This is a genomic window from Lactobacillus kimbladii, assembly GCF_000970755.1.
Classification (GTDB): Bacteria; Bacillota; Bacilli; order Lactobacillales; family Lactobacillaceae; genus Lactobacillus; species Lactobacillus kimbladii.
This window is the reverse complement of record NZ_KQ034007.1, coordinates 192,840-250,510: the sequence shown is the minus strand read 5'-3', so window position 1 is coordinate 250,510 and position 57,671 is coordinate 192,840. Positions and strand designations below refer to the sequence as shown.

Annotated in this window: 62 protein-coding genes, 2 pseudogenes and 1 riboswitch (1 of these 65 only partly in view); of the genes and pseudogenes, 8 read left to right on the top strand and 56 right to left on the bottom strand. The window is 36.1% G+C overall.

The features are described 5' to 3' along the window. Window positions 1-245, top strand: partial view of an ABC transporter ATP-binding protein gene (locus tag JF75_RS01675; protein WP_046331589.1) — the final stretch only. Its footprint begins 559 nt before the window's first position; 245 of the gene's 804 nt are visible here — the last part of the coding sequence; the start codon falls outside the window, past its left edge; its stop codon occupies window positions 243-245. Between the two features lie 21 nt (window positions 246-266). Here JF75_RS01675 and JF75_RS01670 read toward each other — a convergent pair whose 3' ends face one another. The 3 genes and pseudogenes from JF75_RS01670 to JF75_RS01660 all read right to left on the bottom strand — a co-directional run. Continuing rightward, complete coding sequence (locus JF75_RS01670) at window positions 267-764, bottom strand: TetR/AcrR family transcriptional regulator (protein ID WP_046331588.1); 498 nt, start codon at window positions 762-764, stop codon at window positions 267-269. 32 nt (window positions 765-796) lie between these two features. Further along, window positions 797-2,155 (bottom strand): DHA2 family efflux MFS transporter permease subunit, encoded by a 1,359-nt coding sequence (locus JF75_RS01665; RefSeq protein ID WP_046331587.1) that lies wholly within the window; start codon window positions 2,153-2,155, stop codon window positions 797-799. Window positions 2,156-2,412: 257 nt separating this feature from the next. Then, a pseudogene (locus JF75_RS01660) lies at window positions 2,413-2,823 on the bottom strand (DeoR/GlpR family DNA-binding transcription regulator); the annotation flags it as partial. Between the two features lie 17 nt (window positions 2,824-2,840). Here JF75_RS01660 and JF75_RS01655 point away from each other — a divergent pair. After that, window positions 2,841-3,335: pseudogene (locus JF75_RS01655) on the top strand (PTS system mannose/fructose/sorbose family transporter subunit IID); the annotation flags it as partial. A gap of 11 nt (window positions 3,336-3,346) precedes the next feature. Here the strand turns inward: JF75_RS01655 and JF75_RS10725 are convergent. Genes JF75_RS10725 through JF75_RS01645 form a run of 3 tightly spaced genes read right to left on the bottom strand, consistent with a single transcriptional unit; the run spans window position 3,347 to window position 4,675 of the window. Continuing rightward, entirely contained in the window at window positions 3,347-3,478 is a 132-nt protein-coding gene (locus JF75_RS10725; RefSeq protein ID WP_280682934.1) for a hypothetical protein, read from the bottom strand. Window positions 3,479-3,485: 7 nt separating this feature from the next. Then, window positions 3,486-4,001 (bottom strand): ribose 5-phosphate isomerase B, encoded by a 516-nt coding sequence (gene rpiB / locus JF75_RS01650; RefSeq protein WP_046332899.1) that lies wholly within the window; start codon window positions 3,999-4,001, stop codon window positions 3,486-3,488. Between the two features lie 17 nt (window positions 4,002-4,018). Next, window positions 4,019-4,675: a ribulose-phosphate 3-epimerase gene (locus JF75_RS01645; RefSeq protein WP_141639305.1), complete on the bottom strand. Its 657-nt coding sequence runs from the start codon at window positions 4,673-4,675 to the stop codon at window positions 4,019-4,021. A gap of 181 nt (window positions 4,676-4,856) precedes the next feature. On the opposite strand from JF75_RS01645, the gene JF75_RS01640 reads away from it, so the two are divergent. After that, the gene (locus JF75_RS01640) at window positions 4,857-5,843 is read left to right on the top strand and encodes a LacI family DNA-binding transcriptional regulator (protein ID WP_046331584.1); all 987 of its coding nucleotides are present in this window, start codon (window positions 4,857-4,859) and stop codon (window positions 5,841-5,843) included. A gap of 25 nt (window positions 5,844-5,868) precedes the next feature. Here JF75_RS01640 and JF75_RS01635 read toward each other — a convergent pair whose 3' ends face one another. From JF75_RS01635 to JF75_RS01590, 10 genes are all read right to left on the bottom strand, one after another. Then, on the bottom strand, window positions 5,869-7,317 hold the full coding sequence (locus tag JF75_RS01635) for an FGGY-family carbohydrate kinase (protein ID WP_046331583.1): 1,449 nt from the start codon (window positions 7,315-7,317) through the stop codon (window positions 5,869-5,871). Next, the gene (locus JF75_RS01630; RefSeq protein ID WP_046331582.1) at window positions 7,307-8,668 is read right to left on the bottom strand and encodes a PTS galactitol transporter subunit IIC; all 1,362 of its coding nucleotides are present in this window, start codon (window positions 8,666-8,668) and stop codon (window positions 7,307-7,309) included. The genes JF75_RS01635 and JF75_RS01630 overlap by 11 nt, the downstream gene beginning before the upstream one ends. Before the next feature lie 10 nt (window positions 8,669-8,678). Beyond that, window positions 8,679-8,972 carry a PTS sugar transporter subunit IIB gene (locus JF75_RS01625; RefSeq protein WP_046331581.1) on the bottom strand — a complete coding sequence of 98 codons (294 nt, stop codon included), beginning with the start codon at window positions 8,970-8,972 and terminating at the stop codon, window positions 8,679-8,681. Then, window positions 8,972-9,451: a PTS sugar transporter subunit IIA gene (locus tag JF75_RS01620; protein ID WP_046331580.1), complete on the bottom strand. Its 480-nt coding sequence runs from the start codon at window positions 9,449-9,451 to the stop codon at window positions 8,972-8,974. The genes JF75_RS01625 and JF75_RS01620 overlap by 1 nt, the downstream gene beginning before the upstream one ends. A gap of 12 nt (window positions 9,452-9,463) precedes the next feature. Then, window positions 9,464-10,318, bottom strand: a complete 855-nt coding sequence (locus tag JF75_RS01615; protein WP_046331579.1) for a class II aldolase — start codon at window positions 10,316-10,318, stop codon at window positions 9,464-9,466. Between the two features lie 65 nt (window positions 10,319-10,383). Then, window positions 10,384-10,758 carry a PTS sugar transporter subunit IIA gene (locus JF75_RS01610; RefSeq protein WP_046331578.1) on the bottom strand — a complete coding sequence of 125 codons (375 nt, stop codon included), beginning with the start codon at window positions 10,756-10,758 and terminating at the stop codon, window positions 10,384-10,386. Then, window positions 10,748-12,220, bottom strand: a complete 1,473-nt coding sequence (locus tag JF75_RS01605; protein ID WP_052726850.1) for a BglG family transcription antiterminator — start codon at window positions 12,218-12,220, stop codon at window positions 10,748-10,750. Before JF75_RS01605 ends, JF75_RS01610 begins: the two co-directional genes overlap by 11 nt. 301 nt (window positions 12,221-12,521) lie before the next feature. Continuing rightward, window positions 12,522-13,511, bottom strand: coding sequence for a D-2-hydroxyacid dehydrogenase (locus JF75_RS01600; RefSeq protein ID WP_046331576.1), 990 nt, complete (start codon window positions 13,509-13,511; stop codon window positions 12,522-12,524). Window positions 13,512-13,545: 34 nt separating this feature from the next. After that, on the bottom strand, window positions 13,546-14,895 hold the full coding sequence (locus JF75_RS01595; RefSeq protein WP_046331575.1) for a HEPN domain-containing protein: 1,350 nt from the start codon (window positions 14,893-14,895) through the stop codon (window positions 13,546-13,548). Between the two features lie 42 nt (window positions 14,896-14,937). Further along, the gene (locus JF75_RS01590) at window positions 14,938-15,576 is read right to left on the bottom strand and encodes a coenzyme F420-0:L-glutamate ligase (RefSeq protein WP_280682948.1); all 639 of its coding nucleotides are present in this window, start codon (window positions 15,574-15,576) and stop codon (window positions 14,938-14,940) included. 260 nt (window positions 15,577-15,836) lie between these two features. Between JF75_RS01590 and JF75_RS01585 the strand changes: the two genes are divergently transcribed. Continuing rightward, window positions 15,837-17,102, top strand: a complete 1,266-nt coding sequence (locus tag JF75_RS01585) for an MFS transporter (RefSeq protein WP_046331574.1) — start codon at window positions 15,837-15,839, stop codon at window positions 17,100-17,102. A 77-nt stretch (window positions 17,103-17,179) separates the two neighbouring features. Here JF75_RS01585 and JF75_RS01580 read toward each other — a convergent pair whose 3' ends face one another. The 21 genes from JF75_RS01580 to rsmG form a co-directional block, all read right to left on the bottom strand. After that, window positions 17,180-18,808: a MucBP domain-containing protein gene (locus JF75_RS01580; RefSeq protein ID WP_046331573.1), complete on the bottom strand. Its 1,629-nt coding sequence runs from the start codon at window positions 18,806-18,808 to the stop codon at window positions 17,180-17,182. A 290-nt stretch (window positions 18,809-19,098) separates the two neighbouring features. Continuing rightward, on the bottom strand, window positions 19,099-19,572 hold the full coding sequence (gene ribH / locus JF75_RS01575) for a 6,7-dimethyl-8-ribityllumazine synthase (RefSeq protein ID WP_046331572.1): 474 nt from the start codon (window positions 19,570-19,572) through the stop codon (window positions 19,099-19,101). A gap of 1 nt (window position 19,573) precedes the next feature. Continuing rightward, window positions 19,574-20,800 (bottom strand): bifunctional 3,4-dihydroxy-2-butanone-4-phosphate synthase/GTP cyclohydrolase II, encoded by a 1,227-nt coding sequence (locus JF75_RS01570; RefSeq protein WP_046331571.1) that lies wholly within the window; start codon window positions 20,798-20,800, stop codon window positions 19,574-19,576. 11 nt (window positions 20,801-20,811) lie between these two features. Continuing rightward, a complete protein-coding gene (locus JF75_RS01565) occupies window positions 20,812-21,417 on the bottom strand; it encodes a riboflavin synthase (RefSeq protein ID WP_046331570.1) in 606 nt (201 codons plus the stop codon). Beyond that, window positions 21,402-22,463: a bifunctional diaminohydroxyphosphoribosylaminopyrimidine deaminase/5-amino-6-(5-phosphoribosylamino)uracil reductase RibD gene (gene ribD, locus JF75_RS01560; protein WP_245190700.1), complete on the bottom strand. Its 1,062-nt coding sequence runs from the start codon at window positions 22,461-22,463 to the stop codon at window positions 21,402-21,404. Before ribD ends, JF75_RS01565 begins: the two co-directional genes overlap by 16 nt. Window positions 22,464-22,582: 119 nt before the next feature. Continuing rightward, window positions 22,583-22,716, bottom strand: a riboswitch (FMN riboswitch). A gap of 108 nt (window positions 22,717-22,824) precedes the next feature. Continuing rightward, complete coding sequence (locus JF75_RS01555) at window positions 22,825-23,019, bottom strand: hypothetical protein (RefSeq protein ID WP_046331569.1); 195 nt, start codon at window positions 23,017-23,019, stop codon at window positions 22,825-22,827. A 145-nt stretch (window positions 23,020-23,164) separates the two neighbouring features. Further along, window positions 23,165-23,911 carry an aspartate/glutamate racemase family protein gene (locus tag JF75_RS01550; RefSeq protein ID WP_046331568.1) on the bottom strand — a complete coding sequence of 249 codons (747 nt, stop codon included), beginning with the start codon at window positions 23,909-23,911 and terminating at the stop codon, window positions 23,165-23,167. Between the two features lie 14 nt (window positions 23,912-23,925). After that, on the bottom strand, window positions 23,926-25,497 hold the full coding sequence (locus JF75_RS01545; RefSeq protein WP_046331567.1) for a UDP-N-acetylmuramoyl-L-alanyl-D-glutamate--2,6-diaminopimelate ligase: 1,572 nt from the start codon (window positions 25,495-25,497) through the stop codon (window positions 23,926-23,928). Window positions 25,498-25,541: 44 nt separating this feature from the next. Next, complete coding sequence (locus tag JF75_RS01540; RefSeq protein WP_046331566.1) at window positions 25,542-26,696, bottom strand: sensor histidine kinase; 1,155 nt, start codon at window positions 26,694-26,696, stop codon at window positions 25,542-25,544. 4 nt (window positions 26,697-26,700) lie between these two features. Next, the gene (gene croR, locus JF75_RS01535) at window positions 26,701-27,387 is read right to left on the bottom strand and encodes a response regulator transcription factor CroR (protein ID WP_034978891.1); all 687 of its coding nucleotides are present in this window, start codon (window positions 27,385-27,387) and stop codon (window positions 26,701-26,703) included. Between the two features lie 177 nt (window positions 27,388-27,564). Then, window positions 27,565-28,533: an ABC transporter ATP-binding protein gene (locus JF75_RS01530; protein ID WP_046331565.1), complete on the bottom strand. Its 969-nt coding sequence runs from the start codon at window positions 28,531-28,533 to the stop codon at window positions 27,565-27,567. Window position 28,534: 1 nt separating this feature from the next. Further along, window positions 28,535-30,061, bottom strand: coding sequence for an ABC transporter permease/substrate-binding protein (locus JF75_RS01525; RefSeq protein WP_046331564.1), 1,527 nt, complete (start codon window positions 30,059-30,061; stop codon window positions 28,535-28,537). Between the two features lie 200 nt (window positions 30,062-30,261). Continuing rightward, window positions 30,262-32,133, bottom strand: a complete 1,872-nt coding sequence (locus tag JF75_RS01520; RefSeq protein WP_141639304.1) for an ABC transporter ATP-binding protein — start codon at window positions 32,131-32,133, stop codon at window positions 30,262-30,264. Further along, window positions 32,134-33,858, bottom strand: coding sequence for an ABC transporter ATP-binding protein (locus JF75_RS01515; protein WP_046331563.1), 1,725 nt, complete (start codon window positions 33,856-33,858; stop codon window positions 32,134-32,136). It lies immediately after the preceding gene. Between the two features lie 143 nt (window positions 33,859-34,001). Further along, the gene (locus tag JF75_RS01510; RefSeq protein WP_046331562.1) at window positions 34,002-34,784 is read right to left on the bottom strand and encodes a DUF1129 family protein; all 783 of its coding nucleotides are present in this window, start codon (window positions 34,782-34,784) and stop codon (window positions 34,002-34,004) included. 9 nt (window positions 34,785-34,793) lie between these two features. Continuing rightward, entirely contained in the window at window positions 34,794-35,894 is a 1,101-nt protein-coding gene (gene ychF, locus JF75_RS01505; protein WP_046331561.1) for a redox-regulated ATPase YchF, read from the bottom strand. 24 nt (window positions 35,895-35,918) lie between these two features. Next, the gene (locus JF75_RS01500; RefSeq protein WP_046331560.1) at window positions 35,919-36,194 is read right to left on the bottom strand and encodes a DUF951 domain-containing protein; all 276 of its coding nucleotides are present in this window, start codon (window positions 36,192-36,194) and stop codon (window positions 35,919-35,921) included. After that, a complete protein-coding gene (locus JF75_RS01495; protein ID WP_046331559.1) occupies window positions 36,187-37,077 on the bottom strand; it encodes a ParB/RepB/Spo0J family partition protein in 891 nt (296 codons plus the stop codon). Before JF75_RS01495 ends, JF75_RS01500 begins: the two co-directional genes overlap by 8 nt. Beyond that, on the bottom strand, window positions 37,055-37,834 hold the full coding sequence (locus tag JF75_RS01490; RefSeq protein ID WP_046331558.1) for a ParA family protein: 780 nt from the start codon (window positions 37,832-37,834) through the stop codon (window positions 37,055-37,057). The genes JF75_RS01495 and JF75_RS01490 overlap by 23 nt, the downstream gene beginning before the upstream one ends. 15 nt (window positions 37,835-37,849) lie before the next feature. Next, window positions 37,850-38,698, bottom strand: a complete 849-nt coding sequence (noc, locus tag JF75_RS01485) for a nucleoid occlusion protein (protein WP_046331557.1) — start codon at window positions 38,696-38,698, stop codon at window positions 37,850-37,852. Window positions 38,699-38,713: 15 nt separating this feature from the next. Next, on the bottom strand, window positions 38,714-39,436 hold the full coding sequence (gene rsmG / locus JF75_RS01480) for a 16S rRNA (guanine(527)-N(7))-methyltransferase RsmG (protein ID WP_046331556.1): 723 nt from the start codon (window positions 39,434-39,436) through the stop codon (window positions 38,714-38,716). 157 nt (window positions 39,437-39,593) lie between these two features. Between rsmG and JF75_RS01475 the strand changes: the two genes are divergently transcribed. Next, a complete protein-coding gene (locus JF75_RS01475) occupies window positions 39,594-40,130 on the top strand; it encodes a CvpA family protein (protein WP_046331555.1) in 537 nt (178 codons plus the stop codon). 227 nt (window positions 40,131-40,357) lie between these two features. Then, complete coding sequence (locus tag JF75_RS01470) at window positions 40,358-41,428, top strand: C39 family peptidase (protein WP_052726849.1); 1,071 nt, start codon at window positions 40,358-40,360, stop codon at window positions 41,426-41,428. Between the two features lie 63 nt (window positions 41,429-41,491). On the opposite strand, the gene JF75_RS01465 is transcribed toward JF75_RS01470, so the two are convergent. The 11 genes from JF75_RS01465 to yaaA all read right to left on the bottom strand — a co-directional run bounded on the left by JF75_RS01465 (window position 41,492) and on the right by yaaA (window position 49,812). Then, window positions 41,492-42,421 carry an FAD:protein FMN transferase gene (locus JF75_RS01465; protein ID WP_046331554.1) on the bottom strand — a complete coding sequence of 310 codons (930 nt, stop codon included), beginning with the start codon at window positions 42,419-42,421 and terminating at the stop codon, window positions 41,492-41,494. 11 nt (window positions 42,422-42,432) lie between these two features. Then, on the bottom strand, window positions 42,433-43,224 hold the full coding sequence (locus JF75_RS01460) for a tyrosine-protein phosphatase (RefSeq protein ID WP_046331553.1): 792 nt from the start codon (window positions 43,222-43,224) through the stop codon (window positions 42,433-42,435). Window positions 43,225-43,309: 85 nt separating this feature from the next. Continuing rightward, window positions 43,310-43,858: an NADPH-dependent FMN reductase gene (locus tag JF75_RS01455; RefSeq protein ID WP_046331552.1), complete on the bottom strand. Its 549-nt coding sequence runs from the start codon at window positions 43,856-43,858 to the stop codon at window positions 43,310-43,312. Between the two features lie 11 nt (window positions 43,859-43,869). Further along, entirely contained in the window at window positions 43,870-44,409 is a 540-nt protein-coding gene (locus tag JF75_RS01450) for an NADPH-dependent FMN reductase (RefSeq protein WP_046331551.1), read from the bottom strand. Between the two features lie 143 nt (window positions 44,410-44,552). Beyond that, a complete protein-coding gene (locus JF75_RS01445; protein WP_046331550.1) occupies window positions 44,553-45,170 on the bottom strand; it encodes a TetR/AcrR family transcriptional regulator in 618 nt (205 codons plus the stop codon). A gap of 111 nt (window positions 45,171-45,281) precedes the next feature. After that, entirely contained in the window at window positions 45,282-45,503 is a 222-nt protein-coding gene (locus tag JF75_RS01440) for a hypothetical protein (RefSeq protein WP_046331549.1), read from the bottom strand. Between the two features lie 495 nt (window positions 45,504-45,998). Then, on the bottom strand, window positions 45,999-46,673 hold the full coding sequence (locus tag JF75_RS01435) for an ABC transporter ATP-binding protein (RefSeq protein WP_046331548.1): 675 nt from the start codon (window positions 46,671-46,673) through the stop codon (window positions 45,999-46,001). Between the two features lies 1 nt (window position 46,674). Beyond that, entirely contained in the window at window positions 46,675-47,736 is a 1,062-nt protein-coding gene (locus JF75_RS01430) for an ABC transporter permease (RefSeq protein WP_046331547.1), read from the bottom strand. Then, complete coding sequence (locus JF75_RS01425; RefSeq protein WP_046332895.1) at window positions 47,736-48,257, bottom strand: TetR/AcrR family transcriptional regulator; 522 nt, start codon at window positions 48,255-48,257, stop codon at window positions 47,736-47,738. Before JF75_RS01425 ends, JF75_RS01430 begins: the two co-directional genes overlap by 1 nt. Before the next feature lie 138 nt (window positions 48,258-48,395). Next, entirely contained in the window at window positions 48,396-49,001 is a 606-nt protein-coding gene (locus tag JF75_RS01420) for a histidine phosphatase family protein (RefSeq protein WP_046331546.1), read from the bottom strand. A 43-nt stretch (window positions 49,002-49,044) separates the two neighbouring features. Beyond that, entirely contained in the window at window positions 49,045-49,812 is a 768-nt protein-coding gene (gene yaaA / locus JF75_RS01415; RefSeq protein ID WP_046331545.1) for a peroxide stress protein YaaA, read from the bottom strand. A gap of 56 nt (window positions 49,813-49,868) precedes the next feature. On the opposite strand from yaaA, the gene JF75_RS01410 reads away from it, so the two are divergent. Continuing rightward, window positions 49,869-50,540 (top strand): hypothetical protein, encoded by a 672-nt coding sequence (locus JF75_RS01410; RefSeq protein ID WP_046331544.1) that lies wholly within the window; start codon window positions 49,869-49,871, stop codon window positions 50,538-50,540. A 122-nt stretch (window positions 50,541-50,662) separates the two neighbouring features. On the opposite strand, the gene JF75_RS01405 is transcribed toward JF75_RS01410, so the two are convergent. From JF75_RS01405 to ulaG, 7 genes are all read right to left on the bottom strand, one after another. Further along, a complete protein-coding gene (locus JF75_RS01405; RefSeq protein WP_046331543.1) occupies window positions 50,663-51,358 on the bottom strand; it encodes an L-ribulose-5-phosphate 4-epimerase in 696 nt (231 codons plus the stop codon). A gap of 11 nt (window positions 51,359-51,369) precedes the next feature. Further along, the gene (locus JF75_RS01400; protein WP_046331542.1) at window positions 51,370-52,251 is read right to left on the bottom strand and encodes an L-ribulose-5-phosphate 3-epimerase; all 882 of its coding nucleotides are present in this window, start codon (window positions 52,249-52,251) and stop codon (window positions 51,370-51,372) included. Window positions 52,252-52,323: 72 nt separating this feature from the next. Then, window positions 52,324-52,962 carry a 3-keto-L-gulonate-6-phosphate decarboxylase UlaD gene (locus tag JF75_RS01395; RefSeq protein ID WP_046331541.1) on the bottom strand — a complete coding sequence of 213 codons (639 nt, stop codon included), beginning with the start codon at window positions 52,960-52,962 and terminating at the stop codon, window positions 52,324-52,326. A 12-nt stretch (window positions 52,963-52,974) separates the two neighbouring features. After that, window positions 52,975-53,277 (bottom strand): PTS sugar transporter subunit IIB, encoded by a 303-nt coding sequence (locus tag JF75_RS01390; RefSeq protein ID WP_046331540.1) that lies wholly within the window; start codon window positions 53,275-53,277, stop codon window positions 52,975-52,977. Window positions 53,278-53,298: 21 nt separating this feature from the next. Next, a complete protein-coding gene (locus JF75_RS01385) occupies window positions 53,299-54,792 on the bottom strand; it encodes a PTS ascorbate transporter subunit IIC (RefSeq protein WP_046331539.1) in 1,494 nt (497 codons plus the stop codon). 5 nt (window positions 54,793-54,797) lie between these two features. Beyond that, the gene (locus JF75_RS01380) at window positions 54,798-55,274 is read right to left on the bottom strand and encodes a PTS sugar transporter subunit IIA (RefSeq protein WP_046331538.1); all 477 of its coding nucleotides are present in this window, start codon (window positions 55,272-55,274) and stop codon (window positions 54,798-54,800) included. Between the two features lie 36 nt (window positions 55,275-55,310). Further along, a complete protein-coding gene (gene ulaG / locus JF75_RS01375; protein ID WP_046331537.1) occupies window positions 55,311-56,384 on the bottom strand; it encodes an L-ascorbate 6-phosphate lactonase in 1,074 nt (357 codons plus the stop codon). Between the two features lie 202 nt (window positions 56,385-56,586). On the opposite strand from ulaG, the gene JF75_RS01370 reads away from it, so the two are divergent. Continuing rightward, window positions 56,587-57,348, top strand: a complete 762-nt coding sequence (locus JF75_RS01370) for a DeoR/GlpR family DNA-binding transcription regulator (RefSeq protein ID WP_046331536.1) — start codon at window positions 56,587-56,589, stop codon at window positions 57,346-57,348. 71 nt (window positions 57,349-57,419) lie between these two features. Here the strand turns inward: JF75_RS01370 and JF75_RS10720 are convergent, their stop codons facing one another. Then, complete coding sequence (locus tag JF75_RS10720; protein WP_280682931.1) at window positions 57,420-57,551, bottom strand: hypothetical protein; 132 nt, start codon at window positions 57,549-57,551, stop codon at window positions 57,420-57,422. Window positions 57,552-57,671 lie beyond the last annotated feature (120 nt).

Genomic DNA, 57,671 nt, shown 5'->3' with positions numbered 1-57,671 from the left:
CAATAACAGTCATGCAATTAACTGAAAAATTGATTTCTGAACAGCATTTGACAGCATTTATGGTCACTCATAACATGGAAGATGCTATTCGTTACGGTAATCGTTTAATTATGTTACATCAAGGTCGTGTGGCAATTGATCTGGCAGGTGAAGATAAGCAAAATTTAACTGTGCCTAAGTTAATGGAATTATTCCAAAAACATGTAGGTGCAGGTCTTGAAGACGATGCTATTTTACTGGCATAAAACAGAAAAACAATCTGAATTTCAGATTGTTTTTTTATTCTTCAAACAATTTTGATGAGCATCAATTACTTTGACAATGTTATTTATTGGCTCAGAACAATTATTTTTTAGCCACTCGGTAATTATAGCTACTATGCCATTGCGAAAAAACACCTCATCATAATGATCTTTTTCTTCATGATTATCTATAAACTTTTCAGCAACACCATTTTGTAAATTAAGTTTAAAAAATAAACGATATAAATCTTGGTTGTCTTTAACATGTTGCAATAATTTTGAAAAACATGGTTTTTTAAAATTATTTTGCGTTAATGCGTATTCATCAACAAGATATTTTCTTAATTTGTCTGCAATATCATAAATATCTGTGTAATTATCATAAAAAGTTGACCTGTTAATTTGTGCCTTTTGACAAATTTCAGTGACTTTTAAATTTTCTAAATTACTATTCTTTAAAAGTTCTACGACAGCATTTTGAATTTTTTTACGTGATACGGTGCGATTTCTTTTTTTATTCATAGAAATAATTATGACATATAAAAATCTTTTTGTTAAAGCTTTTTGAATTTATATATGCTAATAAATAATTGAACTAAAGCCAAAAATGACATCATACCGAATGTGAATTGAATTCCTATATAATTTGCCGTCACTTTGGTATCAATAAAGTGGGTTGCGCTAGTCATGGCTTCCATAAATAAAGAAGTTCCTATAGCACCGCTTAATGTTCTTAAACAAGTTAGAAGAGCTGTACCATTTGCTGCTTCATTTTTAGGCAAACTTTGCATTCCCCAAGTTACGATTGGCATCATCAAGCAGCCAACCCCTAATAAACGGAGAAGATAAAAAACTCCTAACAAAATTATTTCTTTTGGAGAATTGATAAATGTTACTCCCAAGCAACTAATTACTAATAACAAGCTTCCTGAAATTGCCAATTTAGTTATTCCGAATCTGTCATAAAACATCCCTGTAAAAGGATTAATTATAGCCATAGCTAACGATCCGGGCAACATTATAAATGCTGAAATAAGAGCTGATTTTTTCATTACAGTTTGAATTAAAATAGGGTAAATAGTTGAACTACCCATCATTATTGCATAAAGAAGCATACTGATTAATACAGCCAAACGAAATTTTGAATTCTTAAAAATTCTTAGATTTAGTAATGGTTCATCATCTTGTAACTGTCTTTTACAAAAAATAATTATTAATACTGTTCCAATAACCATCAAGATTAAGCTTGTAAATAATCTAGTAGTAATATTGCTTAGTCCTATCAACATACTGCTCAAGCCACCAGTACTTAATAATAGAGAAAAGTAATCTAGATGATTTTTTGCAACTGGTGAAACATTTTCAACGCTAAAGATTGCTAAAATTATAATAAAAAGTGATATAGCTGCTGAAATAAAGAAAACACTGCGCCAACCCCATATTTCAATAAGGAGGCCTGTTAAAGTTGGTGCTATCACAGGTGCTGCTCCTGATGCCAATCCCAATATCCCCATGACCATTCCCTGTTTGTTAACCGGATAAAGAATCATAATTACTACTTGAGTTAATGGTAAAATAATGCCGCTACCCAAAGCTTGAAATATACGACCTATTAGTATAATGGGAAAATTGTTCCCCCAACAACAAAGTAATGTGCCGAAAGCAAATAATAGCATTGACGATAAAAATATTTGCTTAGTAGTAAAGCTTTTAATCAAATATGCTGATATAGGAATCATTACAGCCATAGCTAAACTAAAGGCGCTGGTTAACCACTGGGCAGTTAGTGCTGTCAATGATAACTCATGCATAATTTGTGGTAAGGCCGTTGTTAATGAAGTTTGAAGAAACGATGTGACAATTGTTCCAGTCAAAAGAGTTCCAAAAATTAAATTAGCTTTTTTTCCAGTCATGAATTTCTCTTCTTTCAATTTAAGTTGTTTTAATTATATTGATGTAGAAAAGATAAACAACCAACAATTTATATTGAAATGTTGGGAAAGTATAGATAGTAAATCAATTAAAAATTGAAATGGGTATCCTATTATCCATTTAAGAAAAATCTGACAGTCTATTGTAAAAATAAAACAGCCTGCTAAGAATTAAAAATCACCAGCAGGCCTTTTTGTTAATATCTTTTGAATCAAGTATTACAAATTGATATTTTAGATTAGTAAACTACCTCAACATTATTCTTTTCAAACAACTTACTGTACTTTTTAGCAGGCTTTTTATCTGTTACAACTGCAGAAATCTGACTTAATTTACAATCTCTATAAGGAAAAATCAGACCCATCTTATTGCTGTCAATCAATAAAACTAATTTTTTACTGCATTCAATTAAAGTATGCTTTAGGCTAGACTCGGATTCAACCTTATCAGTAATACCGTACTCCAAACTAAATCCTCTACACGACATAAAAGCAATATCAAAAACATAATCACGTAAATTTCTGGCAGTAATCATACTACTGGAATACGTATCAATCATCCTCCCCCCAATTACATTAATTTTATTTTGTGTATGCAAATTTAAATAGATTGCAGTTTCTAAATTAGTAGTTGAAATGTTTAAGTCGTTAAAAGCAGCAAGCTCTTAAAAGACATACTGTTTTTTATAATATCACTCAATATGTGGGAATTTTTTGCCAGGGTTTAGTTGCCTCAATGGAAAAACAAGCTTCCCAGCGTAAAGACTATGATGTTTCTTCAATCAGTGCCGTCAAGGCTAGTTTGATGGGACCAATGTCCGGAATTGGTGACACGCTATTTTGGGATATTTTAAGAGTTGTTGCTGCCGGAGTCGCAATGACATTTGGAATGCAAGGCAATGTTTTAGCACCCTTCGTCTTCCTGTTGATCTACAACATCCCTGCTCAATGGTGTCACTGGGAAATGACTAAACTAGGATTTACAGTAGGTTCTGAATATATCACTGAAATGTATTCATCTGATTTATTAACAATTTTCACAAAAGCAGCCAGAACTTTAGGTTGCTACTGGTTGATAGCAAAGAAGCACGTCAACTTTACAATTGTCATCTTGGGCTTAATTGTCTTTTGCATTTTGATAAGTGCATTAGGCATTGCTTAAGGCTAGAAGAATTAATTAAAAATAGCAAGACTTTCAAAAAAGCCATAATTATTTTCCTCTGCATGTAGCAGTTCAACATTTTGATAATCTTTAGTATTCATGACAATGACAACTGTAGAGCAATCATAACTTGCTTTTCTCACCTATACCTTACAGTGATTGATCTTCAAATTGTTCTTTACCATCAAATTCTTGGGAATGCTCCAATTCAACAAACTTTTGTTCATCATCACTTTCAATTGCTGCTAATTCTTCTACTCTTCTTTCATGACGACCGCCAATATATTTGGCTTCTAACCAATTTTTGACGATCATCTTGGCTAACTCTGGACCAACTACGCGAGAGCCGAAAGCTAATACATTTGTATTGTTATGCATTCGCGAGAGTTTAGCTGAATAACAGTCACTGCATACGCAAGCTCGAATACCTTTTACCTTATTTGCTGCTAAGGAAATACCTACACCAGTGCCACAAATTACAATTCCCAGATCATAATCCCCGTTAGCTACGGCTTTACCAACTTTTTGACCATAAATAGGGTAATCAGTTCGTTCATTACTCTTAGTCCCAAAATCATAAACTTCATAGCCTAAACTTTTAACATATTCCATAATTGTTGGCTTCAATTCCAAGCCGACATGATCTGATCCAAAAGCTATTTTTATTTTCTTTGCAACCATTTTTACTGATTTTCCTTTCTGATTTGAGCAATTGTTTCCTGATAAGAAACTGACTTGTTAAATAGTGCTGAAGTTCCGAGAATAAAATTATCAACGCCTTTTCTATGCAGTTGATTAATTTTTTCTCGTGAAACTGCTCCGTCAATTCCTAAGACAAACTCATACTTTTCTTTTGCTGCGATAAACTGATCCAGCTTTGGCATTACAAAAGCTTGAAATGGCTGTCCAGCAAATCCTGGATGAACAGTCATTACTAAAACATAGTCTGCGTTAGGTAAAAGTTCTTGAACTGTAGTGAAAGACGTTCCCGTATTTACTGCAATTCCAGCTTTTTTACCCAAAGCGTGAATATCATCAATCGTCCTTGCAGGTTGCTTTTCAGCATCTGGGCAAAAATAAATAATGTCTGCTCCTAAATCACTAAAGAATTTAATGTAAGCACGAGGATTTTCAATCATCAAATGAGCATCCATAGGCTTTTTCGTCAAGGAACGGATTGTTTGATAATCTTCTGGTCCTAATGCAAAATTCGGAACATATCTACCATCCATTACATCCATGTGATACATATCGACTCCAGCGTTATTCAGCTTTTCAACTTCTAGTTTTAAATTACTAAAATCTGCGCACATCATTGACGGGCTTAGTATTAAAGACATTTTCTCCTCCTTTTTGAGTAAACGTTTACTCATACAACATACTGCTATTATTGCACTTAATTTTTTATTTGTAAACGTTTTTCTAAATAATAAGTTATAAAAAGAGAAATCGTTTAACCACAAAAAGAACTTAAATTTTTATTTTAATGATATAATTAGGCAATAAATGAAGGAGTAGGTAATGAAGCAATATTCAATTAAAGACATTGCAAAATTATGTAATGTTTCAACTGCAACAGTTTCACGGGTAATCAATAATAATGGCAGGTTTTCTGAAAAAACCAGACAAAAGGTTTTAGATGTTATTGAACAAACTGGCTATAAAATCGATAACAATGCCCGTAGTTTGCGTACGAATATTACATTCACTATAGGAATCCTTGTTCCAGACATTAAAAATCCCTTTTTTGCCGATTTGGTTCAAAAAATTGAAGAGTTGCTTTTTACCAAAAATTATTCCACCATTATTTGTAATACTGATAAAAATGAACAAAAAGAAAAAGCATACTTACGTATGCTTGAAAACAAAAAGGTTGATGGCATTATCGTGATTTCTGGGTCTTATCAACACGGTTTTAAATTTCAAAGTTCTCTAAAAGAAATTCCCTACATTTGTATTGATCGCGAACCAGAAAATTTTCATAATACAGTTTTTATTTCCTCTAATCACTATCAGGGCGCCCTGGATGCAACTAATTATTTATTTCAAAAAGGAGCAAAATCTCCTGTAGTCGTAGTCAAAAAAGTTAGTAGCTCAATTAAATCTAGAATTGACGGTTTTAAGGAAAGTTTGAAAAATCATTCTCTTAAATTTGCCAAGTCACGCCACGAACTGAAATTGCAAAGTCAATCTTCATTCGCCAAGTTTTTACAAAAAAATCCAAGTACTGACAGTTTATTTGCTGTCGATGACGGTATTGCAATGGAATTACTCAAATATCTTAAAAATCTTGGTTACCAAGTTCCTCAACAAATTCAAGTGGTCGGTTTCGACGATGTACCTGCAGCTAACATAGTTACCCCAAAATTAACGACTATCCAGCAAAACACCAGAAAAATCGCACAAACAGCTGTTACCAGCATGATGCATGCCATCAATAAACAAAATGAAAAAGGAAGTCAGTTTCTAATTCCAACTAAATTAATAATCAGAGAAACCACAAAATAGCTAAGTAAAAACTTAGCTATTTTGTTTAAAGACGATGCTTCATTTTATTGTTATATATCTCTTGATATAACTTTAGCATTTTGTTTAAATATTGTTTTTTTGATTTTTCTTGAGTAGGAAAATATTTAATTACAGCATTATGTAAATTATTATGTGTTGCGATCGTATATGCCCCTTCAGACACCACTTGTTGTGCATCTATACACTCTACTCTTAACCCCATTATGTCAGCTTTGAGTTGTGACCAAAGTGGGTCATTTACTGCAGGACCGATAACTTTTATAGCTGTATAATCCTTCGATTTGAACATCGACTTATATGCAATATAAAATTCAAACGACAATCCGAGAAATAAACCAAAGGTTAACTCATCTAGTGTCGTCCGCCTTGTTAGACCATATATCATTCCCTTACTGTCTGGAATTTTATTCGGTGCCCCACTACCGTTAAAATGGGGCAAAAATAATACTTGAGAATCAAAAAGCGAATGAGCGTTATATTCTTCTAAAACTTGATTCATTGTTGAAGAAAACTTTTCTTCGCTAATTTTGAAAGCATTCATAAACCAGGCAATTGTTGAACCAGCCGATGGCATGGCCGTAAATCTGGTATAAAGTTTGCTGTTTGTATAAATTCCGTTTGCCAGGCCATTTTTCTGTGCCTCTTTTGAAACATCTGGCTGATTGACGAGAGTCATAATAGCCTCAGTAGTTCCTGTTGAGTCAAACAAATCTGAATTCTGCAAATTAATTCCGGTTGCTCCACACATATGGTCATGACCGCCAATTACTACCTGGCAATTTTTATTTAATAAATTTGCAATTTTTCCGCAAACTTTCCCCAAATTAGTACCTGACTGAAAGACTTGGGGAAAAGTGATATTTTTTATTTTAAAAATATTTTTTATTCTTTCAGACCACTGTCTATTTTTAATATCAAAGCAAAGTGTCCGACTGGCAATAGTATTTTCAGTAGCCAAATTCCCAGTTAATTTAAAAACTAAATAATCAGGAATACACAACCACATAAATTTATCTTTTGGCTCGTTAATGGTTTCATCATATTTAAGTAACCAGGCAATTTTACAAGCAGAATAATGTGCATTTAAAGGCAATCCCGTAATTTGATAAATTTCATCCCTTTCCTCCTGAGAAATCTGATCAACAATTAATTGTGCACGCTCATCATACCAAGCAATACATTGACTAACTTCTTCTTTTTGCTCATTTATTAAAACTCCGGACTCTCCAACACTTGCTATTGCAATCTTCTCCACTTTATTTAGCTGAACTAAATTAAAAGTTTTTATTTTTGCAACAATTTCTGTCCACAATTTTTCTAAATCAAAGTTGGTCAAATTGCCCTTTACTTTCTTCGGTGTAGGAAATGCTTTTAACTCAGGAATTTGGTCATGCCACAATGTAACTTTAGTATTGGTTGTTCCAACATCAATGGTTAGGCAATTATTGATCAATATCAACTACTTCTTTCTTTGTAGTGCGATATATCCACCAGACTAAAAGACCGATTACCACTATTCCACCTAAAGCAATAGGATTAAGTTCAAAAATTTTCACTATCCAAAATCTAAGTGGATTACCACCATCTAAAAAGCTTGTAACTGTAGCGTGGGCAGCACCCTTATATGCTACAGTTCTAGCCATCTTTGTAATAACAGGAGCCATAGCACTCGCAATATAAAGGTCACCAATTAAACACGGTATAGCAATAATTACTGCTCTGAAAATATTACCCTTGCAGGCTAAAACAATCATTGAGGCAAAAACTGCCAAGTTAGCGAGGTCAGCCAGAGGCAAAGTGCGATTTCCAGGAAGAATAAATGCCAAAAGGATGGCAAGAGGAGTTAGCAATAAAGCTGTTGAAATTATGGAAGAATTACCGATAGCTACAGCTATATCCAGGCCAATAAAAAGATCTTTTCTATTCGGAAATCTCTTTGTTAAGAATGCTTGCACTGCTTGTGAAATTGGCATTAATCCCTCAAGTAAAACTCTGGTCATTCTTGGCAAGAGCAACATTACTGCAGCTAAATTAACACCGATATTTAACAGCCCTTTAACATCATAGCCAGCTAATAATCCTAATAAAACACCTAAAATTAAGCCAATCATCATAGGCTCACCGAAAATACCAAACTTCTTTTGAATGGTTTTCGGATCAATTTTAATATTTCTCACTCCAGGAATCTTATCTATTAGCCAATTTCCTATTAGTCCTATCGGCCAAAAGGTAATCGAAGACACTGTAGGTAAAGAAATACCCTCTAAGCCAAAATATTTTTCACCCATTGGCGCTGCCCAGTCTGCCATCTTAAAAACTATTATGGTAATAACTGCAGCAGCTAGTAATCCTAAAATAAAATTGTTGGTTACATAGTAAACTAGTGTACCCACAAGAGCAAAATGCCAGTAGTTCCACATATCTACGTCTACCGTCCTAGTTTTTCCTATTATTAGCATTACTATGTTAATAATTATAGTCATTGGAATTACAAACGGAGCAATTGGCAGACCCCAAGTAATCGCAGAAAGAGCTGGCCAACCAAGATCAGCAGCAGGAAGGTTAATCCCTGTATGCTTAACCATAGCTTGTGCAGCCGGTCCTACATTATTGGTTAGAATACCAAAAATTGCAAAAATACCGACAAACCCCACACCGACTGTCAAAGCGGCCTTGAATGCTTGTGAGATTTTCATTCTAAAGCATAAGCCTACTATAAATAGGATGATGGGCAGCATTACAATAGCTCCCATACTTAAAATGTACTGAACTATACTATTAATTTGTGAAGCCAAATTAACCATTTTTTGCCTCCTATTTTACGTAATCATAAATTTCTGCTAATGTTTTATCTGCTCCTATACCTGTAATTAGAGATAATGCATGAACAACCGGAATATCTAAATCAAATGGTACTTGTGTGGTAGCCACTATTAAATCAACGGTTTTGGGATCTGCAACTTCTGGTAAAGAGGCAACGTTAGTTTGCGTATAAGTTACTTCTACTCCTTTATCTTTCAAGTATTCCAATGTTTTTTCAGTTGCCACAGTAGATGTGGCAATACCTGTAGCACATACAAAAAGAATATTCTTTTTCTTATTAGCCATTATTTTTCCTCCAAAATAACTTTATTTACTATTTTCAATATTTCATCTTTAGAACTATTCCTGATTTTTACCAAATTTTCAGGGTCCTGAAATATATTCATGAGCTTAGATAAAATATTTAATTGCTTATTCGATTTATCTAGAGCCAGCATAAAAACAATTTCAACCCTAATTTTTGCTTCATCACTTCCCATTACTACTTGCTCTATGGGAGACTTCAATATGCCAATTGCAATCGCGTTGTGTTTTGTCCATTTTGCATCGGTATGAGGTATTGATACACCAAAGGGGTTAGTAGGTAAACCAGTCGGAAAATTTTGCTCTCGTAATATTACCTGCTTTGGATATTCAGGTTTTACCAGGTCTTTTTCAATTAAAACTTTTGCCAGAGTATTAATCACATGGTCAAAATTTGTCTTTTCGTTGAAAGTAACTATTTGATCTTTTTCAAACCTAATTTTATTGTCATTCAATGCCATATCTTAATTCCTTTAATAAACTTGAGCAGGAGATAGTTTGTTCATCACGTTAATTTTGTGATAAACCACATCTTTAACTGCTTTTCTGGCATCTAATGTGACATTTACCAAGTCAAAACGATCATTGTCTTTTTCGTAGTCTTTGCCCATTGATTGTATGTATGCTTTTCGCAAATCACTGGCAACATTAATTTTGACAACACCATAGTTAACCATTTGATTAATTTGTTCGTCTGGTATGCCAGAAGCGCCATGCAACACTAAAGGCACTTTACAAACGCTCTGAATTTCTTTTAGCAGGTCGAACTTGATGTTAGGATCTAAGTTCAAACCATGGACATTGCCAACAGCAACAGCCAATAGATTGACACCTGTTCTTTCAACAAAATCAACTACCTGGTCTGGGTCAGTATACTTATGATCCGGATTTACGTAGTCATCCTCTTTACCTGCTATTGCCCCTAATTCAGCTTCAACAGGTACACCGTAACCTTGAGCAAATTCGACTGCCTGCCTCGTATGGGCAACATTTTCGTCATATTCATATTGGGCATTATCCGTCATTACCGAACCAAATCCTGCCCTGCACGCATCAACCACATTTTGAAAATTCTTACCATGATCTAAATGCAAGGTAACAGGAGTCTCCATCTTATCAGCGTATCTTTTAACCATGTCAAAGATATAGCCATAACCTGATAAAGGAATATTAGTTGGTGCTATCTGAATAAAAGCTGGAATTTTACTTTGCTCAACTGCATCCAATATGCCCATTGTTGTGATTAAATCCGTGGTATTATAAGCACCGGCACAAACATGACGCTCTTTGATAATTTCTAATAATTTAAAGCCATTAACTAGTGGCATTGTTATTCCTCCAATACTTTTGATCTGGAATCCCTAAAAATCTTTATTAAAAGTGTTTTAAAAACTCAAATTAAATGTTTATCGTTTAAAAATTTTTTCAAATGATTTGAACCAGTAAGTGAAAAATTAGGATTAATTATCAAAACAATGACCGTATTTATATAAAACATACGCTTTTCCTGTTTTGAAAAATATTCAATTTTTTCCTCAAGAGACAAGTATAGAATTCTGTTTTGACTTATTTTGGTATCGATTATATGAATAATCAGTCCATTTGAAGAAATAAGTCCTTCTCCCATTTCGTCTCTATTTCTAATATCCTTTAATATTTCTTTTTTGCTTAGACCGGACTCTATATTGTTTACAAAGCGGGTAATGAAATGGTACAGGTCTTCACTGTCTTTTAACTGTACTGATAAATATTTTTCTTTAATATTCAAAACGTTTTTTCCTTACAATCTCATCAATTTTCTCTTGAACAATTTTTTGATCTTTTTTAGTAAACAAGGCACTAACAACTATACGCGGAATTTTAATTTTTTCAGAAACTTGTACAGTGGATATTAATAAATCAACGTCTTGATAATTAAATTTATCATCATTATTAGATGTAATCCCAACTATATCTATATTAGGAAAAGCTTTTTTTACCTTAATTTTTAGCAGTTCAGAAGTTCCTATTCCAGTAGCACACATAATCACCACTTTTAATTTGTAAGATTTTTCCTCAAGAGCCTGAGCAAAATAAAGAGTGATATACCCTACTTCATTGTCATCGATGCCTTTCAAGTTATACTTAAAAAATATTTTTTTAGCATCTGTAAAAATAATATGATATAAATCGTGATACTCCATTTTAATTTGTTCTAACAAATTATTATTAACATGAATATGATTTTTTAATCTGTTAACAAGTGGTTGAACATGTTTTTCTAATCTTTCCTGAATAAAAGTAAAATCATAGTTATAGTCTTTTGAAACTTTTGCAATTAGTTCTTTAGTTATTTTTATGACTAGACTAGATGTAGCAATATTCAAATCGCTACTTACAAACCTTGAGGAAGTTAAATATTGAAATATATAATCTACTTCAACATCTGGTACTTTAATACTCAAATAGTTACTAATATCTTTAATTACCTGTTTACTAATACGATATATTTCTGATTGATGTTGACTTGGACTTAGTTTTTGCTTTTCTTTGACCAAATACTTTGTACCATTTTTTCTTAAGCGACAAATCAAAATATACAAGTGTGAAAATAAATTAACATTATATGGATAAGGCAGTGTCATTTGTAACAGGTAATTAATTTTGTCAATCTCTTTCACAACAAAGCGGACATCATATTTTTCACTAAAGTCAGAGTTTAATGGTAATTGCTTTAGGTCTATTATTTCCTGGTCATTAATCAGTTTTTTTAAAGCAATTCTGATATTTTCTTCTGGCCCGCAAACTTTTAGAAAATTATTCTTAGAAATCAATTTAATTTGATACCTGCTAAGATTTTTTTTAATTATTTGCTTGTCATTATGACGGACATTCGAACTTACGTAATACTGAGCAAATACCTCACTTTCCTCTAACGGTTGCGGAGAATTTAGCAAAAGTTTTTTCATAATTCTGTTTCTCCTTTCAACCGGAGAAATATTTACCAGTGAATCTTCACCTAATTTCTGGTGCCCAGATGGTTGAATATAAAATTTATAGTTAAGCTTAAAGCCTCTTCCCCTTTGAGACATAATCACAGAAGAACCTGTACTCTTATTTATACAAGCAATTAATCTGTAAACAGTTTTTTCAGAAACAAATAGAATTTGTGCTATTTCTTTAGCGGTTACGTATCCATTGCTATTTAAAAGAAAACCGATTAATTCATGAATCCTATCTGAATTTTCCATAGTCACCCCCAATTCTTGATTTTTAGAGATTCAATTATTATCTTATTAACTTTTGCACCTTGGAAATTCCAACTTATGTCCATAATAACGGACAACTTTAATAGCGCTTACAAAAATGGCAGCTTCAGAAAGAGTGGAAGTAAAAAACAGACATTCCTTCAGTTTAGAAATGTCTGTTAGATTTTTACTTTTATTTATAAGTTAGTTACTCTGCAAATAATTTTTAAAAGTGAATGTCTCTAAAAATCTATCCTTGTATACTTAAATGATATTTAAAACTAAACAACTTTTATTTTCTTCCCTACAAGTTAACTACGCTATTCACTTCTCCACCTGAAATAATTGTTTTAGCATCATTTAAAGCAATCTCAATACTGTTTTTAACGGCTAGTTTAGTGAAAAAGGCAATGTGTGGCGTGATTAATACCTGCGGCATTGCTTTTAGTTCTTTATAATCTTCCGGCAATGAGTTCAGCATATTCTTTTTATCATAAAAATCTGTTTCATCGGCTAAAGTATCCAAGGCTGCAGCAGAAATTTGCCCATTTTTAAGGGCCGCAATTAAAGCTTGTGTGTCAACTAAGCCCCCACGAGCTACGTTAATCAGAATGGGCTTTTTCTTCATTTTATCAAAAGCAGTTTTGTCAATCATGTTTTCGGTGCTTGCTAGTAATGGTGTATGTAAAGAAATAATATCGGATTTAGCAAGAATCGTGTCAAAGTCAGTATAAGTGAGGTACGGTTCTAGAGACGCGTCATAAACAGGGTCATAAGCCAAAACTTTAGCCCCTAGTGCGCTGTATAAGTGTGCACTGGCGCCACCAATGTGACCGGCGCCAACTATACCGACAGTGCAATTAAAAATTTCAGTACTAATTGTACTTTTATCATAAGTAAAATCACCATGATCCATTCTGTCTTGATAAATCCCAATTTTACGCAGTAAGTACATTGCATCGGTTACACCGAGTTCGGCAATAGCCCTTGGTGAATAAGCTGCAACGTTTGTAATTTTAATACCATTCTTTTTTGCGGCTGCTAAATCTTGATTATCAACTCCAACCTGCCGTACGGATAATTGCTTAATGCCATATCGCTTAAATTTTTCGTAGACACTGGCTCCGACTGGAAGATTGCCTTCAGAACTCACTCCGTCAAAACCTTGAGCTAAACCAGCATTATCTGCAGACAAGTCATCGTGGACGATTTTTATTTCAACTTGGTTTTTTTGAGCCCAGTTTTCAATAATTTTTTCTTCCATTTTAATTACACCATAACAAATAATTTTCATTTACTCTTTCTCCTATTCTTAATTCAAGCTATCTTTATAAGTATCTCTTGATTAAGCTGCAAAAATATCTATTTCCCCATTTGTTGCTATATTCTTGATAAATAATATCTTCAGGTATATTGTACTCATACAAAATTTTTACTCGTATAATATTTCTGAGAAATTCAACATAGTCAACTTGCTTTTGAAAATCAGTGATTAAAAATTCGCTTTTAGTCTTTTCGCCATGGGTTAAATAATCCCTAGTATCTACAACCGAATTTATGAACATAGACTCAGTCGGATTTTCTTTACTCTTAGCTTCTTCAAAAAATAAGTGGTACAGTTTTTCTGGCAAACTTTCTATGAAAAAACTAATTTTTTTATTTAAAGACTTTATTCTTTTACCATTTTTAAACTTTTTTCCTGCCATATAAAATTCGATTGAATTTACATAGTCAAGCAACGAGCTGTTGATATTAAGCTCACGATTTATATTATAAATATAATTATTAATCAAGTTATTAAAATTTATATCATCTTTATTTACTGCCTTGAATACATTTCCAAGTTCATTTGTATAAAACTTGAAAGCAAGTCCTGGTTTGTAAATAAAACTTGAAAAGTCTTTAGAACTATTCTCTTTCATTACTTCAGAATATGGAAGACGTAACTTAATACATTTATTATCTTTAAAAAATCTAATTGAAGTTATGTCCATTCGGCTATCATTAATAATTGAAATAAATCTTTCGAACTTATTTACAAAATTTAAAATAGTTTTTTCACTATAAAGTTTATGAGGTTTTATTTTCAACGCAATATTTGTTTTAATACTTAAAGACATTCGTGAATTATTTTTAAAATAAAGAGGTTTTAAAAAGATATCAAAATCAGTTAACTCGCATATTCTAACGTCTTGCTTTCTTAAAATTTCTGTACTTTCTAAATTTTGGGGAATAATATAACTGGCAATTTCACTCAAAGAACTTATTGTTATCCACAACTCATCTGGCTTTTGTTCTTTATTAAAAGGTAATCTGGAAAAATCAGTTTCATAAGAAACATATTTTATTGCACTTAATCCCGAAATATGAAGCCTATGATTTGAACTTGAAAAAGTATTTAATCTGACAAACGTGCCATCTTCTAAAAAGCCATATATACAATGTTTGATACTATTAGTTAATGGTAAATAACCGCCAGCAATTTTATCATCTTTAGTATAAAGAACTGGAGTAGTTTTAACTTCCGCTTTTCCACCTTCGTATTTAAATACCCCAATTGCAAAGCCATCACGAAGTTGTCTTTCTAAAAAATCTGGATTTACACCAAATTCACCCATTAATTCAAATACACTACGTGTTGTTTCATTCAGGTTCGTGTTATTTCTGTATCTTTTCAAAAAACTTGCTCCATTCTAAAAATGATTCGTACAGGTTAAATTTTAATTTACGGTATCTGCAATGCTAAAATCAGTAGCTTTTTCATATTCAAGACCGTGAATGCAGGCTAATGGTATATTAATACCACGTTGTCCCATTACTAAACCCGCAGCAGCTGCCAGCAAATCACAAAGTGTTTCGCTAGTACCAGTTTTGTTATTTGTTCTCAGACCATTTAAACCATATAAGCCAACTGCTACCTGATTAGCACCTTTTTTATCTGCCCTACCGTCACTGTCAGTAATAATCATACTCGTTTTTACCACTAACTCTTGGCAAAAAGCATTGCTGATGCGTTTAGCTGTTAAATCACAATTCTTGGGCAAAGTTATCGCCGTATTATTTTTACCCTTGTCAACACCGCAACTAGTTAAAAACAATCCATTTGGCAGCCATGCACCAATATGATTTCCACTTATTTCCAGCTTGCTACCAGTAGGATCGCTGGCTTGGTAGATAATTACTTGAATTAAACGCTCATCTTTTCTGGAAATTCGCTGCTGAATTTTTCGTGCCAAAGATGTCGGCACAACTTGTTTTAGATCTACAACATCGCCTTCTGCTAGCGAGCAAATCTTAGAAGCTACACAAATAATATCACCACCAGCAATTTGAAAATGTTCCTTTTTGACTGTTTCAATTAATATTTAGGGCAAATCACAAACTTTAAAAATTATGGGTACGCCACGCAATCCAATAATTGTAACCATACATTATCCTTATCACAACTATTACTATCACTTTTTCTTAATATTTATATAATACTCTAAAAATTTGGACAACACTACGTATTTTATGGATTTGTAGCGTAATTTATAAAAATAATCGTTAAGGAACTTAATTAAGATCTAAGATTTTGCATATTGAAAAAGGCTGTTTCAAGTAAAAGAAACGGCCTTTTATGTTACTTTTGCTGTCAGCTAAGTTCCTATATGTTACGCTTCTCATTACACTAAACGAAAGCGTGGCAAAATTGGACAATAATAACTTTCTCAGCCGTAACCAAATATTATTACCACTAATCAATTTTTTGACGAATTTTAGCAGCATCTTGGTTGGAATTGGCGGTTCACTAATTATCCGTGAATATTCGGATAATATCCTTATTAACGGCTTGATCTCAAGTATCAGTTCATTAGCACTTATTTTGAGTGTTTTATTTATCGGTTCCAAGCTTGATAACACTGACAAGAGACGCATGCTTATCTGGATGTATATTTTACTGAGTTTATTTTTATTAATCCCTTTTACTTTCCCGCAAAAATACTTTGTGCCCTTATACATTCTGGTTGACCTTTGTATAACAATGTTTAGCTTAGTAGAAGGATTATCTTTCACTGGGAATTTAAAGTCACTTCTGACTGATAATGCACTGGAGCCAACTATTAACCATAATTCCATTGCCGGACTTATTGGTAATATTGCCAGTGTGGCAGCGATGGCAGTTTTAATTTTTACTACCCGCAACTATTTGTCTTTTCTCTTGGTAGCAAGCTGCGGTTTTTTTATAAATATATTTCTCTCTATTGCTTTACGCCAAAATCACTTTACTAAAAACCAAAATAGTTTTAAAACCTTAAATCACCTCGTGACAGTTTGGCACAACATAACTGCTAGCAAAGGCTTACGCGCCTCAATTATTATTGCCATCTTTACCAGTGCTCTCCAATCAGTATTTAACGGGTTGCTGATCTATTTCTGGAAGGCAATTGATCCTAATTACAGTCAAGTTTACTGGCTACTAGTTGCCGTAGTCAGTGGTCTTTTCTTAGGTGCTATTCTTATTCGCTTTGATAATACATTTTGGCTGCTCAGTACTTTAGTATTTATTACCACGCTGGCTTTAGGAGTTTTCTTTTTAAATCAAACAATCGTTACTCTGAGCGTTATTACTGTACTGATATATGGCGAAACTTTACCAATCGCTAATTGGTGCAATAAAACCAGAATTAAAAGAACCGGTAAAGAGGTGCAGTCTTCGCAAACAAGTTTCTTGCAGTTGGGGAGTGCTCTATTGAATATCTTTTTTACTGTCGGAGTATCTGCGATCGCCAATGCTTGCCACCAGCCAGCTCTTACTTTGCTTACCACTGGAATTGCGTTATTACTTGTTTTCAGCTTTCTTGGCATCGACGTGCAACGATACCGCTTAGAAGAGATTAATTAAAAATGCAGCAAAAAAAATCAACCTGTCTTTACAATAAAAATGGTTGATTTAAGTTAACTTTTTAAATTAACAGGCTTTTATTCTTTCTTTTGGTGTTCTAGCTTTACACCAAAAAGACTCAAAATTATTGCTAAAGCGCCTAAAAGAAGAGTGCCTAACTGAGACATTTTATCTAAACCTGTCTGTGCCAAAGTTTTAGCTTTTTCTTTTACACCTTTTGGCTTGAAAGTTGTTGTTTTATGTCCATAATTGTCTTTTGCAGTTAAACTTATTCTTTTATGCTGCTTTTTACCTGTTTTATTCTTTCTTTTCTTTTGTTTAGCGACCTCTTGGTGGCCTTTCTTTTTATGATTGGTGTTAGTTGGATTTTCTTCAGGTTTGGTTACATCCGATTTATCTTTTGTATAAATATAAATCACGTCTTGGGGTTGACTGGCAAAAAAGCCTGTCGCATTATCAGTTCTGTCATCTAAAGTGTAACCCGTAATTTCTTTAGTTTCAGTTACGTAACCATCACCCAAATTACCACTAATTACTACCGGTGGAGTTAATTCATTACCCTTTTCATCTTGATAGTGAACCGTAACAGTGGCACCTTTAACCGGCTGATTGTCTAGCTGGTATTTACGGTAGACAAAATTGATTGCTTGCGTATTGTCTCCGAAAATGCCTGAAGCATTTTCCGGCGTTTTAAATAAAAAATATCCTGGAATATCCTTTGCCTTAGCTTCATATGATTTTCCGTATGTACCCGTTATGGATTCAGCAGGCAAAAGATCTTTGCCTTCTTCATCTTGATAAGAAACCAAAATTGCAATTTCGCGAGCATAGGCTTCCTTTTTACCATTCCAATTATTTATCAGTTCTGTGGATGACCATTTATCTGTTGCTTCAGGCTGATCAATTGTACCTTTGCCAACGCTTAACCAAGTGCCTTCTGTATCAAGTCCAGTTCCTTTGAGATTTTTAACATTGGGGCCCAATTTCAAAACCAGCAAGTTTTTCAACCCTGCTAACATAGAATCATTATTGGAGACTTTACTCATATCAAAGTTGCTGATATCCAGTACCTTCAAACTACTGCAGTCAGAAAACATATTCGACATATCAGTAGTATTAGCTGTATCAAAATTAGCCATTCCGGCAATATCTGTTAGTTCACTAAGGCCATTAAACAGTGCTTTTGCAGAACCGGCAATTTGAACTTTACCTTTAAAAGTTATCTTTTTAATTTCATCATCAACAATTCCTTTTAAAGGCTTTGGATTTGTTAAAGTAACCGGATGATCTGCGGAACTTCCATGTACAGTTAGCTCCTTACTAGTAGTATCAAACTCCACATCAAGATCATTCCATTTTTTTTGAATAATTGATTTGGTATTAGAATCATTGTTGGAGTTATCAGATGATGGTTCCTGGCCTTTTGTGTCTGTCGGTTTTTGTTTATCATCATGCGATTCATCTGTATTCTGACCATCATTTTGCTTTATTTCTGTTTGATTTGCCGAATTAGTTTCTTGTAGATTTGAATTTTCTTTTTTCTCTCCCCTTTTAATTGTATTATTTTGAGTTATTAGCTGACTGGCAGACAGGCTGTCCGCCCTAACAGAATTGGTGTTTATACTGACCAAGCCAAGTGCAGCTGCAGTTAAACTGCTAAAAAGAAGTACTTCAGCTTTTTTATTGTGCTCTGATATTTTATTCATCTTTACCTCCAAAAGACTGATTTGTAGATTCACAGTATTTTAATATTACATTTGTTATTATTAACTAAGTATATATATTATTTAATAACAAATCAAGCATATTTTTAATAAAAATCAGCGTATTAATATCAGTAGTTTTAGCAGCCTTATTGTCAATTAAATAAAATTACAGAAATAAATTTTTATAACTAGGTAACAAGCAATGTAAAAAACAAGCCATCCTTATTTTCAAAGATGACTTGTTTTTTCGTTATTAGTGGCGCCCAATAGCAATGATGCACTTAATTAAATTATAATTGTTTAATCTGTTCTTCTATATTTAAGACTTCTAAGACATCTGTGGCACACTCAGCTCCTTTATTGCCTGACTTGCCGCCAGCACGGTCAGTTGCTTGTGCAACTGTATCAGTCATTAACACGCCGAACATCACTGGCACATTTCCGTTAGCTGACGCTGCTGCTAACTGCGACGTGGTGCCTTCACAAACATAGGTAAAGTGAGCTGTTTCACCCCGAATAACTGCTCCTAATGCAATGATACCATCAACTTTGCCACTTTGTGCCAAGCAGTTGACTGTACGGGCAATTTCGAAGGCTCCGGGTACCCGTACAACCACAATGTTTTCATCTTTCACACCAGATTTCTTAAGTTGTCCTAACGCTCCTGAAAGCAGGCGATCGGTTACCACACCATTAAACTGAGCAACAACAATACCAATTTTTTTATCTTGTCCTTTAGCAATATTCCCAATAATTTCTTTCATGTTAATCCACCTCATTCAATATATGATTCATTTCATGCTTTTTAGTTGCCAAGTAATTCTTATTTTCTGCAGTCATGCCTACTTCAACAGGTATTCTTTTGACAACTTTAATACCATAATTTTCTAATTGATTCACTTTATCAGGGTTATTGGTCATCAAATTAACTTCGCTAACACCCTTTTGTCGTAAGATTTCGGCAGCGACATTGTAGCTACGAGCATCAACTGGCAGACCAAGATGCTGATTTGCTTCTACCGTATTCATGCCTTCATCTTGCAGTTTATAAGCGCGCAATTTGTTTTCCAGGCCAATTCCCCGACCTTCTTGACGCAGGTATAAAACCGCTCCTGAACCATTTTCTTCAATTTTAGTTAATGCTTCAGCTAGTTGAGCGCCGCAATCACAGCGTTTAGAACCAAAAACATCCCCAGTTAGACATTCACTATGAAGCCGCAGTAAAAGTGGCTCGCCATTTTTAATTTCACCTTTACTAATTAATAAAGTAGGCTGCTTTTCAGGGTGCTTTGTATCTCTGAAACCTTCAAGCTGGAAGTGACCGTACTTGGTAGGAAAATCAACCTTTGTAAATGATTCAATCCCCAAATCTTTATTTTCCTGATTTTTACGGTATGCAATTAACTCTTCAATGGTCAAATAAGGAATGCCAAGTCCTTCCGCTAAAGCTTTTAGATCCTTTCGCCGAGCCATCGTTCCGTCTTTTTTAATACACTCACAAATAAAGCCAACAGGAGCAACTCCAGCCAATCTGGCCAAGTCCAGGGCTGCTTCAGTGTGACCAGTACGTTCCAATACGCCACCTTCTTTAGCTACTAGTGGAAAAACATGACCGGGATGGTAAAAATCCGCCCATTGACTATTAGGATCAGCCAATTTTTTAATAGTCTTTGCCCGATCAAAAGCTGAAATTCCTGTTGTAGTTTCAGTCGAGTCCACACTAAGAGTAAAAGCCGTGCCAAAAGTATCGTTCGAACCCGTTTCAATTGGTTTTAACTGCAAGCGGTCGGCATAAGCTTTGCTCATCGGCACGCATAATAATCCACGAGCTTTAGTGATCATCATGTTAACAGCTTGTGGCGTAACTTTTTCTGCTAAGCCAATCATATCCCCTTCAGACTCACGTTGCGGTGAATCAGCCACAATTACCAAACCACCATTTAGCATGTGCTGCAATACTTTATGCATTTTTTCATTCAATTTTTCTGTCATTTTTTCCTCCATCAAAATTCTTTTTTCCAGGCCTGAATTTGCTTGACTGCATAGCGGCCAATCATATCCACTTCAATATTTGCTTTATCGCCTACTTGGTAATGAGCCAAAGTAGTATTTTGTATGGTATAAGGTATTAAACTTACCCCGAAATGATCATTTTCTGCCATAGTGACCGTTAAACTGATACCATCAATAGCGATTGATCCTTTTTCAACAATAAAGGAATCATACTTATGTGGTACTTGAAATTCCAATTCAATAGAATTTTCGTTTTCATCCCTTTTTACCAGTTCAGCTGTAGTATCAATGTGTCCTGCAACAATATGACCATCAAGTTTGCCGTTTAACGCCAGTGACGGCTCCAAATTAACCAAACTACCTTTTTGCAACTTGCCTAGATTAGTTCTTTTCATTGTTTCCGGCATCACGTCTACTGCAAAGTCATCCTCGCGCCAGTCAGTAATGGTTAAACAGATGCCGTTAACGGCAATACTTGCTCCTAAAGGCAAATCTTTTTGCAACAATTTTGGAGCACAAATACCTAGTCTTGCATGTTGCTCACTAATTTCCAAACGGGTAATCGTTCCCGTTGTTTGAATTATTCCTGTAAACATTCTTTTCTCCTCACGCGAATTCTTACGTCTTGGTTTAAACTTTTAACATCCAGTAATTGGTAGTGACTTATTCCTGTTAAAGCCTGGCCGAACACAGCAGGCAGTGCTGTACCACCCAAAACGATAGGTGCAACATATGCCACTATTTCATCTACTAAATCTGCTGCTACAAACTGAGCTTGTATATTGCTGCCGCCCTCAACTAACAGCGATTGAATTTCGTGTTCAGCCAGCAGCTGTACTACTTTTGCTGGTGTCCACTTGCTAGCAGTATAACAGCATACATTTTCTCCAACTTTTTGTGTTAATTTAGTTTCACTCAGTAGCCAAATTTGACCCCGAGCTTTAAATAATTGACTAGTAAAATCCAGCTGATTGGCATCCTTAGTTAACACAATCCTAATAGGAGGATGTGGTAAGTTTTTTATTCTGACCGTTAAAAGCGGATTATCGATGCGTAAAGTATTTGCGCCAATTAAAATAGCTTGATTTTGCAACCGCAATTTTTGTACATCTACTTGAGCCGCATCCCCAGTCAACATTGTTCTTCTTTTGCCTGCAGCATTAATTTTGCCATCAATGGACATTGCATATTTAAGCGTTACAAAGGGCCTTTCTTGCTGATAAAAAAAGTTATACGCAACATTTAAATTTTCAGTGCCACCAATAACCTCAGTCTGCACCCCATGATTTTTAAGATATTTAATGCCTTTGCCTGCTACAATTTGATGAGGATCGACCTGACCGATAACCACTTTTTTGATTCCGGCTTCGGCTACTTTTTTGCAACAAGGTGGTTGTTTACCATAATGACTGCAAGGCTCCAAGGTAACATACAGAGTTGCTCCTTGCGCTTGTTTAGGATCGGCTAAGTGCGACAGTGTATTTACTTCCGCATGTTCTTTACCAAATTGATGGTGGTAGCCAGTTGCTAAAACCTGATCATCTTTAACCAAAACTGCACCAACTAATGGGTTGGTCCAAGTCATTCCCTGAGCTTTTAAAGCCTCTTGGACTGCCATTTGCATATAATCTTTATTCTGCACTATTTCACTTCCTAAGCATTAAAAAACCTCGTTGATTCAATCAACGAGGCTTATTTTTTATTCATCAAATAAGATTTCAGCGAAGTTTAATAACGACGCGAGTTTTCTGTCTAATCTTGTTTGTTCTTCTCCCATCCAGACTCTAACTGTCGGTACTAGACTTGCACTAGTTCCACCGCAAAACGCGGGTCACGGACTTCAATTATTAATTGTCACCGTCGGTAAGGAATTACACCCTGCCCCGAAGAAACCGTATTCAACTGTTTTTAGTATAATATAGTTATGCCCTATCGGCAATAGCAATTTTTTGTTTTATATAAATTATATATACGATAAGATCAAACTTAAATAAAATTATTCCTTAAAACTTCCAATCAGACAAATGGAGAGGAATATTATTGTTTTTACCAAAATATTTTTTAAAGGCAGTGCCAAATGACGAATGATCTTTAAGATGATTGCGATAAGCGTCTCTGATACTCAAAATTGCTGTCACTGCTAAATTAGTAGTTACAATTATCAGTATGCTAATAAATATATACAAAAGATATAGCATCTTAGCCCTCCTATTTTTAACTGTATCACTTTTATAATACACTACTACTTAGTGATAACATTGTCAACTTTTTTTGGCAAAATAAATAGACTAATAATCAAATTGGTTACTAGTCTATTTTAATCTGTTAAACCTTACGTTTTATTTAATACAGATACTTCTCTATGGCTGTTTTAGGATCCATTCCTGCACGAATTTTTAGTTCTAATTCAATTGCTACATCAGCCAAGATCACTTGTGGGTCGATAACATTATAGGGATGCTCTGGCGCTTTCTCCTGAGCCAGCGACAATTCAGTACAGCCAAGTAAAATTACATTACAGCCATACTGATCATGCATAGTGCGTAATATGCGGTGATAAAGTTCGCCATCAACTACGCCTTTTTCCTTAATGTTGGAATAAATCAGCTCAGTAACCATTGGTTGAATCTCAGGCCCACCAAGTTCAACTTCGCGACCTACTTCTTTAATCTCATCTTCATACAAATGATCATAAATTGACCCTTCGGTAGCGATTAAACCAATCTTTTTCTCTTGGGGATAATCTGTTATAAATTTATGCACGGCAATGCGCATCATATGTAAAAAAGGAACGTCTGTGAGCTTCACCAGATCATCATAACAATAATGAGCTGTATTACACGGCATTAGAAAAAAGTCCGGTTTTAGCTGGGCTTGTTGGAGCACATCTTCTCGCAAGGCAGTGAAAAAATTAGGTTTGCTATGGTCTTTGATATAAGCCGTGCGATCAGGAACTTGGGCATCGTTAACCAAAATATAATTTAAATAGTCCTGATCTTTAGTAATTTTAACGCGGTGATTAAGCATGCGAACAAAGCTCTCCGTTGCAATAGTACCCATACCACCAATAATACTAAAAAAATGTTTCATTAATTCCTGCTTTTCTAACTTCTAAAGTGTTCTTTTTGTCCTTCAAGTTCGTCAATAGCTTGTTGTGCAACTGTAATATCAGAAGGATAAGGTGTATCTACGCCGCGCACTTTTTGAAAGCCGTCCTCACCTTTGCCACAGATTAGAACAATATCTCCTTTATTTGACATACTGATAGCATCATATATGGCCTTTTTACGGTCTAATTCTATTGTCACATCAACTTTAGAATGATCAATGCCGGCATCTATCTCCTGTGCAATTTCTTTTGGATCTTCAAACCCCGGATCATCAGTAGTCAGAAAGGCTTTATCAGCATAGGCATTTAAACTGTGGCTAAAACCAGGACGACGGGAAATTCCTTTATCGCCCGGCGCTCCTACAACCACAATAATTTTAGGATTATTAAATTCGCGCTGCATAAAACCCATCAGTGCCATCATCGAAGCTTCATTATGCGCATAATCTACTACAACTACACCATGTTCTTTGGTAACCTCTGTCTGCATCCGTCCCGGAACAGTTACTTGGCTAATACCTTTAGCAGCATCGTCATGATCCATGCCAGCAAGCCCAGCTCCAATTACTGCAGCTGTACCGTTTGATTCATTAAAGTCACCCAGCATCTTTAACTGATAATCACCGGCTATTTTAAGCTTCTTTGCTTTGTCACTAACACATAATACCTGGAATTTAGTCTGAGCCATATCAAGTTCTTCAGTTGCAAAACGAAAATCAATGGTCTGTTTTAAGTTAGGGTTAGTAAATTTTTCAGCAGCAAATAAGTAGATACTGTCTGGATCGGTAGTAGTCGTAGCAGCAGCATAAACTTCGTCAAAGTGGTCAGTCTGAGCGTTAATAATACACTTGCGTGCATTAACTAATAATTGCAGTTTGCAATGCAGATAATCAGCAAAATTAGGATGCTCATTAGGACCAATATGATCAGGCGTAATGTTGAGGAAAAAGCCCAAGTCATAAGTTAAACCAAAGACCCTGTTTTTCTTATATGCTTGACTGGAAACTTCCATCACCATGTGCGTCATGCCGTTATCTACAGCTGTTCGCATATCGCGGAACAAGTCAAGGGATTCTGGCGTGGTCAAACTAGATTTAAAAGTATCATCTTTTTTCTGGCCTACAACTGTGTTGACAGAAGAAATCAGTGCAGTTTTACCGCCATTGACTTGATCTAGCATTCCTTTTAGGAAATAAGCGGTCGTAGTTTTACCTTTAGTACCAGTAACTGCGATTAAATATAAATCATCTTGAGGAAAGCGAAAAAATGCTGCAGACAATAAAGCCATTGCCTTAGAAACATTGCGCACAATCAGTGCATGCATTCCCTTGCCTTCTGGGTATGGTTGCTCTGCTACATAACAGTTGGCACCGTTTGCTTTCGCCATTGACAAAAATGTAGGACGAAAACCAGCACCTTTACAAAAGAATAGTGTATTGGTATGAACGTCACGTGAATCATATGATACATATTCCATTTTGGATGGGACGGTGTCCTGAACAGCACTCGATTTAAGCAGATGGTGCTCTTTTAAAATTAAAATACAGGTATTTAAAGAAATACTCATGCTATACTCCTCTATTTATTATCTCAGTCAAAATTATACCACAGCTATGCTGGAGTTTTTTCACTCTTTAGGTTTAAAGGCAGACAAATAATGAAACGGGTCCAATCTTTATCAGATTCACAACGAATCTTGCCGTGATGAAGATCAACAATGCTTTTGGTAATTGACAGACCTAATCCTGTGCCACCTGTTTTAGTATTGCGAGAACCTTCTACTCTGTAAAACCGTTCAAATATTTTTTTTAGCGACTCTTCAGGAATTTGGGTACCATTATTTTCTACCCGCAATTCTACTTCATTGTTGTTAACCAAATTGGCAATTAAATTAATTTGTGTTGCCCCTGTACCATATTTAAGTGCGTTAGTGATGAGATTATTGTATACGCGTACCAGCTTTTCTGCATCAGCTTGAATTGTTAAATCTTTGGGTCTTGCTTCTATGTTAAATACTATCCCTTTTTCTTGACCCTCAAATTCAAAACCTGCTGCCACCTGCTCTAACATAGAAAAAATATGTAAAGAGGACAAGTTTAGTTTGGTACTGGTTGATTTTAACGTTGTATACTCAAGCAGATCATGAGCCAATGACTTCATTTGTTCTGCCTTCATATATGCGATATTAAGATATTTTTGCTGATCTGCTGGATCCGACACCCCCGATTTAAGCAAACCTAAATAACCGATAATAGAAGTTAAAGGCGTTCTGATATCGTGAGAAACATTACTGATTAGTTCATCTTTAGACTTTTCAATCGCCTTTTCTTCATTAATGGCGTTGACTGTACTATCCACTAATGAGTTAATCGAATCAATTACTTTCTGCAAGTCTGTTTTAACTTTAAAAGAAATTGTGTGATCAAAATGTCCTTTGGCAATATAATGCAATTCAGAAATAACGTGCCTTAACTGCATTTGATGATAACGCCGAATTAAGCGCCAATAGAGCACGATCAAATCACCAACACCCATAAAAATGATAAAGGTATTTTGCCAAGACCATAAATGGCGTCCACCAGCAAAAGTAATGGTCCTTTTTAAAAAATAAATACCGTTAACCAGGTTTTTATTTTGTAAAATTGTCAAGTTGATTAAAATAATCACCGATAGGTTTAACAATAACAGCAAGATCACCGTTATAACGCCTTCAGCAAACAACTCGCTTTTTTCAGCAGCTGTCAGCTTGACTCTTTCTTTTTTCATCTAGCTAAGCCTCAACTTTATAGCCTACACCCCAAACTGTTTGAATAACATCTTCTCCGCCTGTGGCTGTTTGAATCTTGTCGCGCAAGTGGGAAACATGCACCATGACGGTTTTGGCAGAAACTATCGATTCTTGTTGCCAAACCCGTTCAAAAATTTCATCAGCAGAGAACACGCGGTTAGGGTGACTGGCGAGAAGATACAGAATACCAAATTCCAATGCAGTCAGCTGAATATCTTTGCCATCAATCGTTTTCACTTCATGTGAATCACGGTTAATAATCAGCGGTCCAACCTCAAGAATGTCAGGTTCATCATCTTTGACCTGCTTTTGACTGCGACGTAAAAGTGAACGAACCCGCGCCATTACCTCTAGGGGATTAAACGGCTTAGAAACATAATCATCGGCTCCAGTGATTAATCCCTGAATTTTATCCATATCACCAGTTTTGGCAGACACAATAATAATAGGAATGTCTGAATCCTTACGAACTTCCTTAATAACATCAATTCCACTCATGTTAGGCATCATGACGTCCAAAATCATTAATGCAATATCAGGCGTGGTAGTTAATTTCGTAATTGCTTCTTTGCCACTGTAGGCAACAACTGGGGTATACCCTTCATTTTTAAGATAAATACTTAACAATTCGACGATTTCTTTATCGTCGTCAACAACTAAAATTTTCATAGGGCTAATTTCCCTTCTTTTTACTTATTGATTATATTCGTTTTATTTTTATATTCTACTAAATATAGTGTAGCAGAATCTATGTCTAATATTTTAGACAATTTTGTAACAAACTACTAATATTCAAGCATAACTTTATTGTTTTATTAAAAAAGCCGGATTTTTCCAGCTTAGTCTCTACTTTAAACTATTAATATTATTTAAATATGTAACCAGCCATTGACGATCAACTAGGCCTAAAAAGTCCCCACTGGAATTTTGCACTAGCACTTCATTTTGCCCACTTAAAAGAGTTAACAATTTAGCAATTGTTTCCTCGACATTAATTAGTGGCATTGTCGCCAGTGAGCCAGATTCAGCCTGTTTAAATTTGGTCAATAAAGCTGCTTGCTTCAAAGTTGTTTCATATAAGTTGCTGCCTATGCTACCTCTGAAAAAGTCTCGGACAAAGTTATTAGCCGGATGCCGTAAAATTTCTTCGGGCTGATCAACCTGCAGTAATTGGCCATCCTTCATAATACCAATTCTGTCAGCTAAATGCAGTGCCTCGTTCATATCATGTGTCACAAACAAAATAGTATTATGCAGTTGCTCATGCAAGTCAACAACTAGTTCTTGTAAATTTGCTCGAGAAAGTGGATCAAGCGCACTAAAAGGTTCATCCATTAACACGATAGGAGGCTTTGATGCAATAGCCCTTAAAATACCAATTCTTTGTTGTTCACCACCAGACAGTTCATGGGGATAACGCTGAGCGTATTCTTGCGGATTGAGACCCACTTTTTGCAACAGTTGTGCTGCCAGTTTTTCCAGATTACCATTTACCCCTTGAATTTCCGGAATAAGAGTAATATTTTGGGCAACGGTCATATTCGGAAAAAGAGCGATTTGTTGCAAAACATAACCAATTTTCCAGCGTAACTTTTGCACATCATAAGCAGTAGTTGGGCGTTCATTAACTAAGATTTGGCCAGCATTAGGATCTTCCAGGCGATTAATCATTTTAATTGATGTTGTCTTACCACTACCAGAATTACCCACTAGGACAAAAAGTTCACCTTGTTGAATATCAAGATTAAGGTCGTTTACCACTATTTTATCGGCAAAAGTTTTTTTCACATGTTCAAATTTAATTGCTGAAGCCATATTATTTCTCCTTAAGTAAATGCTGTTTTACTAAATAATGATGCGCCACTTGGCCCGGATCCATATTTTTGACATTGACCTCATAATTCATTTCCTGCATCTGCTTTTCAGTAATCTTGCCAGCTAATTTATTTAAACTGCGTACTACTTGGGGATGCCGACGTGCAAAGTCATTACTCATTAAAGGAGCACCCTGATAAATAGGAAAGTTATGTTTGTTATCTTTTAAAATACTTAAGTGGTACTGCCGCAATTCACTGTCTGTTGAATAGGCATCAACGATGTTAACTTTATTTTGGTCTATTGCTTGATAACGTAACGCCGGCTCCATTGATTTAACTGGAAAATCAATCCCATATAATTTTTTTATACCCTTAAAACCGTCACCGCGGTCAATAAATTCTAAAGTCATACCACCCTTGAGCTTATTAGGAATATTAGCTAAATCACTGATTTTCTTTAAATGATTTTTCTGCTTAAAAGAGGCTTTAACAGCTAAGGCATAAGTATTATCGTAGGCCATTGGTCTAAGCAAAGTAAGTTTATCCTGCTTGTTCACTAATTCTTTAGCTTTATCATAAGTTTCTTTTTCAGATAAACCCGTCGTTTTTACCGGAGTTTTAGCAAAAGTTTCTAAAATAGTACCCGTAAACTCCGGATAAATATTGATCTTACCGTTTTTTAATGCACTAAAGAGAAAAGTAGTCTTACCAAAATTAGGTTTCAAGGTCACTTGAACGTGCGAATCACCCTGCTCAATTAGTTCTTTGTACATATTAATCAAAATTTCGGGTTCAGAGCCTAGCTTACCAGCAACAGTTATCGTTTCTTTTTGATTAACAACAGTTTCATAAACACCACTGCCCGCCAGAAACAGAACACTGACAGCTAAAACTCCTAAAGCGGTTTTAACTGAAGCATGTTCTAACCACTTGATCAAGGCACTTAAGATAATAGCCAAGGCACCTGAACAAACTGCGCCAATAATTATTAAAGCCGTATTATTACGGTCAATTCCTAGCAGTATAAAACTACCTAGTCCGCCTGCGCCAATTAATGCTGCCATGGTAGCAGTTCCGATAATTAAAACTAGCGCTGTCCTAATACCAGAAATAATTGTGGGCATAGCTAAGGGTAATTCAACTTTGAGCAGCTTTTGCATGCGCGACATGCCGAACGCATCTGCAGCTTCTTCCAGAGCTGGATCAATTTCTGTTAATCCCAAATAGGTATTCTGAAAGATAGGCAATAAAGCATACACTATCAAGGCAATTACCGCAGGCACTGTTCCTATGCCGACAAGAGGTATTAGCAGACCAAGAAGTGCCAAAGAAGGAATAGTTTGTAATATGCTGGCAATTTGCAATAAAAATTCTGCTACTTTGGCATGTTTTACTGTCCAAAAAGCTAGTGGCATTGCAATTACCATAGCAATTAGCAGTGAAATTAATGATATCTGTATGTGCTGCAGCAATGCAATCCCTAAATCGCCTCGGCGTTCACTTAAAATTTGGATGATTTGATTCATTTGCCTAATTCCTTTTGTCTATGCCAATTTTTTAAATTGTCCTAAATTATATAAAGCACTATGTTAATAGCTTTAGACCTAGCTAATTTCTTAAACATTACCATAACACAAACTTGCGTTCTGTAAGCAATTATTGCTTGCAGGTCTTTTTTAGCAAAAAAAATTCCCAGCACCGTAATGCTGAGAAAATTTTATTAAAATTACTGTATTTCTTTTTTACCAGTATATAACTCGTAGTAGTAACCCTTTTGCTTTAGAAGCTGCTCATGGTTACCGGCTTCAATAATATGGCCATGATCAAGTACTAAAATCAAGTCCGAGTTAACAATTGTTGAAAGACGGTGGGCAATAACAAAACTTGTACGTCCTGCAAGCAGATTATCCATACCAGCCTGCACTAGCTTTTCAGTTTGCGTATCAATGCTGGAAGTTGCCTCATCTAAAATCATGACTGGTTCATCAGCGATCATCGCCCGCGCAATACTGAGAAGCTGCATTTGACCCTGAGACAGGTCTCCGCCATTACCATCGATAATAGTTTTGTAGCCTTCATCTAAATGATGAATGAATTCATCGGCATGCGATAAGTGCGCTGCCTGGTACACATCATCATCACTTGCTTCAGCATTACCAAAACGGATATTATCCATAACTGTACCGGTAAACATGTGTGTGTCCTGCAATACTATTGATAACGACCGCCTTAAATCATCTTTTTTAATTCTATTAATCGGAATACCGTCATAAGTTATAGTACCTGAGTTAATTTCGTAGAAGCGATTAATCATATTAGAAATAGTGGTTTTACCCGCTCCGGTTTCACCAACCAGCGCTACTTTCATACCCGGTTTGGCATCAATCGAAATATCATACAAAATTTGTTTATTTGGCGAATAACCAAAGTTGACATGATCAAAAACAATATGACCATTGACAGTAACTTTCTTTACTGACCCATCTTTTTGCGGTACATTCCAGTGCCAAGCACCCTTTACATCTTCGTCTTTAGTGATGGTTACATCACCATCATCAACTTCAACTGTTTGATCTTCTAATTTAAAAATTCTTTCCGCACCGGCTAAAGCCATTACGATAGAATTTAACTGTTGCGAAATCTGAGCTATCGGCATTGCAAACTGTTTTGATAATTGCAGAAAGGCTCCAATAACACCTAATGAAAGAGGTGCAATATGGTTGATGGCCACCGCACCACCTAAAACTGCAATTAAAACATAAAGCAAGTTGCCCAAGTTACCCATAATTGGAAATAAAATTGTGGCATAAGTATGAGCCTTGCCAGATGCTACCTGCAATGAATCGTTATAAGCATTAAAGTCTTGTTCAACTTCTGGCTCATGGCTAAAGACTTTAATTACCTTAAGGCCATTAAGCATTTCTTCATTATAACCGTTAACTTGTCCCAATTCTTTTTGCTGCAGCTTAAAGTAATGAGCTGAACGTATCGTTAAAAAGCGTACAACAATAATAGAAAGGGCAAAGACTACTAAAGTAAAAATAGTTAGCTGCCAGCTTAAAATCACCATCGCACCCAAAACGAAAATAAGGTTTAAAGCTGAGTTCATAAACTGCGGAATCGATTGAGAAATCATTTGTTGCAACGTATCAATGTCGTTGGTATAACAGCTCATGATGTCGCCATAATCATTTTCATCGAAATAAGAAATGGGCAATTTTTCCATATGCTCAAACATTTCCATCCGCACTCTGAATTGGACTTTTTGTGCTAAAACTGCCATTAACATTGCAAAAAGATAGTTAGAAATGAATCCAATAGCATAACAGCCAAACATTACTGCAATTGCGTGCAAAAGTGGACCAAAGTCTGGTCTTGCCTCTTTGGTTAACGGAATAATGTAAGTATTTATCAAACGTTCGATAAACAAGGACCCTAAAACATTTGCAGCAGCCGTGAGAATTATGGCAATTGTAGAACTAATAAGCATCCAAGGACTGGTGCTGGCAACTAATTTAAGCAGACGCCACAGTATTGTAGAACGTTTACCAGAGATTTGGTTATTTTGCTTTTCCACTGCTTTATTCAAATTAATCACCTACTTCTTTTGTTCTTCTTGAAACTTGGCAATTGAACTATACAAGTCATTGCGCTGCATCAGTTCTTCATGTGTACCAATATCCTGAATTTTACCATCATCCATGACAATTATTCTGTCCGCATCCTTAATCGACACTATTCTCTGCGAAATAATTATTTTAGTGGTATCCGGCATATTTTCTACCAGTGCTTCGCGGATTTGACGCTCAGTCTGTGTATCAACCGCTGAAGTAGAATCATCCAAAATTAAAATCTTAGGCCTCTTGAGCAATGCCCGTGCAATTGTAATTCTTTGCTTTTGCCCGCCGGAAACATTAGCCCCGCCTTGTTCAACCATAGTTTCATACTGGTCAGGCATTTCACGAATAAAATCATCTGCATGTGCAATTTTTGCAGCAGCAACAATTTCTTCATCAGTGGCATTTTCGTCACCCCATTTCAGGTTCTCCTTAATGGTCCCTGAAAACAGAACATTATTTTGCAAAACCATCGCTACATTGTCACGCAGTGTTTTTAAATCATATGATTTTACATTGTGTCCTGATACCCGAACGGCTCCTGAATCCGTATCATAAAGCCGTGGAATCATGGATACTAAGGTTGATTTAGATGAACCGGTTTTTCCAATAATACCAATTGTCTCACCTGGTTTAATGGTTAAATTGATATTGTTTAAAGCCAGGTTCTTATCATCTGGATCATATTTAAAATTAACGTGATCAAAAATTACTTCACCATTATTTACATGCTTTAAAGGTTTGCGTGGATTTTCAATTGATGGTTTTTCATTAATAACGTCTGCAATTCTGTGACCACTAGCAGCAGAAACAACCAGTTGTGTAAAGATCATTGCCAACATATTCAAACTGCCTAAGACAGAGTTTGAATATGAAAACATTGAGATAAGCTGACCGGTTTGTAAACTGCCACCAACAATTTCTTTGGCTCCAAACCAGCAAATAGCCAAGTTAGAAATATTTAACACTGCCATAACCACAAGTGAGTTCAGCGACATGATTTTTTGTGCAGTTGCAAATAGTCTGTAGATAAAGCCGGCAGATTTTTTAAATTTAACTGTTTGTGCTTCTTCTTGGACATAAGTTTTAACTTCTCGGATGCCGCGAATGTTTTCCCGCACTACTTGGTTCATGCGGTCATAGCCCCTAAAAATCTTAGGGAAATACTTGCTGGCACTTTTAATAATGATACCAAGCAGAATGACAAAAACTGGGGCAATTACTACAAATACCAGTGATAATTGGGGGCTGACAATAACAGACATGATTATTGAAACCAATAACATCATTGGCGCTCTGACTGCAATTCTAATTAATATTTGATAAGACATCTGAACGTTATTAACGTCAGTCGTCATTCTCGTAACCAAACTGGCACTAGAAAAATTGTCAATATTTTCAAAAGAATAGTCTTGCACATGATAAAACATGTCTTTACGCAAATTAGCTGCAAACCCAGCTGCAGCATGAGCAGAGGCATAACTGGCACCAGAACCTAAAACAAGTGAAAGAACCGTAAACACCAACAAAACAATACCGCTTTTAGTAATGTAGGGCATGTTCCCTTTCATAATGCCATTATCAATTAAAATACCAACCAAATATGGTATTAACATTTCAATGATAACTTCACCAGTGACAAAAAGTGGCGACAGCAAAGACAGTTTTTTATACTGCCTGATTGACTTACGCAACGTGTTAATCATCAAATACCTCTTTCTAATTTGTTAAACGTTATTTAATTCTTATGTGTATCAGTTTAAAAAGGATAAATAGATTCATAGTAAATCTATTTATCCTTTAAAATATATAGTTATCTAAGTATAGCTCTTTTCTTGACAAAAAGCACCTATTTACTCCTATCAGCTGGTGAAAATGCAGAGCCAATGATTTGATAATGACGACGGAAAAGCCAGCGAATACCGTAAACCACCGCAGCAATTATCAAATTATATATTCCAGGTAAAACCGGATTAATAATTTGTAATGCTCGCAAAGAGAGTACGCCAAAACAGATAAAGAGCAATGCCATCATTAAAATGAAACCCCAAATTAATTTTGACCAGGGAATTTTACGATTTTTACCACCATTAGGTAAGACCCATTCATTATACTTCGTCATAAAAACGCCCAGTGCAGCACCAACAATCAACAAAGTTAAGGCACCCATCTCTGAATTATATTTGTTGTTCTTTTGGAATAAACCAATTAAGCCAAAAAGACCAAAGAAAAGGGCAACATAAAATAAAGCATTATCCGTGGCATATTGCCAAAACGGAATATCTGAAGCTTTCTTCTTTTTGGGCTTTAACATGTCAGCAGCTTTTAATTTAGGTGACATGCCGTAATATGTACTGGCAGGTTGACCATGACGCTGTGCAATTATTAAATCATTCAAGAGCGCATCTACTCTTTTTTGAGCCTCTTCATGACTCATCTTGCCTTGTGTTTCAAGTTCTTTTTGCAAGCGAAAAACATAGTCAGAATTTTTATTGCTAAGTTGTTTACGCAACTCGGCAGGCTGCATTTGTTTTACCTCATCATCTATATTTTGATTGATTACTTTTTCCTTTAGTTTTTCCTGCTTGTTAGTATCTATTTTAGCTTGTGCTTCAGTTTTCTTTTCTGCCATTATTATTTCCTAAACGTTAAATCTAAATTCAATAATGTCGCCATCTTGAACTTCATAATCTTTCCCTTCAAGACGCAACCTACCAGCTTCTTTAACTTTCTGCATGGTTTCATATTTGTCTAAATCCGTGTATGAAACTACTTCGGCGCGAATAAATCCGCGTTCAAAATCAGAGTGGATAACACCGGCAACTTGTGGTGCTTTCATCCCCTTATGAAAAGTCCAGGCACGAGTCTCAGGACCACCAGCTGTAAAGAATGTTCTTAATCCTAAAATATGGTAAGCTGCCCGGATCAAACGGTCAAGACCTGATTCCGTTACACCTTCAGCTTCTAAAAACTCTGCTTTTTCATCGTCATCTAAGCCGGCAATTTCTTCTTCAGTAGCTGCGGAAATACCTAAGCATTCAGCGTTTTCACTGTCAGCATGCTTTTTAACTATCTGATAATATTGATCTTGTTCGGGATCAGCCATCGAATTTTCGGCAATATTAGCTACATAAATAACCGGTTTGTCAGTTAACAAAAATAGGCCCTTAACAATTTTTTGTTCATCTTCATTAAACTTGATTGAGCGAACGGGTTTACCCTCTTCTAAAACTGGCTTAATCTTTTGCAAAACGTTAAATTCAGCTTTAGCTTCCTTGTCATTTTGCTGGGCAATCTTTTTCACTTTACTGATGCGGCGATTAACAGCATCTAAATCTGCAATTGCCAATTCCAGGTTAATCGTATTGATATCTTCTTCCGGATCTACTTTACCGGTAACTGAGGTAATATTGTCATCTTCAAAAGCACGGACAACATGAATAATCGCATCAGTTTGACGAATATTTTCCAAGAATTTATTACCCAGACCTTCTCCTTTGGAAGCTCCTTTAACTAAACCGGCAATATCGGTAAACTCAAAAGTGGTGTGAACTATTTTTTTAGCGGGAATTAGTTCCTGAATGCGTGCAAGTCTCTTGTCTGGAACTTCCACCATACCAACATTGGGTTCAATCGTGGCAAATGGGTAGTTGGCCATTTCCGCCCCCGCTTTAGTAATTGCGTTAAATAAAGTTGATTTACCAACATTAGGTAAGCCAACAATCCCAGCAGTTAGTGACATTTTTATCCTCTTTCTTTAACAAAATCAGTTATTTTCTTGATTAACATCTGGTCGTGCTATCTCTTTTTTAGGCACATAAAGCTCATTTTTGGTGTTGACCGGATCGTTTGCCTTAGTTAAAACTTTTTTCAGATTATGGGTGAACTTTGACCGCGGCATCATGACGATGTGGCCGCAGCCCATACACTTTAGCCTGATATCAGCTCCTATGCGCAAGACTTCCCAGTCATTAGTCTTACAAGCATGAGGTTTCTTCATCAACACCGTATCTGCCAAACTATAAGAAATCTCTTTATTCATCAAGGTCGACTCCTAGCACATCAAGTATTCTGTTTAATTCGGCAGTTGAAGAAAAGCCAATAGATAAATGACCACTGCCCTTTTTGCTTTCAGAAATATTGACAGTTGAGCCTAACTTATTAGCCAGCTGATGTTCAGTAGCACGAATAAACGGTGACTTCTGCACTGTCTTTTTGCGGGGCTTTTTAGCATTAAGACTGGCTACCAGTGCCTCAACTTTGCGCACCGGCATCCCTTCCTTAACCACTTGTTTTGCCACTTCATCAATCTTATCTTTATTTTTTAAACCCAAGAGCGTTCTGGCTTGACCCATAGAAAGATCACCGTGCTGCAATAAATGTTTGGTCTTATTAGGCAAGGTTAATAGACGCAAGTAATTCGCAATATAAGGACGGGACTTGCCCATTCTTTTAGAAACTTCTTCTTGAGTCAGACCCAAGTTTTTTTGCAACATTTCGTAAGCCTGGGCTTCTTCAAGCGGTGTTAAATCTTCACGCTGCAAGTTTTCCAGAACCGCAACTTCCATCATTTGACTTTCACTAAAGTCACGGACAATTGCCGGTATAGTAGTTTTCTTAGCTAATTTAGAAGCGCGAAAACGACGCTCACCGGCGATAATTTCATAGCCTTTAACTGACTGGCGGACAATAATTGGTTGAAAAACCCCATTTTCTTTAATTGAATCAGCCAGTTCCTTAAGTGACTTGTCATCAAAATTTTTCCGAGGCTGATATGGATTAGGTCTGATATCGCTCAAGTTTAAATCTTGAATTTCTTCCTCATTATTGTCTTCAATCTGCGGCTCGTCTTCAAACAAAGCTTCAATTCCACGCCCTAGGCCGCCATGCTTTTTATTATCTTTACTTCTTGAGTTTCTTGCCATGATTCTTCAACACCTCCTTGGCTAAATCATCATAAACTTCAGCACCCCGTGAATTAGGCGCATATTCCGTAATTGCTTGCCCATAACTAGGTGCTTCAGCTAGTTTGGTAATTCTGGGGATAATAGTTTTATATACTTTATCAGAAAAATAGGAACGTACTTCTTTAACAACTTCAGCACCCAGATTAGTCCGGGCATCAAGCATTGTCAGTAAGACGCCTTCCACCCCTAAATCTTTGTTAAAGTGCTTTTGCACCAAGCGGATCGTGTTAAGCAGCTGGCTAAGACCTTCCATAGCATAATATTCACTTTGAACGGGAATCAAAATTGAATCAGATGCTGTAAAAGCATTAATAGACAATTGGCCTAGAGAAGGCGGACAATCAATAAAAATAAAGTCATAATTGTCACTAATTGAGTCTAAAGCAGATTTCAACCGCGTTTCTCGTGCCATCATACTAATCAATTCTGTTTCCGCACCTGACAAATTAATAGTTGCCGGAACCAAATCCAAGCGATTAGTCGAAGTATGGAAAATCGTATCTTTAAGCGGAACATCATTAATCAAAACGCTATAAATATCTTGATCAATTGCGGACTTTTCAATTCCCAAGCCAGAAGTGGCATTACCCTGCGGATCAATATCTACAATTAAGACTTGATACCCGCGTTCTGCAATCGAAGCCGCCAGATTAATAGTTGTGGTCGTCTTACCAACGCCACCTTTTTGGTTAGCAACCGAAATTACACTCACCATATTTTCCATGCCTTCCTACTTTCTTTTTAATTCAATCGTAATCATATAATCATCAGGATCGTTATTTTCTTTAAACTTAACCTTAATGCCAGACTGCTGTGCTAGCTTTATCGCCTTTTTGATTGTATTAATTTGTACCTTTAGGTCTTTGGGAATTCGATTGGCTGCTCGTCTGGTCTTTTCAGCCTGCTCTTTTTCTTTGTCCTCAATTTTTTTGCCGGCAAAATATTGCTCAACATTTTTAACGATTTTCTCGGTCTCGCTCACATTAAGGTTGTGAGCCAAGATTTCATCTAAGACACGACCCTGGTCTTTTTCACTAAGTCCGACTAAACAGCGACCATGACGAGGAGAAATTTCGCCACTGGCCAAATAACTCTGCACCTTAGGTGTCAGCTTTAAAAGGCGCAACTTATTCGCTACATAAGATTGCGACTTGCCAATATTTTGGGCCAAAGTTGTTTGAGTTAAGTTATTTAACTTCATGAGATTATTATAAGCTTGTGCTTCATCTATTGGATTTAAATCTTCTCTTTGTAAGTTTTCTATTAAAGCTAATGAAGCAGCTTGACTATCATCCATATTGTTTACGATAGCCGGAATTTTTTCCCAAGCTAGATGCTTTGCAGCCCGCAACCTGCGTTCGCCGGCAACAATTTCATAATCATCGCCCTTTTCACGCACAATAATAGGTTGCAACAAGCCATCTTTATCTAGAGTCGTTGCTAATTCACGAATTGATTCTTCAGAAAACTCATGTCGTGGTTGATATGAATTAGGTTTTATTTTACTTAGTTCAATATCCTGAACTTGCTTATTTTTAGGTATTTCTTCATGATGACGCAAAGAAGAAAATAATGACATTTTGAGTCCCCCTGTTTAATGAATTGGTTTGCGGTGCGGCGTGCCCGCCTGCCGCGGATATTTTTTGGGTGTAGGCTGCACTTTTTTTACCAAAATTAGCGTACGGTCTTCCGTACTTTGAGGCAGTTGCAATTCTTTTAGGGCAATTGCCTTACCGCCTAAAGTTGTTAAAGCTTTCTGACTCGATTTTAATTCATCTTCAGCTTTTGGTCCCTTGAGAGCGATAAAATTGCCGCCTTTTTTGACAAGTGGCAAGCAATATTCACTCAAAACAGCCATATTGGCAACAGCTCTGGCAGTTACAATATCAAACTGCTCACGATATTGTTTGTTCTGGCCCACGTCTTCAGCGCGCCCATGAACTAAAGCAACATTTTTTAAATTTAGCTGGGTGATTAAACCTTGCAAAAAATTCAACCTTTTACCCAGAGAATCTACAATCGTTACCTGCAATTCCGGCATCATAATTTTAAGCGGGATTGAAGGAAAACCAGCACCTGCACCAACATCGCATAAAGAGCTGCTTGACTTAAAAACCGTACTAAAGGTCAAAAGCGGCGTGATGCTGTCATAAAAGTGTTTGAGATAAACATCATCTTCTGCAGTTATTCGCGTGAGGTTAACGTGCTTGTTGGCTTCAATTAGACTGTTAAAGTATTGGTTAAATTGGTTGATTTGATTTTCATTTAATTTAAAATTACATTTTGATAATTCTTGGACAAATTGTTCAGGATTCATTTTTCACCCGTGAAACCTTGTTTCACACCCTCTAAATTTAACGCTAAAATTGGCTTAATGTAAAGTCAATGCATCCCTTTAATTATGAAATATTTTTCGACTGTCGTCAAAGTCTAAACGTATAAATTAAGCTATAATATCGTCAAAGGAGATTAATATGATTGTTACTCTAATTGTTCTGGCTTATTTGGCACTAAAAACTTATAAAGGATTTCAAACAGGCTTTACCAGACTAATCATCAATTTGGTATTTGCTGCCATTGTCTTCATTGCAGCAATACTTTTTCAAAATCCTGTCGGCAATTGGCTATACAGTCAAATAACTGGGCAAAATATTCAGACCACTTTAACTCCCGGAACTAACTTAATGCTCTTTCGTTTTTTGGCATTTTTTATCATTGTCTTTTTTGGCAAAATGATTGTTAAGGTTTTTAAAGGCTGGGTACCAAATAAAAATCCCCATGCGACTAACTTTGGCAATTTACTAGATAGTGTTTTAGGTGCTGTCGTCTCTTTTTTTGCTAGTTATTTTTTCGTTTATATTATATTGTCAATGCTTAATGCTTTGCAAAATCCGTGGTTTATCCAGCAAACTTTAGACTCATCATTTATTCGCTTTATCATTTATAACACACCTGGCTTATCCAACGGGTTATTTAACAGTATCTTTAGTATTAGCAGAACTGCTGCTTAAAATGAATAAATAACCATTGGCGTTTAAATTTGTTAGTTTAGGCGCCGTTTTTGTTTAAGCAATTAGCAAAAGTTTACTTTGATCTTTGACTAAAATACTTTGAGTAATTATGTTATATATACCTCTACAAATAATAAAAATCCAGCTAATTTTTGGCATATATTTGCCATTTGTCGTAGTATACTGGTTATGAAGGCATTTTGAATAAGAAAAACTGGGAGGATAAATTGAAAAGTAAATTAACCCTAAAGAAAATTGTAACTCTTTCTGCAGCAATTATTCTTGCAACACCTATTTTCAGTAACAATCTGACCAAAACAGTTAGCGCAGAAACGGAATCTCAAAATAAACAATTAAAGCAGGATAATAATCAAGTAAATAAAGAGTCTGAGACCCAAAAGTCGCAAGAAGACCAAAAGACAGACAAAGAAACAGATAAGACCGAAACCAATGTCCCGGATGCTGCGACTCAGAATAAAAAGCCTGCTAATATCACTGCCAAAAAAGTCAAAACTTTCAAAGTAGCAATTGTTAAAAAGAATTATGGTATTTATCTTGATAATTTTACCAAGAAGAAAGCAGCCAAGAATTATTTTCACCAAACTTTTAATGTCAATAAAAAATTCACCCACAACGGCAAAACATACTATTGGCTTAACAAAAAGGGCAAGAAATCAATTGGCTACATTAATAAAAAAGCCGTAGCTACTCCTAATCAAGCTAAAACAATTGAGAAGACGCCGTATGTCAGTCAATATGTTCCTGTTAAAACCCCGTGGGGCTGTGCAGGAGCCTCAATGGCTATGATGTTAGGTTCTCAGGGACAGAAAATTACCACTAGCTTGCTTACAAAAATTCAAAATAATTTACCAATGCAGCCAGTTAAAGGCGGACAAAAGGGGAATGTTTACACTGGCGTCGGTTTTGGCTACGTAATTAGCCCAGGTGCCCTAGCTAAATACGCCCGGACTTTTAAAAAGGGCAAAAAGATTATTAATATTTCCAGTAAAAAGCTAACTGTTGATGATCTTAAAATGTATATTCAGGCTGGCAAGCCAGTGTTATATTATGGCTTTTCTTCATATCAAAAAGCTGGCGATTACAAGCGCAATCACTGCAAAGTTATCACCGGCTACAAGAAAGGCAAGTTCTTGGTTTATGATCCACTTTATTACTCCAAGTTTGATAAAGCGGGTACTGGTGGCAAGAACATGAATTATGATCATGGTGCAATTGCCTGGATACCAGAGAGTGCTATTCAAGCAGAATTTTGCCATAAAGCTCTCTCGTTCAAATAATATACTTATTTACAAATTTAAACTGTAATAAAAAAAGTGCCTTTCACGGCACTTTTTTATTTACTACTTTTGAAAATTATCATACTCAACGTGTTCATCATTATAAACAAAGACCGCTCCAATGCGATCAGGGTCATCATGCCAACCGGCAAGCGGCTTCCCTGCAAAAAACAGTCTCTTGCATTCGATTTCTGCTTCAACTGAATACTTGGTAAAGGTAGTCACTCCGGCTAAATCTGTTTCAACCGGATAGCCAGTCCGCGGATCAATTAAATGGTGATATTTATGCCCGTCAACTACTAAGTACCGTTCATAAGTTCCGCTGGTAACTGCAGAACATTCCGGTACCATCACCGAAGCAATATTATTGCCACGAGGCTCTTTTGGATCTTGCACACCTACTGACCACTGACCACTAGTCCTTTTAGGAGAATCACCAACAAGTAGAATGTTGCCGCCAAGATTAATAATTCCAGCATGAACACCATAGGCCATCCAGAAATCTTTAATGCGATCAGCAATCCAGCCTTTAGCAATACCTCCTAAATCCAGTTCCATACCCGGCTTTTTCAGATAGACGGTTTGGTCTGCGTCATTTAAGTCAACACTATAAGGATCAATCAGCTTCATCCTTTCTTTAATCTGATCATCAGTTGGAACATGGGCCCCTTTAAAGCCAATTGCCCATAATTTAACGACTGGACCAATTAAAGCATTAAAGCCAAAATTTTCCCGACTTTTTTCTACCGCCAATTTGATCAAATCATAGGTACCACTGGAAACTTGCACTGGATGTTTACCAGCCGCATGGTTTACATCCATAACTTCAGATTCATCACGGTTAACTGTTAATAAATCTTCATAATGATCAATCAAAGTAAAAGAGTCATTAATAACACTTTTATCGCGTGCTCCAAAGATTTGTAAAGTTATTGATGTGCCTAAAGCATGATGTTGTCCCACTTGTTGTTCTAAAGCTAAATTTTTAATCATTGATTTTATCCCTACTTCTCCAAATAGTTTTCTCTTATTTTTTCTTTCATCTGCTCATCGATTCTTAATTGTTTATCAATATAAGAATCAATGTTGCCATAGTTTTCATTGATTGTAATCAAGCTCGTATCAATATACGCATTGGCTACCGAACCCAAAATACGCATGTTGGCACGGAACTTATCATTTTCTCCTGCTCTTTTAAGTCGCTCATCACGAACCTTGCGGTAATCGTTGAGCATTAAGTTGGAATAAAGATAATCCTGCCGAATAGTCTCTAGGTCTACTCCCAAAATGTGAAGCAATATTACAGTTACCAATCCCGTCCTGTCTTTACCTTCTGAACAATGGTATAAAACTGAGCCGTGAGTCGTTTCCGCAATTAAACTGACAATTTGGTGAATGCTATTCTGAGAAAATTTATTGCTGACATGATCATGATATCTTTGGCACATAGTATAAAAACCCGCATATTGATCATGGCGATATTGCTCAAATTCTATACTCCTATCAAGGCCATTGCCACCAGTATTGTCATCAACTGACAATGGAAATTCATAATGAACAACCCCTGGTATATCTCGGTCAGGGTTAGCCTTACACTCAGCTGGTGAACGTAAGTCGATAATTTTAGTCAAACCATTCGCAAGCAAAAATTTTTCATCTTTTAATGATATTTCACTTATATTCCCAGTGCGCAATAATCGCCAACTTTTGATTTTATGGCCGCCTAAGCCAATATAGCCGCCTAAGTCGCGGGGATTACGAACAGATTTTACAGGTAAAACGACAGGTCTTGTCATGCCAACTTCCTTTCAAAACAAAAATAACCGGATAGGATGCTCCTATCCGGTTATTTTACTCTCTACCAGTTAAACTGGCAAAAGTTTATTTATGTGCTTGCTCAACAAACTTAAAGAAGTTATCCATCATGCCATCTAATTGCTTGATAGTAGCTTCATCAGTCAATTCTCCAGTTTCTTTGTTAAACTTATCTGGAGCTTGACCAATTAAAACTTCATTGCCTGGTAAAACATTTGCACTCATATCAGGTGAAAGCAAAATTTCACGCATATCTTCTTGAGCACGACCAGTACCTTGTGCACCATACGATGCACCAGCAACAGCAACTGGCTTCATCTTCATAACATTAGGGCCTGCATGTGAACCAAGCCATTCAAGACTGCTCTTTAAAGCAGCAGGAATAGTATGGTCATATTCAGGAGTAGTGATTATTATACCATCAGCATTCTTAACGTCTTCAATCCAGGCCTTAATAGTGTCATCAGCCATTTCTGTTCTGCAGAAAGGTGTCAATTTATCGACTTCTTTTACTTCAATATCTGCTTTGTCACTATAATGCTTGGCAATAAATTGTGCTAAAAAGCGATTATAGGAAAAAGGTGCATTTGTACCAACAATTGCTAATATTTTCATTCTCGACCCTCCTACTTAGTTACTTGTGCGTACCAACTATCAACTTCACCGAAAAATTGACCTAAGAATTTAACGGTCGACTCATCTTTCAAGTCACCATTATCATCAAACTGTGTTGGTGCAACACCCATCATGAATTCATCACCGTTAAAGACCTTAGCGCCAAAGCCTGGTGCAGTCAACAAACTCTTCAAACGACTTTGTGAACGAGATCCACCTTGTGGCATTGGTGAAGTCGAAACAATAGCAACTGGCTTGCCCTTAAATGGGTGAGTTACACAAGATAACCACTCAAGTGCACTACTTAAAGCACTAGTAACAGAGTGTTGTTGCTCAGGAGAACCGATTAAAACCAAATCGGCGTCCTCAATTTCTTTAGTTAAGGTTTGAATTGCTTCTGGAGCATCTTCACCCTCTTTAAACATTGGCAACCCTTTAACAGTTGCAAACTTAAAATCATACTTGTCGGCAAAATGCTTAGAAATAAATTTAAGCAATGCCTCATTAAATGAATTATTGGCATTTGAGCCACATAATGCAAGGATTTTCATAAAAACCACCTTTCAGGAAAACTAACTTCAAGATTTATTATAGCATATTCGTATCTTTTTAACATGTTCCTTGTTTCAGATAGTTTTAATAATTTAATAACTGCTCACAACCAATAATTTCCTTGCCAATAGAGCATTAAAGTCTATTTCTTATCTTTGTCCTTGTCTTCGTTAGTATCAAATAAAGAAATTTTACTTGTCTTGCTTAGCCAGTCATTTAAGATTGCATCATTAATCTGTGCCGTTAAAACATTTATAATTTGTGTTTGTGTAAATGTTGCAATTTTATTAACTATTAATGAAGCAATACCACTGGTGGTAATCCAGTTAGCAATGACAACACTTCTAATTTTATCAGTGGAATAATTACTATCCGGATACTGCTCCTTAAATTTTTCAATACCAAAATCAATCAATGTATCGGCGATAATTTTACTACCAAATTTACCGTCAACAAACATCGCCCTGAAAAGATTTTCTTCTTCTTTAGCAAAATCAATATACGATAAATCCATATCAATTAATGGCTTACCAGTATAACTTTTTTGCAAAATATTATTCTTTAAGTTGTCCGCAATTTTACGCAAAACCTCTTTGCGCAAATCTTCCATACTATTAAACTCAAGATATAAAGGCTGAGTGGAAAAATGACCAGCCTTGGCAATATTGCGAGCAGTCAAACTCTCAATGCCGTCTTTAACAACCATTTTGTAGGCAATACTTAAAATCTTATTTCTTCCTATTTCTTTTTTTCTAGCCATTTGGTTTTTCCTTGATTAACTTTAAAACGTACTATTTTATAAACCAGTTTTCCTAGAGACAGTATTACTACTATTGAGACTTCATTTAGCCAAATATTTGAAATGAGTCAATTATTCCTCATTATTTAAAAATTCATCATAATAAGTCGAAACCATGTCGCTTACTTCTTCTTTGCTCAAACCTTGCGCAGCGCAATAGGAAAAGAAAGCAGCGGAAAGAATATAGCCTCGTTCAGAATCATCTGTTAGATTGTCTGAAAAAGTCATATTAATACTATGGTTTTGATAATCGGTTGACAACTCAATTGACTTATCTTCAGGGATATCATTCATTATTATACCTCTACATGAATAGCTTTACTCAGTAATATATCATACTTGTACCGCTAATAAATAAAATAAAAATTATACCAAACTAAAACATATACTCAAAAATACTTTTTTGTTATTTTAGCAAAGAAATCATTATTTTCTAGTAATTTACTCAAGCAGTTAAAAAACAAATTTTATAATTCCGCTTTTAATTACATTAGTTATTTTAATCCAAAAAATAACATTTTCTTTTCACTAATAAGAATAGTAAATTTAAAAGTACTTTGTCAAGAGCAAAGTACTTTTTTCTAACACAAAAGAATTAAGGATTTTTCTGTTAAATTTAAACTTTTCGAAAATATTTTTAATTAATAACATCGTTCATACTAAACTAAAATTATTACAAATAATAAAATTACTATTAACAAAAAAAGATTAGTTGATTTTTCGCTTTTAATTAAAATAATTTTTACAGTTATTTTTTATATTGTTATTTTTATTTGCAAAATTTAATAACTAAAACGCTTGCTTAATTTTGCCATCCATCATCTCATAAATGTGGTCTGCGTATTGCTTTAATCTTGGATCATGCGTTACCAATAAAACTGCCTTGTTATATTTTTTGGCAAGATTTTTAAACAATTGTCCTACTTCTGCCACATTTTCACTGTCAAGTGAAGCAGTGGGCTCATCTGCCAACAAAATTTGAGGATTAGCGTAAAGAGCACGAGCAATTGCTGCCCGTTGCTGCTGACCGCCTGATAATTCACTCGGATATTTATTAAGTAAAGAATTGATACCAAGCTGTTTTAATAATTCCTGCAATTTTTCTTGATTAATATTGCCTGCTTTCTTTACCTTATTAACCAGTTCAAACTGCTCTCTAATCTTTAAAAATGGTACTAAATTATAAGCCTGCAACACAAAACCCAGCTGCGTTAGTCGTAAATGATCACTTGCTCTTGCGGAAATACGCGCAATATTCTGACCATTGACAATGACTTCTCCTGTAGTTGGTTTTTGCAAAGAACCAGCTATTGTTAAAAAGGTGCTTTTACCTGCCCCTGAAGGCCCCATGATTAAGACTACTTCACCTAGATTGGCTTTAAAATTGATATTTTTTAGAGCAACGACTTGTGCAGCTCCAGTGCCATAAACTTTTTTAACATTTTTTAATTCGATAATTGCCATATTATTCACCTATTGCCTGCGCTGGATCTACCTTTAAAATTGATCTGATTGGAATTAAACTGCCAATAATTGCCGTTAACAGCAAACCTACTGTACCTGTCAGTATAATTTCTGGCGTGAAGCTGATAGGAACCGCGGCAGGTAAAACTTTGACTGTCACAAACATTGCTGCCAAAGCAATAATTAATCCAGTCAAAACTAATATAATTGCCTGGCTAACGGTCGCTTTTACTAAAGTGCTGCTAGAAATTCCCTGAGCACGCATGACCGCATAATTATGCATTTTTTGCATTGTTAAAATGTACAGGAAAACTGCGATTATAATTAATGAAATAATGTATAAAAAACCGATCATCAATTCAAAAGTCATATTTTGTGCTGTATATCCTGGAAGCTTTTTAATAAATTGGTCAATGGGATAGGTTTTGCTATCTTTATAATTATATTTGTAGTCATGATTACGGGAAATTATAGCTGAAGCCTCTAAAGTTGGCATCCCTTGCCGCAGTTTTTTCCAAGACCCCAATGTCCCGTAAATAATTGGAGCAATATTAATTTTCGCATTCTTAACAAAGCCAACAATTTTGTACTTTCTACTTGAGCCGTTTAGTGCCAGTTTGTCACCTATTTTGTAACCCTTAGTTTTAAAGGCTTGGTCAACAGCCACCTCATAATTCTTTTTCGCTCTTCTACCCGCAATAAGTTCCTGATCATGATAGATAAATTGTTTCTTTTTAACCCCAATAAATTGTGCCGAAATCTGGAGGCGTCCGGCTTTCTTAACTACCACTGGAATTTGACCTAGCAATGCTTCATCTTTAGATAATGAGGCCTTTTTTAAATCGCTTTTGGTTAAAAATGACTGACTCATGCTTACGTTAGCATTCTTGTTTAAGACTACTTTTTGAGCATCCCAAGATTCAAGTGCTTGCGTATTTTCACTGGCCAAGCCAGTTGCCAGCGCAGATAAGACAAATATGAGATAACTAATCAAAAAAATCATTAAAATTATTAAGCCATAACGTAGTTTCTCTCTTTTTATTTCTTTAATTGCTAAAAACATTAGTTCTTTCCTTTGTTTAACAGTTCCAAGCTCGCCTTAAAGCGAGTCATAAGTGCTGATTTTTGAACTGGATTTGCTAATACCAAGCGAATGGTGGCATGACTCAGCACCATTGCACTCCAGTTCTGCGGATTTAATTCAGCCAAAATTTTGGGTGAAACAGGATGACCAAGGGAACTTTCGTTATACAAAATATGCATCTTTATTAATCCCGCATATGTACTTGTCTTCATTTCTTCAATAAAATGAACAACATTATCATAATATTGTTGTGAATCAAACTGCGACTTTATTTTTATTGGTAAATGAATACTTTTTAGAGCCAACTTGTACATATAATGATATGCATCTTCTAAATCAGCAAAATATTTGTAAAAAGCTCCGCGTGCGATGCCCGTTTCTCTCACTATCCGTGCTACTTGCGCTTTGGCCAAAGGATAGTTGCTGAATTCTTTTAATAACGCACTTTCAATTTTCTTCTTTTTGCCAGCAGGCAAGTTAATAAAAGTTGACTTAGCCATTGCCCTAATCATCCCTTTTTTCTTCAAGTGACATCGTGTCACTTTATAAAAATAATAGTTCATTAATCTTTAGTCGTCAATTATAAAGCTCGCATAATTGCTTTCACAAAAAAAGCCTCTTGAATGAGACTTAGTACGTTATGCGAAGGTTAATATACGGTTATAATAATTTGCCCGAGGAATACCATTACGATAGGAAACTTTTGCTAAAGCGCAATTATCCATAGTATCAAAATAATTCATATCACCATGCGTAAAATAGTGGGCAAACATCATTCTGATTAAAGTACCATGACAAAATACGAGCACTTTTTTAGTCAAATAATTCTTTTTCATATCATCTAGAAAACTGCCGCACCTTTGGTCCAGTGCCGCAAAAGATTCGCCACTCGGGGCATACTTTATATATTCAGCCGCAGCTTTCCCCCAAGGATCTATGGCATCAGGATATTTTTGCCCCAGCTCTGAAAGAAAATGACCATCCCATTCGCCAAAATTAATTTCCGTTAACCTCTGATCAATTTTTATCTCTTTTTTTCCCTTAGTAAAAATTTCAGCGGTTGTCAAAGACCTCTTTAAAGGGCTTGAAAAAACCACATCAAATCCTGAAGGATCGAAATTGGCAGCAGCTCTTTCAGCACTTGCGCGTCCAGATTCATCTAAATCATGATCAAAAACGGAACCTTGAATACGACCAGTTTTATTTAAATCTGTCTGCCCGTGACGAACAAAAACAATTTCCATAATAGCCTCACATTTCTATATCTTAAATTTTGTTACTAATTTTTTAGCGCCGTTTGAAATCGAACTCTGTCCTGAAAACATAAGTGTCATTAGTACTAACTTCTGACTCAAACCTAAAACCAAAATCATGAAAGTCCTGCAGCTGCTCCGGTGCAGCTAATTGGTTTTCAGCAATATAGCGCACCATCTCTCCGCGAGCCATCTTGGCATGAACCCCAACTGTTTTCCACTGACCGTTTTTCTTTTCTTGAAAGTCAACAGAAATCATCTGCCTGCCATTCTTAACGTATGGGGTGACATTGCGCGAGTATTCTTTAGAAGCCAAATTAATCAACACCTGATCTTCATGAAAAAGATTGTCTGCAATTGTCGTGCCCCAAAATCGGTATAAATTTGGCTGCTTAAAACCCTCTACTTTATTTTTCATTTCCAGTCTGTAAGGCCACACTCCATCAAAAGGCCGCAAAACACCGTACAAACCTGATAATATCCGGACATTTTCTTGCAAGTAAGATAAAGCGGGCTTAGTGAACAGGTCGGGAGCCATATATTGATATTGAATGCCAGAATAGGAAATAATGGCAGGAGTTAAACCATCTTTTTGACTCAAGTTTAGAGTTTTAATCTGCCCTTGACCTTCTTTAGTTGTACGCTCACTAGATTGCCAGATTTTTTGTAATTCATTAAAACTGCATTTCTTTAAAAAAGCGGCTAATTCTTGAGCTTGAGCTAAAAATTGTGGGTGCGTCCTTGCAGAAAAAGAATCATTATCAACTGTCATTTTCATTGCTGGTGAAATAATAATTTTCATCTTTACCACCTTTTGGGTTAAACTTATTAATAATATCTACTGAAGGAGAGAAATCAATGAATCCTGATTTTGCCATCGTATTAAATTTTAAACTAAAAAGCGCAAAAGATGTAGACGCGGATTTTTTAGTTCAAACTGCACGTAATATAGGTGCCCGTGCTGTCAGCGTTGACGCCCAGCAAACCGCTTTTAAAAAAGCTTGTGCAAAATACACTATTGCTTTGGTCGATGCAGAAACTATTAAAGAAAGTTGTGATTTAGTCCCAGCAGATGCAGTTGCAAAGTTGGTAGCAAATCGTAAAGATGGGCAAAAGACGATAATTAATATTCCAGTTACCGATAATGGCAAGCTGTCCTCTGAAACCGAAACTATGCTTAAGCAAATCAACAACTGGATGCATCTTTTTGGTCACGCTTTTAATGAAGGCGAGCCATGCACCCTCAAGGCTGCTCAAAATAATGCTTTTGTATTACAAAACAGACACGTGCACTACCAAAAGTATCTTTTTGTCAAAGCACCTCTGCCAGAAGCAATTAAAGTCCAAGGTTTAGCTAATAAGCCTAATCGCATCGAAATGATTGAGCACAGGACTGAGCTCGATTTCACTTTTGCTGATAATGAATTGAGCATCAACTTAAAGGATGTGCCTGAAAGTGATTTTGCCTGGCAGGTAATTCGGATACAAGAACACCGGCCAGAAGACGACATTAAAGAAACTAAATATTAGCAGCTTAACAATTCCAAATTAAAAACTGATAAACCTTGTTAAAATTATGCCACTTGAATAAAAATTCAGCCTGCATCGTCAAACAAAGACTTATCAGTTTTTTTAATAAATCAGTTTTTATTTTACCGTTGACCGTAATAAGCATTCGGACCATGTTTACGGTAGTAATGTTTATCCAGCAAATACTGCGGTAATTCGGAATTCTGATGGGTTAACTCTAAAGTGTGAAAGTCTTCTTCTGCCACTACTTCCAACACCTTGGCATTATAAACAGCTTTTGCAGGAGTTGCACCCCAAGCAAACGGGCCATGCTGACTGACTAAAGCTGCTGGTGTAGCTTCGTAATCAAGATTACGTTCTTTAAAAGTACGCACAATTGTCTTCCCGGTATTGCCTTCATAATCTTCCTCTATTTCTGCCTTAGTCAAGGCATCAGCAGCGGGCACAGCAGTATAAAAGGTATCTGCATGAGTTGTGTTCAGTGCCGGAATATCCATTTTGGCAGCCGCAAATGAAACTGCCCAAGGTGAATGGGTGTGCACAATCCCACCAATTTTAGGAAAATGATTATACAAATAAGTATGGGTTGGTGTGTCTGATGACGGATTTTTGTCTCCCTCAACTACCTCGCCTTTTAGATTGATAACCACTAGATCTTCTGGCTTCAGCTTCTCATAAGGGACCCCAGAGGGCTTAATTACAAATAAGCCTTGCTCTCTATCTATTCCTGAAACATTGCCCCAAGTAAAAGTCACCAAATTTAACTTGGGTAGTGACATGTTAGCCTCATAGACTTCTTCTTTCAATTTTTCCAGCATCTTATTCTCCTTTAATTTACCTTTTCTTGAGTAATGCCTACCCGTTTAAAAATATCATCAAAAAATGCCTTGGCACTTTTTACTTCATCAAGTGCATTGTCATCACCATTATCTCCAGACCACATTTCAATAGTAAAACTGCCGTTATAATCTAATCTGACTAAAGTACGGAGCAAACCAGTAAAATCAACGCAGCCCTGACCAAAAGGCACATTCTTAAACTGACCCTTAAAAGTTGGGGTAACTTTTTTACTGTCTTTTAAATGAATGGCACAGATAGTATCAATGTATTTTTCAAGTTGGGCCGGCACATCGTTTTCAGGCCATGCACTCAAATTGCCTAAGTCAGGATATGCCTGCAGCCACGGGCTTTTAGCTAAATCATGATAATGGGCAATCTTAGGCAGGCTATTAATAAAAGGATCATCCATCGTTTCAATTGACAGCATAATATTTTTCTTGGCTGCCATATGGACGCATTTAATCAGATTTTCAACGTAATATTCTCTGGAAGTCATAGTCTTTTTTTCATAATAAACATCGTAGCCGGCCATTTGAATATTGTGAATGCCCAAATCGACACAAAGATCAATTGCTTTTTGCATCATTATCAAGGATTTCTCGCGCATTGCCGGATCAGCTGAACCTAGGGGGAAGCGTCGGTGACCTGATAGCATTAAGTTATTTATCCTGGTATTTGTCTCCCACATTAGATTACGGATTTCATTTCTCTTTTCTCGTGTCCAATCTAAGCGTGCTAAACGTTCATCGCTTTCGTCAACTGAAAATTCTAAAAAATTAAAGCCCAAGTCATGTGTTAATTCAAAAGTTTCCCGCCACGACAAGTTCTGGGGCAAAGCTTTTTCATAGATTCCTAAAGCATTAACTGTCATTATTCTCTCCTCATATTTATTAAAAAAGGGAAAATGAACGTTCGTTCACTTATCCCCTTTTTTAGTATTTAATTAACCCCAAATTCTGTTGATTTCGTCTTTAAACTGTTTGGCAACAGCGTGTGGGTCATCTGCTTCTCTGATTGCACGACCAGCAATAAAGGTATAAACTGGAACTCCCTTAAACAGCTTTAAAATTTCGGGATGAACGCCACCTGTAACGGAAACCTTAAAGCCCATATTGATCAGATTTTTGACATTTTCAACATCCTGCTCCGACCATTTTTGGCCAGCAAACTTGGCGTCACGACTTTGATGGTAAACTACCTGATGAATACCGTGATCAAGCCATTCCTGCATTCTTTCTTTATTATCCCAGCCTTCATAAAGTTCTACTTGAACTTCAATTTCCTTTTGTGCATTGCTCATAGTAGGAACAGTAGCTGCGTTAATGCATGTCATCCAATCTGCACCAGCATCTTTGCATGATTGACCACACTTTGTACCAGCATCAGCACATTTAATATCAGCCAGCAAGATTTTATCTGGAGCCATTGCACGCAGGTTCCTAACCGCACTTAAGCCATCTTTATAAACCAGAATGGTCCCCGCTTCAACAACATCAATTACGTCTTCTACTTTACGTAAAACTTCTATGGCTTGCGCAGTATTATCACTGTCTAAAGCCACTTGTAATTTTGGTAAATCCATTATTTTCTCCTATTACTTTTTAAACTTTGTGGGAATGTCAGAAGCATTTACTTTGTCTTCAACTTCTTTAGCCGAAATAACATTTTTTATGCCGATGACCTCACCGCCACGCTTTTTAACTTCATCAAACATATTGATAAATGGAATTGAGGTAAAAACTACGTCATAGTTACGCGCAATACCTTTTGCTTCTGAAATGGAAGTATGATCAGCTTGAGTTACTTGGTAGCCCATCTTCTCCAATGTCTTCTTGACAGTCCGCAGCAGCATTAAGCTCGTTCCTGAACCATTAGCACACGCAGTCAAAATCTTCATATAGAATCGTCCTTTCTCTAGTTATTCTTCTTTATTATTTAATTTCTTCCATGCTGGGTAATCTTCAGTGATCATAAAGTAACCTTCGGGATCGGCACGGTACTGTAATTGTGGAATAGCTAAAAGTAAAATAATGATTACTGCTACACCGATATAGCCGAGATATTTCATGATTACCGTGAAGAATGGCCAAACAGTAGCCCAGTCAAACATGCCGAGGTAGCCACCGTATCTTGCCATACCTACCCAGGTAGCGATTAAAGCTGAACCTGCAACTTGGATTAAGCCAGAAATGAACGGCATAATCATCGCACACTTATAGCCTCCACGGTCATTTGAATAAAGGCCTATAGCGGCATTGTCAAAGAACAGCGGAATAAATCCGGCTATGACTAAAGTTGGGGAGTGGAAAACAAGCAATAAGATAATCATAGTAAATTGGCCTAATGCACCAAACATAAAACCAATAGTTTGTGCATTTTGGGAGCCAAAGCCTAAGGTGGCAGCAACATCAATCCCAGGTACAGCTCCTGGCAGCCAGCGATCTGAAATTCCCGTGAAGGATTCAGTTAGTTCATTAACGAAAGTTCTGACGCCAAGCTGAAGGATTGCCAGGTAAACTGAGAATTGCAAGGCTGTTTGCAAAATGTAAAAGATAAAACTTTGACCCTTTTGCATAAAGTGAGCCTTGGTTAAGTAATCTGGCCCCAGAACTACTAAAATTGCGCCGATAAAAATCAACATTAAGATTGAAGTTGATACCATATTGTCATTAAAGATTGACATAAAACTTGGCAGTTTAATGTCTTCAAGTCGTTTGTTTTTACCATTGCTCTTTTTCACCGAATGCTTTTCAATCATTTCGGAAAGCTTGGCAAAAAAGTAAATACCAAACATCTGCTGGTGAGCAACAGCAAAACCGGCTCCATCAGTTAGTTCCTGAGTGATACCAACAGTCAGGTTTGAGCCTACAGCCCAGTAGAGTCCTAAAATCAAACTCATGATTGCTAAAATCGAAAAGCGGTTTAATTTAGGAAAACAGAACAATATCAACCAAAAGGCAGTTGCCGCCTGTTGCACCTGCACATTGCCCGTAGTAAATACGGCCCGCAGCTTAGTGTATTTTGAAAATCTGACCAATAAGATATTAATAATATAGGCAAATAACAGTAAAAGCATTGTGTCCGCAAATGAACGACCAAAGCGCTGCATGATACCGGCGTTAACGGCATTTTGCCCAAAATATGGGTCGATAATCATCGCACTAAGATGAAAACGATCTTTAAGACCTACAAGAATCGGTCTGAAAGTGTTAACTAAACCACCAGACCCGGCAGCTAATATAAAGTAGCCAACTGTAGCCTTTAAAAAACCTGACAGAACTTCATACCACTTTTTACGTTCCAAAATATAGCCAATGAGAACGATGAAGCCGATCATGAACGCTGGTTGATTTAAAACATTAGTGGCAAAGTAGCTCCAAATAGCTAATAAAGCATTTAAAATATTTTGCATTTTTCTTACCTGCTTTTTTCTTTACTCTTATCATGTTTTTGCATGACTTTTTGATAATCTTGTAAATTCTTCACTTTGCGTAGGTCTTCAATCATGTCATCTTCCATCAGCAAGTTGGAGAGGTTAGCAATATTTTTCATATGAGTAGGGTTATCTTTAGCAGCCAGCATAAAGAAAAGTTGCGCATCTTTTTCTGAATCATTTGGGTCAAAGGAAACTGCCTCTGGGAATATTGTCAGACCAATACCAGTACCTAAAACCTCCGAACTGTTGGCTTGCGAATGGGGCATTGCCACACCGGGAACAATCACAATATACGGTCCATATTGTTTGACGTCTGCAATTACCTGATCAATATATTTATCCGTGACAAGATTATTTTTCTTCATTATTTCACCGGATATCCTGATGGCTTCCTGCCAATCTTTTGGGTGTTTCTGACTAATATTAATCAAGTGATTTTCTAAAAAATATCTGAGCATGATTTCCTCCTACCAAATTTTTAATGAAAAAGAGAATTATAGTAATTCTGGGAATGGTAAGTCAGGATCATTCTTAAATGCATCATGAAAGCCACGATCGTACATATATTCAAATTTATCTTTATCTTGAGGGAAGTTAAATTCTCCACCGACTTGCCAAATGTAAGGCTTAAATTGATATTGTAAGCGGTTCTTTTTTCTGTTCCACAGAGCCAAAATATCTTTAGGATCGCTGTAGAAGTTTGTCCAAATGTCATAGTGCATTGGGATAATAACTTTTGTCTTTAAAGCTTCAGCCATGCGTAAAACTTGTGAATCATCAAGTTTATCCGTAATTCCGCGTGGATTTTCACCATATGCACAAAGGGCTACGTCAACTTTATTTTCGTTACCATGTTTCACAAAAGTGTTAGAATAGTGTGAATCGCCTGAATGGTATAAGTTTCCACCTGAAGTTTCAACGAGGTAGTTAACTGCTACTTTAGCCATTTCTATTGGCTTAGTACCTGCCAATTTAACGTTCGGATCATCTTCTGTAACAAGTTCAGTCCGGTCAAAAGCTTCTAAAGCCTTGATTGTTACTGAACCAACCTTAACTTCATCTCCAGGTTTAACTACAGTGATTTTTTCTGCCGGAACGCCCCATTCTTCCCATTCATCAGCTACGCCTTGAGGGCCGATAAATTTTGCATTAGGGCAAAACTTGTTAACACAAGCTGCTGTATAAATATCCAAGTGGTCGTGGTGAGTATGAGTAACGCACAGTGCATCTAAATCTTTGATAGCAAATGGGTCAATTACGTAAGGCTTATTACGTAAATTAGGTTGTAAAGCCTCTCCACCTGTCATTCTCATCATTTGGTGTCCTTGACGCATCTTGCCATCGCCATGAGTATGTTTACCAGTACCGTTCCACATATCGATTGCAATATTCGTACCCTCATGTGTTTTAAGCCAGGTACCCATGCAACCTAGCCACCAGATTGCAAACGATTTTTCTGGTACCTTTTTGGCAGCAATTTGCTCGTTTAAGAAAGTTCCCCATTCTGGGAAATTATTTTCTGCAAAAACTTGTGGTGTCACTTCATTAATATTAGTTGGCTTCGTCATTTTTTCCTCCTATGTTCTTTTTATCCTTGTTTTCATGTTAAATTATATTGTAGTATGTTATCGCTTTCAACCATATTAAAAGATAATTATTACTTTTTATGGTGTTTTTACAAAAAATAAGTTATTTTATTGATAATTATCATATTTTATGGTAATTTTTGTTACTGAAAATAAATAGTTGTTATTATGGTGAGAATTTAAAATGAAGAACTCGTATCAAGAAATCAAAAATAGACGCCAAAAAATCATTGATTTACTTAACCATCAAAAAAAGATCAGCTTAGATGAATTGAGTCAAAAGCTGAACGTTTCTATTATGACAGTTCGCAGAGATTGCAGCAATCTGGCTAATCAAGGCAAGATATTGCAGGAAAAAGGCATCATCTCGTTAGTAAAGCCCGAAGAAGTTCCTTTTACTGATTCTGTCAGCTACATTAAACAAAGGCTCGGCGAAGAAGCAGCTTCTCACATTGAGAAACATAACTGGGTTTTTATCAATTCAAGTACTACCGCTTTTGAGGCGATCCCGTACTTACTCAAAAAAGACGTCAATATTTTGACCAATAATGGCTATGCCGGAAATTTAGACATGCGTGCCAGTAACAGCCAAATTATCCTAAGCGGTGGCAATGTCACTCGCAAAATGATTATGAGCGGTGACTTGGCAGTTGAACCTTTTTTAAAAATCTTTGCCGACTGGGCAATTATCGGCTGTGCGGGTTTAAGCCTTAAGCGAGGCATTTCAACACCTTTTATGGAAGAAGCCAAAGTAAACAAAGCTATTATTAGGCAGTCCCGTAAACTAATAGTGGTTGCTGATTACAGCAAATTTAACCAATTTTCTAATTTTGTAATCGGTCAGGCCAGTGATATAGACTTATTGATCACTGATTCTTTTACGCCTAGAGATACGGTTGAAGGGTTCATCAAAGCTGGTGTGCAAGTTATCCAAATACAGTTATAAGCAAAAAAGCAGGGGTGAAAAAGTTTATTACTTTTCATCCCTGTTTTAATTCGTTCAGAAATAAAGTTCGCTTATTTAAGATATTCCAGAGGCTGCTCAATATCTGTTTCTTTTTTATCCTGCGGAATATCTTTATTATTCAAAATTTCAATTGCATGTTGCACTAATGAATAAACCTGTTTATCGTCATTACTGTCAATCACCAGATAACTGATTTTAAAGTATGATTCTAACTTTGACGTATCTTTTCTTCTAGTGCTTTTTTAATTAAAAATCTAAAAATTGCCTTCATATTGCGCGTCTTGAAGTTAACCCTCTAGATT

Coding starts and splice junctions, on each gene's coding strand:
- JF75_RS01550 (WP_046331568.1), bottom strand. CDS start 23,911: ATGAAACATTTTTTTAGTATTATTGGTGGTATGGGTACTATTGCAACG.
- JF75_RS01645 (WP_141639305.1), bottom strand. CDS start 4,675: ATGTCTTTAATACTAAGCCCGTCAATGATGTGCGCAGATTTTAGTAAT.
- JF75_RS01400 (WP_046331542.1), bottom strand. CDS start 52,251: ATGACAGTTAATGCTTTAGGAATCTATGAAAAAGCTTTGCCCCAGAAC.
- yaaA (WP_046331545.1), bottom strand. CDS start 49,812: ATGAAAATTATTATTTCACCAGCAATGAAAATGACAGTTGATAATGAT.
- JF75_RS01525 (WP_046331564.1), bottom strand. CDS start 30,061: ATGAATCAAATCATCCAAATTTTAAGTGAACGCCGAGGCGATTTAGGG.
- JF75_RS01370 (WP_046331536.1), top strand. CDS start 56,587: ATGAAGAACTCGTATCAAGAAATCAAAAATAGACGCCAAAAAATCATT.
- JF75_RS01380 (WP_046331538.1), bottom strand. CDS start 55,274: ATGCTCAGATATTTTTTAGAAAATCACTTGATTAATATTAGTCAGAAA.
- JF75_RS01435 (WP_046331548.1), bottom strand. CDS start 46,673: ATGGCAATTATCGAATTAAAAAATGTTAAAAAAGTTTATGGCACTGGA.
- JF75_RS01615 (WP_046331579.1), bottom strand. CDS start 10,318: ATGCCACTAGTTAATGGCTTTAAATTATTAGAAATTATCAAAGAGCGT.
- JF75_RS01440 (WP_046331549.1), bottom strand. CDS start 45,503: ATGAATGATATCCCTGAAGATAAGTCAATTGAGTTGTCAACCGATTAT.
- JF75_RS01545 (WP_046331567.1), bottom strand. CDS start 25,497: ATGAGTATTTCTTTAAATACCTGTATTTTAATTTTAAAAGAGCACCAT.
- JF75_RS01465 (WP_046331554.1), bottom strand. CDS start 42,421: ATGATTAAAAATTTAGCTTTAGAACAACAAGTGGGACAACATCATGCT.
- JF75_RS01515 (WP_046331563.1), bottom strand. CDS start 33,858: ATGATTAACACGTTGCGTAAGTCAATCAGGCAGTATAAAAAACTGTCT.
- ychF (WP_046331561.1), bottom strand. CDS start 35,894: ATGTCACTAACTGCTGGGATTGTTGGCTTACCTAATGTTGGTAAATCA.
- JF75_RS01495 (WP_046331559.1), bottom strand. CDS start 37,077: ATGGCAAGAAACTCAAGAAGTAAAGATAATAAAAAGCATGGCGGCCTA.
- JF75_RS01670 (WP_046331588.1), bottom strand. CDS start 764: ATGAATAAAAAAAGAAATCGCACCGTATCACGTAAAAAAATTCAAAAT.
- JF75_RS01390 (WP_046331540.1), bottom strand. CDS start 53,277: ATGAAGATTTTGACTGCGTGTGCTAATGGTTCAGGAACGAGCTTAATG.
- JF75_RS01605 (WP_052726850.1), bottom strand. CDS start 12,220: ATGGAAAATTCAGATAGGATTCATGAATTAATCGGTTTTCTTTTAAAT.
- JF75_RS01425 (WP_046332895.1), bottom strand. CDS start 48,257: ATGGCTAAGTCAACTTTTATTAACTTGCCTGCTGGCAAAAAGAAGAAA.
- JF75_RS01475 (WP_046331555.1), top strand. CDS start 39,594: ATGATTGTTACTCTAATTGTTCTGGCTTATTTGGCACTAAAAACTTAT.
- ribH (WP_046331572.1), bottom strand. CDS start 19,572: ATGAAAGAAATTATTGGGAATATTGCTAAAGGACAAGATAAAAAAATT.
- JF75_RS01450 (WP_046331551.1), bottom strand. CDS start 44,409: ATGAAAATCCTTGCATTATGTGGCTCAAATGCCAATAATTCATTTAAT.
- JF75_RS01460 (WP_046331553.1), bottom strand. CDS start 43,224: ATGACAAGACCTGTCGTTTTACCTGTAAAATCTGTTCGTAATCCCCGC.
- JF75_RS01420 (WP_046331546.1), bottom strand. CDS start 49,001: ATGGAAATTGTTTTTGTTCGTCACGGGCAGACAGATTTAAATAAAACT.
- JF75_RS01490 (WP_046331558.1), bottom strand. CDS start 37,834: ATGGTGAGTGTAATTTCGGTTGCTAACCAAAAAGGTGGCGTTGGTAAG.
- JF75_RS01540 (WP_046331566.1), bottom strand. CDS start 26,696: ATGAAAAAAGAAAGAGTCAAGCTGACAGCTGCTGAAAAAAGCGAGTTG.
- JF75_RS01395 (WP_046331541.1), bottom strand. CDS start 52,962: ATGGATTTACCAAAATTACAAGTGGCTTTAGACAGTGATAATACTGCG.
- JF75_RS01585 (WP_046331574.1), top strand. CDS start 15,837: ATGTTACTTTTGCTGTCAGCTAAGTTCCTATATGTTACGCTTCTCATT.
- JF75_RS01665 (WP_046331587.1), bottom strand. CDS start 2,155: ATGACTGGAAAAAAAGCTAATTTAATTTTTGGAACTCTTTTGACTGGA.
- JF75_RS01385 (WP_046331539.1), bottom strand. CDS start 54,792: ATGCAAAATATTTTAAATGCTTTATTAGCTATTTGGAGCTACTTTGCC.
- JF75_RS01620 (WP_046331580.1), bottom strand. CDS start 9,451: ATGGCATTGAATGACAATAAAATTAGGTTTGAAAAAGATCAAATAGTT.
- JF75_RS01410 (WP_046331544.1), top strand. CDS start 49,869: ATGAATCCTGATTTTGCCATCGTATTAAATTTTAAACTAAAAAGCGCA.
- croR (WP_034978891.1), bottom strand. CDS start 27,387: ATGAAAATTTTAGTTGTTGACGACGATAAAGAAATCGTCGAATTGTTA.
- JF75_RS01455 (WP_046331552.1), bottom strand. CDS start 43,858: ATGAAAATATTAGCAATTGTTGGTACAAATGCACCTTTTTCCTATAAT.
- JF75_RS01580 (WP_046331573.1), bottom strand. CDS start 18,808: ATGAATAAAATATCAGAGCACAATAAAAAAGCTGAAGTACTTCTTTTT.
- JF75_RS01565 (WP_046331570.1), bottom strand. CDS start 21,417: ATGTTTACAGGAATAATTCAAACAACGGGAACGATTACCCGTTTGGAA.
- JF75_RS01630 (WP_046331582.1), bottom strand. CDS start 8,668: ATGGTTAATTTGGCTTCACAAATTAATAGTATAGTTCAGTACATTTTA.
- JF75_RS01600 (WP_046331576.1), bottom strand. CDS start 13,511: ATGAAAATTATTTGTTATGGTGTAATTAAAATGGAAGAAAAAATTATT.
- JF75_RS01555 (WP_046331569.1), bottom strand. CDS start 23,019: ATGCTATATCTTTTGTATATATTTATTAGCATACTGATAATTGTAACT.
- JF75_RS01530 (WP_046331565.1), bottom strand. CDS start 28,533: ATGGCTTCAGCAATTAAATTTGAACATGTGAAAAAAACTTTTGCCGAT.
- JF75_RS01500 (WP_046331560.1), bottom strand. CDS start 36,194: ATGAATAAAGAGATTTCTTATAGTTTGGCAGATACGGTGTTGATGAAG.
- JF75_RS01445 (WP_046331550.1), bottom strand. CDS start 45,170: ATGGCTAGAAAAAAAGAAATAGGAAGAAATAAGATTTTAAGTATTGCC.
- JF75_RS01625 (WP_046331581.1), bottom strand. CDS start 8,972: ATGGCTAATAAGAAAAAGAATATTCTTTTTGTATGTGCTACAGGTATT.
- JF75_RS01510 (WP_046331562.1), bottom strand. CDS start 34,784: ATGGCAGAAAAGAAAACTGAAGCACAAGCTAAAATAGATACTAACAAG.
- JF75_RS01570 (WP_046331571.1), bottom strand. CDS start 20,800: ATGACAGAAAAATTGAATGAAAAAATGCATAAAGTATTGCAGCACATG.
- rsmG (WP_046331556.1), bottom strand. CDS start 39,436: ATGAATCCTGAACAATTTGTCCAAGAATTATCAAAATGTAATTTTAAA.
- JF75_RS01430 (WP_046331547.1), bottom strand. CDS start 47,736: ATGTTTTTAGCAATTAAAGAAATAAAAAGAGAGAAACTACGTTATGGC.
- JF75_RS01640 (WP_046331584.1), top strand. CDS start 4,857: ATGAAGCAATATTCAATTAAAGACATTGCAAAATTATGTAATGTTTCA.
- ulaG (WP_046331537.1), bottom strand. CDS start 56,384: ATGACGAAGCCAACTAATATTAATGAAGTGACACCACAAGTTTTTGCA.
- noc (WP_046331557.1), bottom strand. CDS start 38,698: ATGTCATTATTTTCTTCTTTGCGTCATCATGAAGAAATACCTAAAAAT.
- JF75_RS01405 (WP_046331543.1), bottom strand. CDS start 51,358: ATGCTGGAAAAATTGAAAGAAGAAGTCTATGAGGCTAACATGTCACTA.